At 60.3% G+C, this 56,775-nt stretch carries 52 protein-coding genes and 1 pseudogene (1 of these 53 only partly in view); 35 read left to right on the top strand and 18 right to left on the bottom strand.

Annotated features, from left to right (window positions below; translation table 11 throughout):
• The 5 genes in view from DTW90_RS16595 to DTW90_RS16575 are tightly spaced (at most 36 nt apart) and all read right to left on the bottom strand, a layout consistent with a single transcriptional unit that may run on beyond the window.
• Positions 1–488, bottom strand: the 5' portion of a protein-coding gene (locus DTW90_RS16595; protein ID WP_149339673.1) for an ABC transporter permease. It extends 454 nt beyond the left edge of the window; the window shows 488 of its 942 coding nt (coding positions 1–488); the start codon lies at positions 486–488; the stop codon falls past the left edge of the window.
• Positions 489–491: 3 nt separating this feature from the next.
• Positions 492–1,613, bottom strand: coding sequence for a dipeptide ABC transporter ATP-binding protein (locus DTW90_RS16590; RefSeq protein WP_132523195.1), 1,122 nt, complete (start codon positions 1,611–1,613; stop codon positions 492–494).
• Complete coding sequence (locus tag DTW90_RS16585; protein WP_149339672.1) at positions 1,610–2,650, bottom strand: ABC transporter ATP-binding protein; 1,041 nt, start codon at positions 2,648–2,650, stop codon at positions 1,610–1,612. The genes DTW90_RS16590 and DTW90_RS16585 overlap by 4 nt, the downstream gene beginning before the upstream one ends.
• A gap of 16 nt (positions 2,651–2,666) precedes the next feature.
• A complete protein-coding gene (locus DTW90_RS16580; RefSeq protein ID WP_132523199.1) occupies positions 2,667–4,190 on the bottom strand; it encodes an ABC transporter substrate-binding protein in 1,524 nt (507 codons plus the stop codon).
• Positions 4,191–4,226: 36 nt separating this feature from the next.
• Entirely contained in the window at positions 4,227–6,059 is a 1,833-nt protein-coding gene (locus DTW90_RS16575; protein ID WP_149339670.1) for a gamma-glutamyltransferase family protein, read from the bottom strand.
• 264 nt (positions 6,060–6,323) lie between these two features.
• On the opposite strand from DTW90_RS16575, the gene DTW90_RS16570 reads away from it, so the two are divergent.
• Both DTW90_RS16570 and DTW90_RS16565 read left to right on the top strand, forming a co-directional pair.
• Entirely contained in the window at positions 6,324–7,028 is a 705-nt protein-coding gene (locus DTW90_RS16570) for a GntR family transcriptional regulator (protein ID WP_132523203.1), read from the top strand.
• 7 nt (positions 7,029–7,035) lie between these two features.
• On the top strand, positions 7,036–7,422 hold the full coding sequence (locus tag DTW90_RS16565; protein ID WP_149339668.1) for a nuclear transport factor 2 family protein: 387 nt from the start codon (positions 7,036–7,038) through the stop codon (positions 7,420–7,422).
• Between the two features lie 27 nt (positions 7,423–7,449).
• On the opposite strand, the gene DTW90_RS16560 is transcribed toward DTW90_RS16565, so the two are convergent.
• Positions 7,450–8,166: a GntR family transcriptional regulator gene (locus DTW90_RS16560; RefSeq protein ID WP_132523207.1), complete on the bottom strand. Its 717-nt coding sequence runs from the start codon at positions 8,164–8,166 to the stop codon at positions 7,450–7,452.
• Positions 8,167–8,412: 246 nt separating this feature from the next.
• Between DTW90_RS16560 and DTW90_RS16555 the strand changes: the two genes are divergently transcribed.
• Positions 8,413–9,375, top strand: a complete 963-nt coding sequence (locus tag DTW90_RS16555; protein ID WP_149339666.1) for a dihydrodipicolinate synthase family protein — start codon at positions 8,413–8,415, stop codon at positions 9,373–9,375.
• Positions 9,376–9,465: 90 nt separating this feature from the next.
• Here the strand turns inward: DTW90_RS16555 and DTW90_RS16550 are convergent, their stop codons facing one another.
• Positions 9,466–10,503, bottom strand: coding sequence for an Ldh family oxidoreductase (locus tag DTW90_RS16550; protein ID WP_149339665.1), 1,038 nt, complete (start codon positions 10,501–10,503; stop codon positions 9,466–9,468).
• Between the two features lie 115 nt (positions 10,504–10,618).
• Between DTW90_RS16550 and DTW90_RS16545 the strand changes: the two genes are divergently transcribed.
• Both DTW90_RS16545 and DTW90_RS16540 read left to right on the top strand, forming a co-directional pair.
• Positions 10,619–11,869: an FAD-dependent oxidoreductase gene (locus DTW90_RS16545; protein ID WP_149339663.1), complete on the top strand. Its 1,251-nt coding sequence runs from the start codon at positions 10,619–10,621 to the stop codon at positions 11,867–11,869.
• Positions 11,870–11,932: 63 nt separating this feature from the next.
• Positions 11,933–13,087: a Xaa-Pro peptidase family protein gene (locus tag DTW90_RS16540; RefSeq protein WP_149339661.1), complete on the top strand. Its 1,155-nt coding sequence runs from the start codon at positions 11,933–11,935 to the stop codon at positions 13,085–13,087.
• Between the two features lie 89 nt (positions 13,088–13,176).
• Here DTW90_RS16540 and htpG read toward each other — a convergent pair whose 3' ends face one another.
• The gene (gene htpG, locus DTW90_RS16535) at positions 13,177–15,063 is read right to left on the bottom strand and encodes a molecular chaperone HtpG (RefSeq protein ID WP_149339659.1); all 1,887 of its coding nucleotides are present in this window, start codon (positions 15,061–15,063) and stop codon (positions 13,177–13,179) included.
• Positions 15,064–15,165: 102 nt separating this feature from the next.
• Positions 15,166–16,083, bottom strand: a complete 918-nt coding sequence (locus DTW90_RS16530; RefSeq protein ID WP_132523219.1) for a hydrogen peroxide-inducible genes activator — start codon at positions 16,081–16,083, stop codon at positions 15,166–15,168.
• Positions 16,084–16,243: 160 nt separating this feature from the next.
• On the opposite strand from DTW90_RS16530, the gene katG reads away from it, so the two are divergent.
• Positions 16,244–18,427, top strand: a complete 2,184-nt coding sequence (gene katG / locus DTW90_RS16525) for a catalase/peroxidase HPI (protein WP_149339657.1) — start codon at positions 16,244–16,246, stop codon at positions 18,425–18,427.
• Positions 18,428–18,498: 71 nt separating this feature from the next.
• Here the strand turns inward: katG and DTW90_RS16520 are convergent, their stop codons facing one another.
• The 3 genes from DTW90_RS16520 to pdxA all read right to left on the bottom strand — a co-directional run bounded on the left by DTW90_RS16520 (position 18,499) and on the right by pdxA (position 20,906).
• Positions 18,499–18,714 (bottom strand): hypothetical protein, encoded by a 216-nt coding sequence (locus DTW90_RS16520; RefSeq protein WP_132523223.1) that lies wholly within the window; start codon positions 18,712–18,714, stop codon positions 18,499–18,501.
• 352 nt (positions 18,715–19,066) lie between these two features.
• Positions 19,067–19,828 (bottom strand): DeoR/GlpR family DNA-binding transcription regulator, encoded by a 762-nt coding sequence (locus DTW90_RS16515; protein ID WP_149339656.1) that lies wholly within the window; start codon positions 19,826–19,828, stop codon positions 19,067–19,069.
• Positions 19,829–19,916: 88 nt separating this feature from the next.
• Positions 19,917–20,906 (bottom strand): 4-hydroxythreonine-4-phosphate dehydrogenase PdxA, encoded by a 990-nt coding sequence (gene pdxA, locus DTW90_RS16510; protein WP_132523227.1) that lies wholly within the window; start codon positions 20,904–20,906, stop codon positions 19,917–19,919.
• A gap of 178 nt (positions 20,907–21,084) precedes the next feature.
• Here pdxA and DTW90_RS16505 point away from each other — a divergent pair, with 178 nt between their 5' ends.
• Positions 21,085–22,155 carry a four-carbon acid sugar kinase family protein gene (locus DTW90_RS16505; protein WP_149339654.1) on the top strand — a complete coding sequence of 357 codons (1,071 nt, stop codon included), beginning with the start codon at positions 21,085–21,087 and terminating at the stop codon, positions 22,153–22,155.
• Between the two features lie 679 nt (positions 22,156–22,834).
• On the opposite strand, the gene DTW90_RS16495 is transcribed toward DTW90_RS16505, so the two are convergent.
• On the bottom strand, positions 22,835–23,911 hold the full coding sequence (locus tag DTW90_RS16495; protein WP_149339650.1) for an AraC family transcriptional regulator: 1,077 nt from the start codon (positions 23,909–23,911) through the stop codon (positions 22,835–22,837).
• A 120-nt stretch (positions 23,912–24,031) separates the two neighbouring features.
• Between DTW90_RS16495 and DTW90_RS16490 the strand changes: the two genes are divergently transcribed.
• From DTW90_RS16490 to DTW90_RS16480, 3 genes are all read left to right on the top strand, one after another.
• Positions 24,032–25,426, top strand: coding sequence for a mercuric reductase (locus tag DTW90_RS16490; RefSeq protein ID WP_149339648.1), 1,395 nt, complete (start codon positions 24,032–24,034; stop codon positions 25,424–25,426).
• Positions 25,427–25,626: 200 nt separating this feature from the next.
• Positions 25,627–26,400, top strand: a complete 774-nt coding sequence (locus tag DTW90_RS16485; protein WP_149339646.1) for an SDR family oxidoreductase — start codon at positions 25,627–25,629, stop codon at positions 26,398–26,400.
• Between the two features lie 46 nt (positions 26,401–26,446).
• Positions 26,447–26,749: a putative quinol monooxygenase gene (locus DTW90_RS16480; protein WP_132523239.1), complete on the top strand. Its 303-nt coding sequence runs from the start codon at positions 26,447–26,449 to the stop codon at positions 26,747–26,749.
• Positions 26,750–26,761: 12 nt separating this feature from the next.
• Here DTW90_RS16480 and DTW90_RS16475 read toward each other — a convergent pair whose 3' ends face one another.
• Positions 26,762–27,871, bottom strand: coding sequence for a LacI family DNA-binding transcriptional regulator (locus DTW90_RS16475; protein ID WP_132523241.1), 1,110 nt, complete (start codon positions 27,869–27,871; stop codon positions 26,762–26,764).
• A gap of 460 nt (positions 27,872–28,331) precedes the next feature.
• On the opposite strand from DTW90_RS16475, the gene DTW90_RS16470 reads away from it, so the two are divergent.
• From DTW90_RS16470 to DTW90_RS16445, 6 genes are all read left to right on the top strand, one after another.
• A complete protein-coding gene (locus DTW90_RS16470; protein WP_132523243.1) occupies positions 28,332–29,366 on the top strand; it encodes a 2-dehydropantoate 2-reductase N-terminal domain-containing protein in 1,035 nt (344 codons plus the stop codon).
• A 99-nt stretch (positions 29,367–29,465) separates the two neighbouring features.
• Positions 29,466–30,527 (top strand): 2-dehydropantoate 2-reductase N-terminal domain-containing protein, encoded by a 1,062-nt coding sequence (locus DTW90_RS16465; protein ID WP_132523245.1) that lies wholly within the window; start codon positions 29,466–29,468, stop codon positions 30,525–30,527.
• 56 nt (positions 30,528–30,583) lie between these two features.
• The gene (locus DTW90_RS16460) at positions 30,584–31,690 is read left to right on the top strand and encodes a sugar ABC transporter substrate-binding protein (RefSeq protein ID WP_132523247.1); all 1,107 of its coding nucleotides are present in this window, start codon (positions 30,584–30,586) and stop codon (positions 31,688–31,690) included.
• Positions 31,691–31,705: 15 nt separating this feature from the next.
• Positions 31,706–32,731 (top strand): ABC transporter permease, encoded by a 1,026-nt coding sequence (locus DTW90_RS16455; protein ID WP_149339644.1) that lies wholly within the window; start codon positions 31,706–31,708, stop codon positions 32,729–32,731.
• Positions 32,728–34,245: a sugar ABC transporter ATP-binding protein gene (locus DTW90_RS16450; RefSeq protein WP_149339642.1), complete on the top strand. Its 1,518-nt coding sequence runs from the start codon at positions 32,728–32,730 to the stop codon at positions 34,243–34,245. The genes DTW90_RS16455 and DTW90_RS16450 overlap by 4 nt, the downstream gene beginning before the upstream one ends.
• 52 nt (positions 34,246–34,297) lie before the next feature.
• Positions 34,298–35,275, top strand: coding sequence for an ABC transporter permease (locus DTW90_RS16445; protein WP_149339640.1), 978 nt, complete (start codon positions 34,298–34,300; stop codon positions 35,273–35,275).
• An 83-nt stretch (positions 35,276–35,358) separates the two neighbouring features.
• Here the strand turns inward: DTW90_RS16445 and DTW90_RS16440 are convergent, their stop codons facing one another.
• Both DTW90_RS16440 and DTW90_RS16435 read right to left on the bottom strand, forming a co-directional pair.
• Complete coding sequence (locus DTW90_RS16440) at positions 35,359–37,080, bottom strand: extracellular solute-binding protein (protein WP_132523255.1); 1,722 nt, start codon at positions 37,078–37,080, stop codon at positions 35,359–35,361.
• Positions 37,081–37,148: 68 nt separating this feature from the next.
• On the bottom strand, positions 37,149–38,075 hold the full coding sequence (locus DTW90_RS16435; RefSeq protein WP_132523257.1) for an NAD(P)-dependent oxidoreductase: 927 nt from the start codon (positions 38,073–38,075) through the stop codon (positions 37,149–37,151).
• Between the two features lie 559 nt (positions 38,076–38,634).
• Between DTW90_RS16435 and DTW90_RS16430 the strand changes: the two genes are divergently transcribed.
• From DTW90_RS16430 to DTW90_RS16360, 15 genes are all read left to right on the top strand, one after another.
• Positions 38,635–39,423 (top strand): acetoin reductase, encoded by a 789-nt coding sequence (locus tag DTW90_RS16430; protein WP_149339638.1) that lies wholly within the window; start codon positions 38,635–38,637, stop codon positions 39,421–39,423.
• 61 nt (positions 39,424–39,484) lie between these two features.
• A complete protein-coding gene (locus DTW90_RS16425) occupies positions 39,485–40,558 on the top strand; it encodes a zinc-binding dehydrogenase (RefSeq protein ID WP_132523261.1) in 1,074 nt (357 codons plus the stop codon).
• 2 nt (positions 40,559–40,560) lie between these two features.
• The gene (locus tag DTW90_RS16420) at positions 40,561–41,328 is read left to right on the top strand and encodes an SDR family NAD(P)-dependent oxidoreductase (RefSeq protein WP_132523263.1); all 768 of its coding nucleotides are present in this window, start codon (positions 40,561–40,563) and stop codon (positions 41,326–41,328) included.
• 18 nt (positions 41,329–41,346) lie between these two features.
• Complete coding sequence (locus tag DTW90_RS16415; RefSeq protein ID WP_132523265.1) at positions 41,347–41,631, top strand: YciI family protein; 285 nt, start codon at positions 41,347–41,349, stop codon at positions 41,629–41,631.
• Positions 41,628–42,641 carry a Gfo/Idh/MocA family oxidoreductase gene (locus DTW90_RS16410; RefSeq protein ID WP_149339636.1) on the top strand — a complete coding sequence of 338 codons (1,014 nt, stop codon included), beginning with the start codon at positions 41,628–41,630 and terminating at the stop codon, positions 42,639–42,641. Before DTW90_RS16415 ends, DTW90_RS16410 begins: the two co-directional genes overlap by 4 nt.
• A 10-nt stretch (positions 42,642–42,651) precedes the next feature.
• Entirely contained in the window at positions 42,652–43,635 is a 984-nt protein-coding gene (locus tag DTW90_RS16405; protein WP_149339634.1) for a zinc-binding dehydrogenase, read from the top strand.
• Positions 43,636–43,638: 3 nt separating this feature from the next.
• Positions 43,639–44,697 carry an SDR family oxidoreductase gene (locus tag DTW90_RS16400; RefSeq protein WP_149339632.1) on the top strand — a complete coding sequence of 353 codons (1,059 nt, stop codon included), beginning with the start codon at positions 43,639–43,641 and terminating at the stop codon, positions 44,695–44,697.
• A 19-nt stretch (positions 44,698–44,716) separates the two neighbouring features.
• A complete protein-coding gene (locus DTW90_RS16395) occupies positions 44,717–45,598 on the top strand; it encodes an intradiol ring-cleavage dioxygenase (protein ID WP_149339630.1) in 882 nt (293 codons plus the stop codon).
• 10 nt (positions 45,599–45,608) lie between these two features.
• Positions 45,609–46,673 carry a maleylacetate reductase gene (locus DTW90_RS16390; RefSeq protein ID WP_132523275.1) on the top strand — a complete coding sequence of 355 codons (1,065 nt, stop codon included), beginning with the start codon at positions 45,609–45,611 and terminating at the stop codon, positions 46,671–46,673.
• Between the two features lie 199 nt (positions 46,674–46,872).
• Positions 46,873–47,157, top strand: coding sequence for a YciI family protein (locus tag DTW90_RS16385; protein WP_132523277.1), 285 nt, complete (start codon positions 46,873–46,875; stop codon positions 47,155–47,157).
• Between the two features lie 38 nt (positions 47,158–47,195).
• Positions 47,196–47,402, top strand: a complete 207-nt coding sequence (locus DTW90_RS16380; protein ID WP_132523279.1) for a hypothetical protein — start codon at positions 47,196–47,198, stop codon at positions 47,400–47,402.
• 111 nt (positions 47,403–47,513) lie between these two features.
• Positions 47,514–48,536 (top strand): ABC transporter permease, encoded by a 1,023-nt coding sequence (locus DTW90_RS16375; RefSeq protein ID WP_210251414.1) that lies wholly within the window; start codon positions 47,514–47,516, stop codon positions 48,534–48,536.
• The gene (locus tag DTW90_RS16370) at positions 48,533–49,603 is read left to right on the top strand and encodes a substrate-binding domain-containing protein (RefSeq protein WP_132523281.1); all 1,071 of its coding nucleotides are present in this window, start codon (positions 48,533–48,535) and stop codon (positions 49,601–49,603) included. Before DTW90_RS16375 ends, DTW90_RS16370 begins: the two co-directional genes overlap by 4 nt.
• A 71-nt stretch (positions 49,604–49,674) precedes the next feature.
• Positions 49,675–52,185 carry an ATP-binding cassette domain-containing protein gene (locus tag DTW90_RS16365; RefSeq protein ID WP_210251412.1) on the top strand — a complete coding sequence of 837 codons (2,511 nt, stop codon included), beginning with the start codon at positions 49,675–49,677 and terminating at the stop codon, positions 52,183–52,185.
• 91 nt (positions 52,186–52,276) lie between these two features.
• A complete protein-coding gene (locus DTW90_RS16360; protein ID WP_132523283.1) occupies positions 52,277–52,795 on the top strand; it encodes a VOC family protein in 519 nt (172 codons plus the stop codon).
• A gap of 57 nt (positions 52,796–52,852) precedes the next feature.
• On the opposite strand, the gene DTW90_RS16355 is transcribed toward DTW90_RS16360, so the two are convergent.
• Positions 52,853–53,452 (bottom strand): LysR family substrate-binding domain-containing protein, encoded by a 600-nt coding sequence (locus tag DTW90_RS16355; protein ID WP_149339628.1) that lies wholly within the window; start codon positions 53,450–53,452, stop codon positions 52,853–52,855.
• A 466-nt stretch (positions 53,453–53,918) separates the two neighbouring features.
• Here DTW90_RS16355 and DTW90_RS16350 point away from each other — a divergent pair, with 466 nt between their 5' ends.
• The gene (locus tag DTW90_RS16350; RefSeq protein WP_132523287.1) at positions 53,919–54,314 is read left to right on the top strand and encodes an ROK family protein; all 396 of its coding nucleotides are present in this window, start codon (positions 53,919–53,921) and stop codon (positions 54,312–54,314) included.
• Positions 54,315–54,337: 23 nt separating this feature from the next.
• Here DTW90_RS16350 and DTW90_RS16345 read toward each other — a convergent pair whose 3' ends face one another.
• Entirely contained in the window at positions 54,338–55,099 is a 762-nt protein-coding gene (locus DTW90_RS16345) for an IclR family transcriptional regulator (protein ID WP_132523289.1), read from the bottom strand.
• Positions 55,100–55,232: 133 nt separating this feature from the next.
• On the opposite strand from DTW90_RS16345, the gene DTW90_RS16340 reads away from it, so the two are divergent.
• From DTW90_RS16340 to DTW90_RS16330, 3 genes and pseudogenes are all read left to right on the top strand, one after another.
• Positions 55,233–55,940, top strand: coding sequence for a 3-oxoacid CoA-transferase subunit A (locus DTW90_RS16340; RefSeq protein ID WP_149339626.1), 708 nt, complete (start codon positions 55,233–55,235; stop codon positions 55,938–55,940).
• A complete protein-coding gene (locus DTW90_RS16335; protein WP_132523293.1) occupies positions 55,937–56,641 on the top strand; it encodes a CoA transferase subunit B in 705 nt (234 codons plus the stop codon). Before DTW90_RS16340 ends, DTW90_RS16335 begins: the two co-directional genes overlap by 4 nt.
• Before the next feature lie 11 nt (positions 56,642–56,652).
• Positions 56,653–56,775 (top strand): annotated as a pseudogene (locus tag DTW90_RS16330) (3-oxoadipyl-CoA thiolase); the annotation flags it as partial.

Raw genomic sequence — 56,775 nt, 5'->3', positions numbered from 1 at the left:
GGAAGCCACCCGAGATGAACGGAAAAGAGCAGGATGAGCATGATGCCGAGCCAGAAGTTCGGCACCGAGATACCAGCGAGCGACACGACATTCGTCACATAGTCGATCGCCGTATTCTGCTTCAGCGCGGAAATGACACCGCCGGTAATGCCGAGCACGAGTGCGACGATAATGCCCATGACCGCGAGTTGCAGCGTCACTGGCAACTTTAGGAGGATAAGGCTGAGGACGGGTAAGTTATGGCGCATGGATTCGCCAAGGTCTCCCGACAACACGCCTTTCATCCAGAAGAGATACTGGACGACGAGCGGCTGGTCGAGATGATACTGGGCGCGAATGGCCGCGAGCGTCGCCTCATCGGGATTGTCGCCTGCCAGGATCAATGCGGGATCGCCCGGCAAGAGGTGCTGAAGCGAAAAGATGATCATCGACAGCAGGATGATCGTGGGGATGAGTTGCAGCAGACGGCGCAAAAGAAGCGATGACATGGTTCAACCTCCTGCCGTGGGCTGCACTGGCTTGATGGCCATGGCTTCGAAGGCTGCAAACAGCTTTTCGAGCTTTGGATTTCGGGGTTCGCGAACGGGTCCTGTCGCGTCCTCATCAGGCAATTCGTTCCAGAAGGCACAGGCGTTGGCGTGGCCGTTCTCTTCGGTATGCAGCGCCATGCTGACGGTCTGACATTCCGGCCGGGCATAGGGGCAGCGCGTATGCAGGCAGCAGCCCGACGGCGGGGACAGCGGACTTGGCAGGTCGCCATGGAGCCGTGCTGCGCGAGAGCGCTGACGGCTGGGCGGCGCGGCAACGGGAATCGCCGAAAGAAGCGCGCGCGTATAAGGGTGGCGTGGCGCTTCGAATATCAGGTCAGATGCGCCGATCTCGACCACCTTGCCGAGATACATGACCGCGACGCGATCGGAAATGTGCTTCACCACACCGAGGTCGTGCGAGATGAAGACGAATGCGAGCCCGAGCCGCTTCTGCAGATCCTTCAGCAGATTGAGGATCTGCGCCTGGATCGAGACGTCGAGAGCGGAAACGGCTTCGTCGCAGATGATCACTTTCGGTTCCGAAGCGAGCGCGCGCGCGATCACGACGCGCTGACGCTGACCGCCCGAAAACTCGTGGGGATAACGGTTTGCCTGTTCGGGGCGAAGGCCGACCATTTCCAGAAGTTCTGCGACCCGCTTGGCGCGCTGGCCTGCCGGCACGATATTATGCAGCATCAGCGGCTCGGCAACCGTCTGCGCGATCGTCATGCGCGGGTTGAGCGAGGCATAGGGATCCTGGAAGATCAGCTGAATATGCCGCCGCTGCTGGCGCATCGCCGCATTGCTGATGTTTGTAACGTCCTGCCCGTCGATCAGGACCTCGCCGGCGGTCGGCCGGATGAGACGCATCAGGAGCCGTCCAAGGGTCGACTTGCCGCAGCCGGATTCCCCGACGATCGCCAGCGTCTCGCCCGGCATCAGGGAAAAGGTGACATCATCGACGGCACCCACTTGCGCCAGCGGACGGCCGAGCAGGCTGCGCTTGATGATGAAGTTTTTCCCGAGCCCGCGGACTTCGATGATCGGCTTTGCGGCCGATGAGGAGGAAGAAGGTTGGGTCATGGAACGAGATCCTCCATGGGCGCACGCCAGCAGCGGCTGAAGTGACCTGCCGAAATTTCCATGAGATCGGGCATGTCGGCACATTTTTCGACGCGGAACGGACAGCGCGCCTGGAAGCGGCAGCCCGATGGCGGATTGGCCATGTCGGGGACGGTGCCGGTAATCGCGACAAGCCGCTCGCGCCGTTCGTCAAGGCGCGGCAGTGAGCCGAGCAGGCCGACCGTATAGGGATGCTGCGGGAAGGTGAAAAGCTGCTCGACGGAACATTGCTCCACAACCTGCCCGGCATACATGACGACCACATCGTCGCAGGATTCGGCAACGACGCCGAGATCGTGGGTAATGAGGATGATGGCGGTTCCGGTCTTCTGCTGCAGTTCGCGCATCAGCTCAAGCACCTGCGCCTGGATGGTCACATCCAGCGCCGTGGTCGGCTCGTCGGCAATCAGAAGCTCCGGATCGCAAGCGAGCGCCATCGCGATCATCACGCGTTGACGCATGCCGCCGGAGAGATTGTGCGGATATTGATGATATCGGGTCTCGGGCGAGGGGATGCGCACCAGCTTCAGCATGGCGATCGCCCGTTCCGTCGCCTCTTTCTTGGACATGCTGCTATGGCGCAGGATGACTTCGTTGATCTGCTCGCCGACCGTGTAGGAAGGGTTGAGCGAGGTCATCGGTTCCTGGAAGATCATTGCCAGCCGGTTGCCCCGGAGGCGGCGCATGGCGCCTTTCGTCTGGTCCAGAAGCTGCTGGCCGTCGAAATCGACACTGCCGGTAATGCGCGCCGTGTGCTCGGGCAGAAGTCGCATGACGGCAAGCGATGTGACGCTCTTGCCGCTGCCGGATTCACCGACGATGGCAAGGGTGCGTCCTTTCTTGACGGAAAAGCTGACGCCATCGACAGCAGTCACGGTCCGGTCGTCTCCCTGGAAGACGACGCCCAGGTCCGAGATATCGAGGATGGACGAAGCAGCGTCATCAGCCCGAGGAGATCGGGCTGATGGGTTTTGATCCAAAGGTTGGGATGTGCTCATCAAACCAGGCGCAGACTTAGTTCTTGCGGCTGACATCAGTCAGGCGAATGATGCCGTCCGGGTTGGCCTTGAAGCCGGTGATGTTTGCGTTATGCGCGAAGATCCACTGCGAGTGATACATGTAGACGATCGGCAGGTCCTTGAGCAGGATCGCGACTGCCTTGTTGTATTCCTTCTTGCGGGCCTCGACATCGCTGATGGCGCGGGCCTTGGTCAGTGTCTCGTCGAGCTCCTTGTTGCAGTAATGCGCGTCGTTGCCGGCTGCGCCGCAGGCCAGCATCGGCGTGATGTTGAGGTCGGGATCGACGCGACCGCTCCAGCCGACAAGGTGGGACTGGAATTTGCCCTGCCGGGCGACATCAAGCAGCGTCATCAGCTCGGTCGGCTTGATCGTGACGGTGATGCCGATTTCCTGGACCATCGCCTGGACGAGCTGGGCCACCTGCTGGCGCTCGGCGTCAGTCGGAACGAGCAGTTCCAGATTGACGGACTTCACGCCGGCCTCTTCCATCTTCTTCTTGGCAGCATCCAGGTCACGCGTCGGAACCGGGTAGTCTTTGTCGTAGTAAGGGCTCGTCGGCGGGAAAGGCTGGTTGCCGGGGCTTGCCTGACCGGCAAAGACGACGTTGTTGATGGCGTCGCGGTCGATCGCAAGGCTGACGGCCTCACGGATAGCCGCCTTCTTGCCGGCATCGAGGTTGGCGCCCTCGCCGGTGATGTCGAAGGTGATGCCATAGTAACCGAGGCCTACGACGGGATCGACGGCAAGCGAGGGGTCGGCCTTGACGGCATCGACGTCGGTCGCTGCCAGACGCTCGATCAGATCAAGCTGTCCCGAACGCAGGTTCAGCAGGCGGACGTTGGAGTCCGGCATGCCCTTAAAGATGATCTGGTCGAAATGGTATTTCGCCGCGTCGTAATATTGCGGGAATTTCTCCAGCGTGATGTGATCCTGCGGGAGGCGTTCCACGAATTTGTAAGGGCCGGAGCAGACCGGGGCGTTGGTGAACTTCTCGCCAAGTGCTTCGCCGGCTTTCGGGCTGATGATCATGCCGGCGCGGTCGCTGAGCGCGGCAAGCAAGGGAACGGAGGGTTCCTTGAGGTTGATCTTGACCGTGTAGTCGTCCACCACGTCGACGCTGCTGATTGCGCTGATCTCGGGCTTGCGGCGGGAGATCTTCAGGTTCAGGTCGCGATCTAGATTGTACTTGATCGCAGCCGCGTCGACCTTGGTGCCGTCGTGGAAGAGTGCGTCCTTGCGGAGCTTGAGCGTCAGCGCGGTGCTGTCTGCATTCCATTCCCAGCTCGTCGCAAGCATCGGGATGATCTGGCCATTGTCATCGACGTCGACGATCTTGTCGCAAAGCGACTGCAGGACGTGGCGCCCGACAAAGCTCCAGTTGGAAGCCGGATCAAGCGTATCCGGATCGTCCTGAAGGCCGATCCGCAGCACCGATTGAGCCGCAGCAGCTGGGGCGACAGATACCGCAAGGCCGCTCAGGGTCAGGCCGGCTGCGAGTGCAACATATAATGGCTTCATCTTTGTTCCTCTCTTGTTTTCATTGCTGTCTCGGCATCACCGAGCGACGGCGTAACCCTGCACTCCACGCGGGTTGGAGCCGGCCTTTACCAATTGCATTTCGCCGTCCATCTCTCTTGCGACGGCGGCAAGTCGTCCTTCCGACCAGGCGTCGCCGATCGTGATCTTGTGTCCGCGTGCCGCCAGTTCCTTCTGCATCGCTTCCGGAAAGCGGGATTCCAGCGTGACGGCGCCGAAACTGATTTCGCGCGGCCAGAAGGAGCTCGGCAGATGGTCGGTATGGAAGGAGGGGGCGTCGATCGCCTCCTGCAGGTTCATTCCCTTGTGGATGTGGCGCAGAAGCATGGTCAGCTGCCACTGGTCCTGTTGGTCGCCGCCCGGCGTGCCGAAGGCCATATAGGGCTGCCCATTTCGGAAAGCGGTCGATGGCGTCAGCGTGGTGCGCGGCCGCTTGGACGGCATCAGCGTGGAATTCAGGCCTTCCTCGAGCCAGAACATCTGGCCGCGGGTGGTGAGGCTGAAACCGAGACCCGGAATGACCGGGCTCGACTGGAACCAACCGCCGGAAGGCGTTGCCGAAACTATGTTGCCCCAACGGTCGACCGCGCTCACCTGCACGGTGTCGCCGCGCTGTGCGCCTTCGCGGGTGAGGCTCGGTTCGCCTTCCCGGTCGTTCGGAAGCTTCGGTTCGCGCGCCACGGTGGGTTCGCCGCCGCCGAGGCCCGGCTGCGGAATGGTACCCACCGCACGCAGCGGCGGCAGAGTGGGCTTGCGCCCGTCCGGCGAACCGGGGCGCACTTCCATAGATGCGGTGCTGCCGATCAAGGCGCGACGGCTATCGGCATAGCCGGAAGACAGCAGCGTTGTGAGCGGTACGTCGGAACTGTCGCCATACCAGGCATCACGATCGGCCATGGCAAGCTTGGCGGTCTCGACGACGAGATGCACGAAATCGGCGCTCATCGGATCGAGATCGGCGATATCTGTGCCCTTCAGGATCTGCAGCATCTGCAGAAGCACCGGACCTTGCGACCAGGGACCGCATTTGAAGATCTCGTAGTCGCCATAGGTGACCGAAACCGGCTGCTCGATCAGCGGCTTGTAGTCGGCCATGTCCTGGGCGGTAATGAGGCCTTTGTGGTGGCGGCCCGAAACGTCCCACACCTCTTCGGTCGCGCAGAATTCTTCGATACGCTCGGCGATCGGGCCGCGATACCAGAAGTCGAGGGCGGCATCGATGCGCGCCTCGCGCGTCTTTGCCGATTTGGTCTGGTCGATAATCTGCTGATAGAGCGCGGCAACATATGGATTGCGGAAGAGCTTGCCGGATTGCGGTGCGTTGCCGCCCGGCAGGTAAAGTTCGGCGGAGCTCGGCCAATGTGTTTCGAAAAGCTCACGCATCGACGCAATCGTATTGGCGATGCGCGGCACCAGCGGATGGCCGTTCTGCGCATAGTAGATGGCGGGAGCGAGCACGTCTTCGAGCTCGGCGGTGCCATAGTCACGCAGGAGCGTCAGCCAGGCGCCGAATGCGCCGGGAATGCAGGCTGCAAGCAGGCCGGTGCCCGGAATGATGTCGAGACCGAGATCCCTGAAATACTTGACCGTCGCCTTGGAGGGAGAAGGTCCCTGCCCGGAGATCACGATTGGCTTATCCGCGCCGGCCGGCGTGACGATGATCGGTACTTCACCGCCCGGACCATTCAAATGCGGTTCCACGACCTGCAGCACGAAACCGGCTGCGACCGCTGCGTCAAAGGCTGTGTGCCCCTTTTCGAGCATCGACATGCCGACGGCGGATGACAACCAATGCGTGGAGGAAACAGCACCGAACGTGCCCCTCAGTTCCGGCCGTGTGGTAAAAGTCATTTTAGTTCCAACTCCCTATCGGCCGCCGCCGGCCCAATGTCGCCTCCTTCCAGAGTTTGTCGACAATGTAAGCCGTTAGCCGCCAAATTATATACAAGCCCTCATATCCGGAGGGCCAAAAAAATATCATTGCCATGCGATCTCTGTGGACATATTGTATATTTGTTGTGCCGGTTGCAAGCAGATTGTGTAAAATTCTGTGCGCTCGCATAATCATAAAAAACGGGCGCACGAGGGGTAAGCGCCACGACAAAGGATAAGAAAATGCTGGATACAGGGGCTCCCGGCAGGAAAAGTCGCAGCGATTTCATCGCCGAACAGCTCGAAGATGCCGTGATCAACGGTGCAATTCCGGCAGGCTCGCGCCTTGATGAAGCATCCATCGCTGCGCAATTCAATGTATCGCGGACACCGGTGCGCGAGGCATTGCATATTCTCTGTGGGCGCGGATTGGCAGAGCGAGAGCCATACAAGGGCGTCGTTGTCACGCAGATTTCGGCCCAGCGGATCGATGAGATGTTCGAAGCCATGGCTGAGCTCGAGGCGACCTGCGGCCGGCTCGCTTCCCATCGAATGACGATGAGCGAGCGCGCGGAGCTCGAAAACATCCATCGCGAAATGAATGTGCTCGCCGAAGAAGGCGAGCACGCCGCCTATAATGAGTTGAACACCCGTTTCCACAGCCTTCTTTTCCAGGGCAGCCATAATAGTGATCTGATCGCTGCGGCTCAGACCTTGAGGCTGAAGCTTGCGCCTTTTCGCAAGTATCAGCTCAAGGACAAGGGTCGCCTCAAGCGCTCCTGCAACGAGCATCAGCAGATCGTCGACGCGATTCTCGACCAGGATCCGAAGGCAGCCGAAAATGCGTTGCGCCGGCATCTCGTTTCGGCAGCGCAGGAAGTTCTGATCAAGCGCCAGCGACAGGAAGAAGACCTCGTCACTGAAACCAATCTTATTGAAGAGGCATGAGTTCGAAATGTCCGTGAATGCTGAACAAGACGCTATCCGCACCGTTATCTCGGACATGCAGGCAGCCTGGAACCGTGGCGATTTCCACGGCTACATGGCCGGCTTTGCCAATCCTGATGTGGTGTTCGTATCCCGCGGCCGCATCCAGAAGGACTGGCAGTCGACGCTGGCTCACTATATCGCGGATTACGGCGGCTCTCCGGGCTCGCAGGGGGAACTAGCCTTCTCGAATATCCGCATCGAGATGCTGGCTCCGGATGCCGCGCAGCTCATCAGCAATTACAATCTCGTGCGTGCCGCGGGCGGCCAGACGGGGGTCAACACCCGGCTGATGCGCAAACGCGACGACAAATGGGTAATCGCGCTCAATCACGTTTCGCAGATCGAGAGATGAGACGCCCCGGTTAGGGCGTTCACTCGCTCAGCTGGCGGAAAGATCGATCGGATCTGCAAGGTCGCGCGCCAGATAATCCTGGATCTGCTTGACGATCTGCTCGGCATGTTTGGCGGCAAGCTTGTCGGCAAGCTCGACGTTCCGAGCTTCGATCGCCGCGATCATCTCCTCGTGTTCGTCGACATACTGCCGAGGCAGGCGATCGTCGAAGGTGCGGTAATAGAGCCTGAGGATGCGCCGTCCCTCATCGAGGAGCCGGCTAAAGAAAACCGTGTAATAGGGGTTGCCGGCGAGTTCGGCAATCGCAACGTGGAATTCACGATTCGCCTCGATCATCGCCAAGGCGTCATGGGCGACAACGGCGGCGGCAAATTCCTGCTGCCATCTCCTGATGTCGGCCATGGCCTCATGTCTTGCACGTTGCGCTGCACCACGGGTGGTCACGCGGTACATCAGCGTCAGGGCATCGAAATAGGTTGGTAGCGTCGCGAAGTCTATCTGTGAGACGATCGTATTGCGGTTCGGCAACGTCGTGACCAAGCCCTCGCCGGAAAGCCTCAGCAGTGCCTCGCGGACCGGGGTGCGGGACATACCGAAACGTTCCGAAAGCCTGACTTCTTCCAGTGCGTCTCCAGGCGGCAGGGTCATGTCGAGAATCTCTTTGCGCAGCACCGTATAGACACTTTGAGTGCCGGTGCCGCGCGCGCGGCGAACATCGCTTTCCTCGGGTTCGATATGCGCCATGCCTGATATTTTTCTCCGATAGCCAACCACGGGCTTGAATGCAATTTGTCGACGAAGGTCGCAGGCTAGTCAAGCCGCCATCCAAACCAAGACCAATAACCGTCGTCGTCGCCGGAATCCTCGATCTTCGAGCTGGCGCACCTTTTCTGTCGACAAATAGAATACAAGACGCTATTAGTAACGCAAGGCTCGGCCTTCCAGGCGGACAATCGTGTCATGAGGCCTGCCAGTCCAAGAGGAATTAGAATGAAAGCCAAGATCTTTTCCGGCGTCGTTCCGGCGCTCATGACCCCCTGCAAGGAAGACCGCAGCCCGGATTTTGAATCGATGGTTCGCAAGGGCAAGGAGCTCATTGCTGCAGGCATGTCGGCTGTCGTTTATTGCGGCTCCATGGGTGATTGGCCGCTTCTGAGCGACGAGCAGCGCATGGAAGGCGTCGGACGTCTCGTCAAAGCCGGCATACCCGTCATCGTCGGCACGGGCGCGGTCAACACGGCCTCGGCAGTTGCCCACGCTGCACACGCGCAAAAAGTCGGCGCACAGGGCTTGATGGTCATCCCGCGCGTTCTGTCTCGCGGTCCGTCGCTGGTTGCGCAAAAGGCCCATTTCAAGGCGATCCTGTCTGTAGCACCAGACCTCCCGGCGGTCATCTACAACAGCCCCTATTACGGCTTTGCCACGCGCGCTGACCTGTTTTTCGCACTGCGCGCGGAGCATTCGAACCTCGTCGGCTTCAAGGAATTCGGCGGCCCTGCCGATCTGCGCTATGCGGCCGAAAACATTACCAGCCGCGACGATGACGTTTCGCTGATGATCGGCGTCGATACCGCAGTGTTCCACGGTTTCGTGAATTGCGGTGCGACCGGCGCCATCACCGGCATCGGAAACGTGCTTCCGAAGGAAGTCATCCACCTCTGCAACCTTTCGCAGGCTGCTGCAGCAGGCGACGTCGACGCTCGCCAGCGTGCGCAGGAACTGGAACAGGCACTTGCCGTCCTCTCGTCCTTCGATGAAGGACCGGACCTCGTTCTCTACTTCAAGCACATGATGGTGCTGAAGGGCGCCAAGGAATATACGCTCCACTTCAACGAGACGGATGCACTGTCCGAAAGCCAACGCGGCTATGTCGAAGCTCAGTTCAAACTGTTCAACAGCTGGTACGCCGAGTGGAGCAAGCTTCCGGGTGCAGTCGAGAAGTCGAAGCCCTGAGCTTCAACTGATGGCGAAATGAATCAAGGCCCGCCTCATCGGCGGGCCTTTTTGTTTGATGTGCAGTCGAAAGCAGGCCGAGATATCCGACTAATCGACGGCATCGAGCCCGAGGGTGCGGAGACGCTCAAGTTGCTGCATCTCCTGCTCGTTCAGGACGATTCCATCAGTCTCGGACATCGCGCGGGCGGCGAATCGACGTTGAGAGGGCAGGCGGGCGCCCTGGCCTGCAATCGCTTCGAACAGAAGCTCCGCACGGGCAAACGGATCACCCGGCCGGCCGGCGGCGAAGGCTTGCGGAGAAAAGGCGACAATGAGTTCGCCGTGCGCTGGCGCGAGCGCGGTGGTGCCGAGATAATCCAGCGCCTCCCGGCTCGTCAGGTCGCCGATCATTATCCCGGCAAGCAATTCAATCATCGTGCCGATCGCCGAGCCCTTGTGCCCGCCAAATGGGAGCATGGCGCCGGCAAGTGCGGCTTCCGGTTCGATGGTCGGTTCACCATCCGGCCCGATCGCCCAGCCTTCCGGGAGTGCCTTGCCTGCGCGCCGGTGCAATTCGATCTCGCCGCGAGCGGCCATGGAGGTGGCGAAGTCGAAGACATAGGGCTCTTTGCCCTCGCGCGGCCAGCCGAACGCAAACGGATTGGTGCCGAGAAGCGGCAGCTTGCCTCCTGATGGAGCGACCGTCGAATAGCTGGGACACATGGCGAGCGCCGCAAGCCCTTGTTCCGTCAAAGCCTCGACATCCGGCCACAGGGCCGCAAAATGAGTGCAATCGTTGATGACGAGGGCGGCCAGACCATGTTTACGCGCCTGCACGGCAACCGCGGGCACGCCGAGCTCGACTGCCGGGTTGGAGAACCCGCCCTTGGCGTCCACCCTGACGATCGCGGAATCCGGCTGTGTGGCTAGTTCCGGCACGGCATCCGGTTTCACTTTCCCTGCCTTCACCGTGCGCAGGATGCCCTCGACCCGATAGATTCCATGCGATTTGCAGGCATCGCGTTCTGCACGGGCGATGACGCTGGCGAGCGGGCCGGATTGAATGGCGTTGAGGCCCGCATTGCGGAAGATCGCCTCGACGCGGTCACGTAGCTCATCGAAGGTCAAGTTCATTTTCTCCCCCATGGATCTTTCACCGATTAGAGCCTTGCCGCGATGGCAAAGGCAGTTGATGTCTGCATACATAAAGTATACGAAAATCAGACGCGAGCAATTTTCGCTGGCTCTCCAGAGAGGCATGATGACCAGTCAGACCGAATCTCAGCTTACTGTAATTGGTGCAGGTGTTGTCGGACTATCCGTTGCGATTGTCGCACAACAGCGCGGATTTGCGGTCACAGTTCTGGATCGACAGGGCCCGGCCGCCGGCGCGTCGGCGGGCAATGCCGGCGCATTTGCGTTCACCGACATCCTGCCGCTCGCCTCTCCGGGCATTTTGAAGAAAGCGCCGAAATGGCTGCTGGATCCACTCGGCCCGCTGACGATACCGCCCGCCTATGCGCTCAGGATCGCTCCCTGGATGTTTCAGTTCTGGCGTGCCTGCTCGCCCGGTCGGGTCGCGCATTCAACGGCGGCGCAAACTGCTTTGATGGACCTGTCGAAGGCCGCGCTCGAGCCGTTCCTGCAGGAAACCGGAACGATGTCGATGCTGCGGAAGGAAGGCAATCTCCAGCTTTATGAAAGCGAGACCGAATTGAATGCCTCGCTGCCAGGCTGGAAGGTCCGCGAGCAGCACGGCATCGAGTTCCATCATCTCGACGCAGCCCGCATGGCCGCAATACAGCCGGGTCTCGCCTCCCGTTTCACCCATGGCACGTTCACGCCCGGCTGGTATTCGATCGCCGATCCAAAGCTTTATACGCTCGCGTTGGCGGATCATTTCCGCAAACGAGGCGGTCGGATAGAAACGGCGGAAGTGGTCGCTTTGCGGTCCGTCGAGGGCGGCGTCGATATCGTGACCAAGGAGGGGACAACACGGCACACGAAGCAGGTCGTGGTTTCGGCAGGCGCGTTCTCGCACCGGATCGCGCGAACGATCGGAGACCGGATCCCGCTTGAAACCGAGCGCGGCTATAACACCACGCTGCCCTCGGGCGCTTTCGATCTGCGGACACAGCTCACCTTCGGCGGCCATGGTTTCGTCGTGACGCGACTATCCACCGGCATCCGCGTCGGTGGCGCGGTGGAACTGGGTGGCCTTGATCTGCCACCAAATTTCAAGCGGTCGGAAGCAATGCTGAAGAAGGCGCAGGCTTTTCTGCCGGGATTGAAGCCCGAGAACGGCGTGCAGTGGATGGGATTTAGGCCGTCACTACCCGACAGCCTGCCCGCGATCGGCCGCGCGCTCAGCACTCCGGCGGTGATCTATGCCTTCGGTCATGGCCATCTGGGTCTCACACAGTCTGCCGGAACGGCTCGTCTCGTTGCGAACCTGCTTGCGGGAGAGAAGCCTGCCATCGATCTTTCACCGTTTTCTCCCTACAGATTTTAGCGGAGACCGCGATGTCTACCCGCCGCACGCACGTCAGGATTTCAGCAAAGTAAAGGACAGCCAATGACCGACGTTTCGAACTGGTCGCATCCTGTAGCCCGCATCACCGACGAAGAGCGGCAGGAGCGTCTTGCGCATCTTCGCCAGAGCATGGAGGCTGCGGGCCTAGCCGCCTTCCTTCTTGGCTCTACCGAGAGCCTGCGATACTTTACCGGCCTCGTCTGGCACCCGAGCGAACGCTTGGTCGGCGCTCTCGTTACGCCGACCAAGCTCATCTATATCGCACCCGGTTTCGAGTGCTCCCGCATCGAGACGCTTCCCCGTCTGGCCGGCGAGATTGCCGCCTGGGAAGAGCACGAAAGCAGCTCTCAGTTGATTGCCGATCTCATCCCTGCGAACGGCAAGCTCGGGCTCGACGAGGAAATCGCACTTTTCGTCTATCATTCGCTGGCGGGCGTATTCGGTGCTGACCGTCTTGTCGATGGCGGCGCGATCGTTCGCGATATCCGCGTCAGAAAATCGAAGGCCGAGATCGATATCATCCGGTACGCCATGGGCCTGACGCTCGAAGTGCATCGCCGGGCGCATGCCCTGATGAAGCCCGGCATCCGGGCCTCCGAAGTCGTCCGCTATATCGATGAGCAGCATCGCCTCCTCGGCGCTCCCGAAGGTTCAAGCTTCTGCATCGTCTCCTTCGGTCTTGCGACCTCGCTGCCACATGGTGCAGACGGTGACCAGACGCTCGCAGCAGGCGACGTCATCCTCGTCGACACCGGCTGCCGTCTCGACGGCTATCATTCGGACCTGACGCGGACCTATACGCTGGAAGAGCCGACATCAGAGGTCGCCCGCATCTGGAACCTGGAGCGCGAAGCACAGCAGGCGGTCTTTGACGCCGCAAAAATCGGGGCTCCATGTGAAGGTCTCGACAATGCCGCGCGCGCCGTACTCGAGCGCCAAGGCCTCGGACCCGACTATCGCCTTCCCGGCCTGCCGCACCGGGCCGGCCACGGCTTGGGTCTCTCCATTCACGAACATCCCTATATCGTGCGCGGAAACCGCCTGCCGCTGGCGGAAGGCATGTGTTTTTCCGTGGAGCCGATGATCGTGTGCCCTGGAGCTTTCGGCATTCGCCTGGAAGACCATATCCACATGACGGAAAATGGCCCGGAGTGGTTTACGCTCCCGTCAAAGAGCCCGACCGAGCCCTTTGCGTGAAATATCTCGCTTGATGGAAGCAATCCCATCGGCAGGCCACTTAAGTCCAAATGAGGCAAGGTGCGATATCGCCCCTGCCTCATCAGCTATTACCGCACAGCCCTTTCGAATACGCGTGCCAGGCGCTCGGCGAAAGCGCGGGGATCGGCCGGCTTATCGCCGTCGAGGATACGCGCTTCATCGAGCAGCAGCAGTGCTGCGTCTTCGCGGAACGGCAGGTCGCCTTCCCCAGCCGCGATCGCTTTGATCGTGGGATGATCCGGATTGATCTCCAGGATCGGCTTGGTGACGGATTGGAGTCGCCCGGCGCCCTGCAGGATCTTTTCCATCTGGCGGTCGTAGCCCTCTTCCGGGGCAACGAGGCAGACGGCACTTTCAGTCAGACGATCGGATGCCCGCACATCGGCCACCTGATCGGCAAGCTTATCCTTGGCGAAAGCAATGAAAGCCTGCGTGCTTGCGGCCATTTCCGGCTCGACCGCTTGCTGGCTGTCCGTCTTGGGGAATTCAGACAGATCCGCCGAGCCCTGTGTGATCGATTTGAACGTTTTGCCTTCAAACTCCGGCGCGTTCATGACCCAGAAGCTATCGATCGAATCCGTCAGCAGCAGAACCTCGACGCTGCGGGCGCGAAAACCTTCCAACTGCGGCGATGATTTCAGCTGCTCCAGACTGCCGCCGGCGAGATAATAGATAGCGCTCTGACCGTCCTTTGCGTCCTTCACGTAGTCGCCGAGGGAGCGATAGCCTTCGCCCGAGGATGTCGTGCGGAATCGTGAGAGTGCCAGGAGCTGGGAGCGTCGCTCGAAATCCTCGTAGATGCCTTCCTTGAGAACCGGCCCGAAATTCTCCCAGAGCTTGAGGAAGCTGTCGGCCTCGGTTTCCGCGAGCTTTTCGATGCCGCTGATGATTCTGCTTGTGACACCCTTGCGGATCGAGGACAGGATTGGACTTTCCTGAATCATCTCTCGCGAAACATTGAGCGGGAGGTCGGCGGTATCGACGAGACCGCGTACGAAGCGGAGATAGCGGGGCAGGAGTTCGGCATCGTCCGTGATGAAGACACGTTTGACGTAAAGCTTCATTCTCCCCTTGCGATCGGGATCGAACATGTCGAAAGGCTGCGAGCTTGGAACGAATGCCAGTGCAGTATATTCGTGCCGTCCTTCCGCTCGGAAGTGCACGGTGAGTGCCGGTTCGTCATACTGGCCTGAAGTGCCGCGGTAGAAATCCGTATATTCGTCCTTCGTCACTTCATTCTTCGACTTGGTCCAAAGGGCGGTGCCATCAGTTACCTGCACCGGCTCGCTGCCGGGTTTGTCGAAGAGGCGGATTGCAACAGGCACGTGGCCGGACTGTTCCTTGACGATGCGCTCGACGGTCCAGCGAGACGTATATTCCTTCGCATCCTCCATCAGATGGAGGGTGATGCGGGTGCCGCGTGCAGGCGCTTCCGCGGTGTCTACAGGGCTGACGGTGTAGCTGCCTTTGCCGTCGGAGGACCAGTGCGAGGCTTCCTGCGAGCCGGCGCGGCGCGAGATCACGTCGACACGCTCGGCCACCATGAAGCAGGAATAGAAGCCGACGCCGAATTGACCGATCAGCTGGGCGCCCTCATTGGCCTTGCTTGCTTCGATCCGCTCTATAAAAGCTCGCGTTCCCGATCGGGCGATGGTGCCAAGCGCCTCGACCATCTCCTCGCGGCTCATGCCAATGCCGTTATCCTCCACGATGAGTTGCTGCTTCTCCTCGTCGAGCGTAATCGTGATACGGCTCTCGACATCGGTTCCAAGGAGAGACGGCGTTTCGATCGCCTTGTAGCGCAGCTTCTCGCAGGCGTCGGCGGCATTCGAAATCAGCTCCCGTAGGAAGACGTTTCTGTCCGAATAAACCGAATGAACCATCATATGCAGAAGACGGGCGACGTCGGCTTCAAAGACGTGGCTCTCGGCGGGCTTTTCTGCTGCAGTGGTCATGTGTCTTTATTCTCCTTCGAAAATCAAATGATCGCGCCGAGAGTTGGCAAGATCAGCGCCAAAATTCAAGACGGAAGAGGTGAATGAAGCTGGCGTGATGGCTCAGGGACTATATCCGGGCTGTCCGCGCATGGTATCAGCCGCATGGCGAATTACTTCCGATATCTCCAGCAGCTGTTTGACCAGCGGCGTCGAGTTGCGCCAGATCGTTCCGATCGTGCGCGAGGGCTGGGGAGATCGAAACCGGGATATCGAGATCTGGGCCGAGCGTGTTTCCATCGGGATCGCCATTTCAGGGATCAAAGTGATGCCGATGCCGGCACTCACCATCTGAACCAGGGTGGAAAGAGAACTGCCCTCCATGATTTCGCGCGGCCGCGCAGAGCCGATTCGACAGAAGGATAGCGCCTGATCGCGGAAGCAGTGGCCCTCCTCCAGCAGAAGCAATCGCATCTCGCGCAGCATATCCCGGTCGGGGACCGGCTTGCCCTCGTCTTCGAGGTGCCGGACCAGGACGAACTCTTCTTCGAAGAGCTTGAGTTCGGTCAATGACGGTTCCGAGACCGGGAGGGCGACGATCGCAAGATCGAGGTCGCCTTGTGCCAATTCCTGGATCAGCTTCGCCGTCTGGGTTTCGCGCACCTCGATTTGAATGCCATCGAATGTCCTGTTCAACTCGTTTATAATGGCAGGCAGAAGATAGGGAGCGACGGTTGGAATAATCCCGATGCGAAGGCGCGCAAGAAAGGGATTGTGGGCGGCGCGGGCGAGATCCTCCAACTCGTCGACGGCGCGAAGGATTTCACGGGCTCGCGACGCAAACGTCTGGCCGAAGGCGGTGAGTTTCACTTCCCGTGCGCTGCGTTCAAAAAGCTCGTTTCCGAGGTCTTCCTCGAGTTCCTTGATCTGCATCGACAGGGCCGGCTGAGAGATCGCGCAGGCATGGGCTGCGAGACGAAAACGGCCGTGACGGACCAAGGCTTCAAAATATCGGAGCTGTTTCAATGTTAGGTTCTTCATAACCGGAACTTATCGCAACAATCAGTAAATCCAACTTAAATTTATCACACGCTTCGGCTAAGAAGAATGCAAGGGAGGATGCGTGGGATTGCCCCGGCCCGCTTGGCGGATGATGCTCCCTTCGACGGCAGAAAATCGAAGCAATCCAAGGAGAACGCTAATGGACGACCAAAAACCCGACAGCGCCGGCAAGTGTCCCGTCCCGCATGGCAATAGCGCACGCGGCAGAGGCAATCGCGAGTGGTGGCCGAACCAGCTCAATGTGCAGATGCTTCATGGCCATTCGGTTCGTTCCGATCCGATGGGCGAGACGTTCGACTATGCCGAGGAATTCAAGAAGCTCGATCTCGATGCGCTCAAGAAGGATCTTCATGCGCTGATGACCGATTCGCAGGAGTGGTGGCCAGCCGACTTCGGCCACTATGGCGGCCTCTTTATCCGCATGGCTTGGCATAGCGCCGGCACCTATCGCATTACCGACGGCCGCGGCGGCGCGGGTCAGGGTCAGCAGCGTTTCGCGCCACTGAACAGCTGGCCGGACAACGTCAACCTCGACAAGGCCCGCCGTCTCCTCTGGCCGATAAAGCAGAAATACGGCAACAGGATTTCCTGGGCAGACCTTCTGATCCTGACTGGCAACGTCGCGCTTGAATCCATGGGCTTCAAGACCTTCGGCTTCGCCGGTGGCCGCGCCGACGTATGGGAGCCGGAAGAGCTCTACTGGGGTCCGGAAGGCACCTGGCTCGGCGACGAGCGCTACAGCGGTGAACGCGAGCTTGCGGAGCCGCTCGGCGCCGTGCAGATGGGCTTGATCTATGTCAACCCGGAAGGCCCGAACGGCACCCCGGATCCGCTCGCTTCGGCACGCGATATCCGCGAAACCTTTGCCCGTATGGCGATGAATGACGAAGAAACCGTGGCGCTGATCGCCGGTGGCCACACCTTCGGCAAGACCCACGGAGCTGGCGATCCGTCATTCGTCGGCGTCGAGCCGGAAGGCAGCGCTATCGAAGACCAGGGTCTGGGCTGGAAAAGCAAGTTCGGCACGGGCGTCGGCAAGGACTCCATTGGCTCCGGCCTGGAAGTCACCTGGACGCAGACGCCGACGAAATGGAGCAACTACTTCTTCGAAAACCTGTTCGCTTTTGAATGGGAGCTGACCGAGAGCCCGGCCGGCGCCAAGCAGTGGAAAGCCAAGAATGCCGACGCGTCCATCCCCGATGCGTTCGATTCCTCGAAGAAGCATCTGCCGACCATGTTGACCAGCGACCTGGCGCTGCGCGTCGACCCGGCCTATGAAAAGATCTCGCGTCGCTTCCTTGAAAATCCGGAAGAGTTCGCAGATGCCTTCGCCCGTGCCTGGTTCAAGTTGACCCATCGCGATATGGGACCGAAGGTCCGCTACCTCGGTCCGGAAGTGCCGGCTGAAGATCTGATCTGGCAGGACGTGATCCCGGCCGTGGATCACAAGCTTATCGACGACGCGGATATTGCTGCGTTGAAGGAAAAGATCCTCGCAACCGGCCTTTCCGTACAGGAACTCGTCTCGACCGCCTGGGCTTCCGCCTCCAGCTTCCGCGGTTCCGACAAGCGGGGCGGCGCTAACGGCGCGCGCATCCGCCTTGCGCCGCAGAAGGATTGGGAAGCAAACCAGCCCGCGCAGCTTGCCAAGGTGCTCGGTGTTCTCGAAGGCGTCCAGAAGGACTTCAACGCCGCACAAAGCAGCGGCAAGAAGATCTCGCTGGCTGATCTGATCGTCCTTGCCGGTGCAGCCGGTGTCGAGAAGGCTGCAAAGGCAGGCGGTCACGCCGTGTCAGTGCCGTTCACGCCGGGCCGCATGGACGCTTCCGAGGCGCAGACCGATACCCATTCGTTCGAAGCCTTGAAGCCGCGTGCCGATGGTTTCCGCAACTATGTCGGCGGCCCGCAGTTCATGAAGCCTGAGGAGGCTCTCGTCGACCGCGCACAGCTGCTGAGCCTGACCGCGCCGCAAATGACGGTTCTCCTCGGCGGGCTTCGCGTGCTGAGGGCGGGTGCACCGGAGCATGGTGTGTTCACATCGCGTCCCGAGGCGCTGACGAACGACTTTTTCGTCAACCTGCTCGACATGGGCACGCAGTGGTCTCCGCTTGCCGGCAAGGACGGCGTCTATGAAGGCCGTGACCGCAAGTCTGGCGAACTCAAGTGGACGGGTACCCGCGTCGACCTGATCTTCGGTTCGCACTCGCAGCTTCGCGCTCTGGCGGAAGTCTACGGCCAGTCCGATGCCAAGGAGAAGTTCGTCAAGGACTTCGTTGCGGCCTGGAACAAGGTCATGAACGCCGACCGTTTCGACCTCGTTTGATCGCAACATTTTGCTTGGGCGCAGCTTCGGTTGCGCCCAAGTCTACATGCGTAGCCGTTCACGTTGCGTGGTCAGTCGTGCCCATGCCCGCGATATTTTGTCGGGATGCCGGCTGCCTCATGGCATTGGGCAAGCGTCTCAAGCCAGGCGGCAAGATCTGCTGGTACCGTGGCATTTCCGGCCTCGAGAGCTTCAATCCACGACAAGTCGCACTGGAGCGCGCTCGCCAGATTGATCGGCGTCCAGCGGATATGTAGAAGGCATTCGGTAAATCGAGCAGGGGTCATTTCAGGCCTCCACGGCATTGCTGTTTCGAACACTAGCAAAACGCGGAGGAGAACATAACCCAGCGCTTATCCTATTTGAGCAGTACGAGTTCTGCGATAACGCCTACCGCGGAACAGCCGACGGCAAGTGTCAGCATCCTCGTCATATGACGATCGATAAATGCCCTCATGATTTTCCCCTCCCAGAGTTGCAGCCAGATAAGCAGCTATTCAGTTTCGTTGCAAGCGATGACTTACCGATTGGCTCAACTGGCCGATCGTGCTTCCAAAGCAATGGCTCGTCATCGCGATGAAATTTTTCACGGGAGCGAACTCTGGTTCGCTTCGGTAAGCCTTCAGTTCAAACGAGGTTTCAGGCCTTGATCTCAATGGCGGCTCTTCGGAATTCATCTCGCAACTGTTGAGGCATGTCGTTGGCGATGACCTTTGCGCCCACAGGGAGCGTCACCCAAAATGGCAAATCCTGATCATGAAACTTTGTATCGTCTGCCAGGACGCAAACGTTTGTCGATCGCTGCATGGCGATCTCCTTCAGGCGGATCTGTTCCAGCGTCGTTTCCCCCAGCCCGAACCGTGCCGAAACCGCATCAGCACCGAGGAAGACTTTGTCAAAGCGGAAAGCCTCGATCGTCTTTTCGGCCAATGGACCGAATACGCCTTCCGAATGGGCCTGATAGCGGCCGCCGAGAAGGAACAGCTCAATAGACGAGACCTTTGCGAGGCTGGCTGCGACGCGTTGCGATTGGGTGACAACGACAAGGCCGTTCAGCCGATCCTGCATTAGGGCGAGCGTTTCAGCAAAGGTGCCGATTGTCGTTCCGGCATCGAGAAAGACGGTCGAGGCGCCCTTTACCTCTTCGAATGCTGCCTCAGCGATCTTACGCTTTGCTGCTGCCGCCAACTGCCTTCTGAAATCGAAAGTTGACTCGGCTCGCTGTAGCAGCGTTGCTCCGCCATAGGTGCGGGCAATCACGCCTTCGTCGGCGAGCGCCGCCAGATCGCGCCTCACTGTCGCGACCGAGACGTCGAGCGCTGCGCTGAGAGCATTGACACTCGGCGCTCCCGTTTGGAGCAGCCGAAGCAAGGCTTCCTTTCGCCGGTTGAAGCCGGTCATGTAGCCTCCTCACGTTTCGGGTCGGTTCCTCGATCAGCGCGGCGACGAGATCGTGCGCTGATCGATATTCATTCGCCGGATATCACAATCAGGCTGCTTTACCAGACAGAATCGCAGCCTGCTGCAGCGCGTAGATCAGGCTGCGCTCGTCGGCCTTGCCCATTCCGGCAATATCAAAGGCGGTGCCATGATCCACGGAGGTCCGCACGATCGGCAGGCCGACGGTGACGTTAACGCCTTCCTCGATGCCGAGAACCTTGACCGGGCCATGGCCCTGGTCGTGGTACATGGCAACGACCAGGTCGAAATCGCCGCGCACTGCCCTGAAGAAAAGCGTGTCGGCGGCAAGCGGGCCGGTGACGTCGTAACCGAGGCGCACTGCCTCGGTAACCGCGGGCGTGATCTTGATCGCCTCTTCGTCGTGACCGAAGAGTCCGTTTTCGCCGGCATGCGGGTTGATCGCGCAAACGCCGATGCGGGGCTCGCGTCCCATCATGCCGAGCAGGGCGGCCCGACCGCGCTCGATGGTGCGAAGCACAAGCCCCGGCTCGATCTTGGCGATCGCGTCGATGAGACCGATGTGGGTTGTCACGTGCACCACGCGCAGTTTGGGGGAGGCAAGCATCATCGATACTTCAGCCGTGCTTGTCAGGTGGGCGATGAGTTCGGTGTGGCCGGGGTAACGGTAACCTGCCAGATGCAATGCTTCCTTGCTCAGAGGTGCGGTGCAGATCGCGTCGACCGTCCCGGCCTGGGCATGTTCCACCGCGGACACGATGCATCGATAGGCCGCTTCGCCACCTTCGCGGCTGACTGCGCCAAAGGGAAGATCGGAAGGCATTTCGACGGCTTGCAGCACATTGATGCTGCCTTCCTTCCTGTCTCCGATCGCGTCCAGCAGGCGGATTTCGGTGGTCGTCCCGACGATGGCGGCCGCCTTCCGCAGCCTATCCACATCGCCGACAACGAACGGTCGGCAGAAATTCTCGACCGCGGGGGTCGAGAGTGCCTTGGCGATGACCTCGGGGCCAATGCCCGCGGGATCCCCCATAGTAATCGCGATGATCGGTTTCGTCATTCTGTAGCCTTTCATGATCGCAGCGATCTCACGACGCCGGTTCCGTGACGCAATTAATCCCAATTCTGTGACGTTTTCAATCAAATTGCCAAAAAATGATCGATTGGATCATTTTATTTGACGCGCTTGCGCGCTTTGCCTAGGAATACTCCCAGCCCGCTTGCCCGGAAGGACAGCCATGCCATTGAAAATTGCCATTGTGGCCGACGACCTGACCGGCGCGATCGATACCGCGACGCCGTTTGCGAAGCTGGGTATGAAGGTCACGGTCGCGCTGAGCGGCGACCATTTGAAGCGCGCGCTTGCGGAAGATCCTGACGTGCTGACCGTTGCCACGGGAACGCGGCATATGAACGCCGCGGCCGCCGGGGCGCGGCTGTTCGACATCACGTTGGAATTGCGCCGCTTCTCGCCGGAGTTTTACTTCAAGAAGATCGACAGCCGACTCAAAGGCAATGTCGTCTCCGAGACAGTTGCGATGCTCGAGGGATTAGCGCGCGGTCGCGTCGTCCTGGCTCCAGCCATCCCCGAGCAGGGACGATTGCTGCAGAATGGACATGTCACGGGGCGGGGGGTCGATCAGCCAATTCCGCTTCCGGCCTTTCCTGATGATGTCGACGTCTATGCGCCTGATGTGATCGAGGACTCTGATCTCGGGCTTGTCGCCGACCATATCCTGGAGAACCCTGCGGTGCTTGCCGTTGGTGCAAGGGGTCTCGGACAGGCGCTCGCGGATCGATTGTCGATCGGCTCAGGGTCACAGGCGGCGCTGGATTTCACATTTCCCCTGCTGATCGTCATAGGGTCGCGTGACCCGATCACCATCCGGCAGGTCGAGCATCTCATCGCTTCGGAAGAGCGCGTCGCGGTCATTATCGCCCCGAACGGTAACGTGCCCGCCGACCTGGATCAGGTGCCGGACATCACTCTGGTTCGATGTGTCGAGACCGAAACAGCCGAGAGCAGTGAAATCGTCGCGGAGCGGCTCGGAACGGGCATCGCCGCGATGATGTTGCGCAACATGCCAGGGACGCTGATTGCATCCGGCGGAGACACTGCTGCTGCGATCCTGGGGGCTGCGGGCGTCGAGACGATCCATCCGATCGGTGAAATCGAAACAGGCCTTCCACTTTCCGCCTTCACGCTGAATGACGCAACCGCTCATCTGATCACGAAATCCGGCGGCTTCGGACATGATCAGTCCTTGAGCGATGTTATTGAAGAAGCAAGCCTTCCGCCCTCGGCCTGAGCGGGAGGGTTTACTGCAGCGACTCAATAGCCCTCCCTTCCGTCAAAAAAAAGCGAAATAGCGTTCCCGGCGAGTGGCTGAAATTGCCGCGCGCACGGCCCGTTCTGGATTTCGATCATGAGACCGGCGAGCGCCTCGTCCGGGCTGCTCTCTTCCACGGCTTGGGCCGCGTTGCGGTTCCGAACACGACCCTCGGGCGCAGAGGACTTATCAGTGAAGCGGACGAGGAGCACATTCGCTCATTCTGCATTGGACCGAGCGCACTCTCAAGCGTGCTCCAATATTTGAAAATGAAGCCGTTCTCGCCAGCCGCGCCTTTGAGCGATTAGACGGCAGCGACTATCCCAGCAGAAGGCGGCCAGAGCCCTGCAAGCCTGCGTCTTGGTGGCAACGGTTACGAAGCCCGCGGAAGAGCCTCGGAGCCACGCGCCGGCTGCCTCGGATCCGATCGCAGAGGAGGTCGCTGCGGGCAGGCTTGATGTCGAGTCCGTCAAGGCGGTCATGACACGCCCGCGGGATGTCCCGCAGTTTGCTCCCGTCCCAAACCACTATTTCAGCCGTGCCCGTCACACCGCTGGAACAGGAGGTCCTGTCGCATCTGGCAAGGGGCCGCTCGAACAGAGAGATCGCGCGGAAACTTGGCATTTCTCCAAGCACCGCCGGAACGCATGTCGAGAACCTATACCGAAAACTTGGTGTCAGCACACGCGCTGCTGCTGCCCTGATCGCCGCCAAGCGAGGTTTCGTCACTTGATGCGGATTCACTGAGCCGTCCGCGGGAATGCGATCTCTGACGTAGCGCCACCGATAGATTTTCCCTTGGCTTCATCGCACGCCGCCATTGTGACGCTGTCATCCCGGCGTGCTGCTTGAAAGCGCGCTGGAAGGCAGCTTCCGATTGATAACCGACCATGGCGGCGATCGCGCCGGTGGATTGCCCCGGTTTCCGCAATTCATTGGCGGCCAGAGTCATGCGGATATCGAGCAGGAGGTCGCTGGCGGAGCGCCCAAGGCTTCCCTGAAAATGCCGGGCAAGCGAGGCCCGCGACATGTGGCAAAGGCGCGCCAGATTTGGCAGCGTCCAAGGGTGCGCAGGGTTCTCGAACATCGCCGTCAGGGCTGATGCAAGGCGGGGGTTCCCCGCCAGCGCCAGCAAGCCGACCGGCGTGTCCGCGGCCTCGCTCGCCAGTCGCAGCGCCAAAGTGAACAGGGCAGCCGAAAACGCATTCAACATGGCCCGGCTTCCCAAACTCTCCTCGCCGGATTCGGTTCGCATCAAGGCGATAAGGCTGCGCACCTGGGCTGCGGCCGTACTGCGAGCACCCGACACGAATTCCTGGGGCTCCCTTATGATCAGAAGAGATGGCAGGTAGGCTCGCAGCATGCGATTGTGCGGGGGTGAGGTAACAAAATGGCCGCAGAGCATATCCAGGCGCTCACCCGTCCCGGCATTCTCGCTGAAAACGAGATTGAGAGCCGGCCGGCTGACGGCTGGGACCGGGCGCTCGCCGCTGCCGTCATGGAGGCTGTGCGCGATGCCGCTGGGGATCATGAGAATATCGCCCGCGTTGAGCCGCTGCGGGATTCCACTAAACGGATCTTCCACGATCGCCGATCCGGACAAAACAGCGTGATAGGCCATCGCTCCTTGTTCTGCGGCCGCCTGGTCGATGCGCCAGGGCGCACCATAAAGACATCGCAAGTCGAGGCGCCCGCTCACAGGCATTGCCGAGAGAAGATGGCTGAGCCAATCCATTACATAGCGCTCCTGATTTGAGATGATTGAGCATAATATCGAGCTAATTCGGCATTAACAAGCTCGAGCGGAGCGCGTAGCCTCTCTCCATCGACAACATCAGATCGATGGAGGAATCTCATGCAGGAACCGGAACATTTTGACGTCGTCATTCTGGGCAGCGGCCAGGGCGGCAAGCTTCTCGCATGGCATTTGGCGCGCTCGGGGCAAAAGGTTGCAACGATAGAGCGCCGGTGGGTCGGCGGTTCCTGCCCCGCTGTCGCTTGCCTGCCGAGCAAGAATGAGTTGTGGAGCGCCCACGTTGCTCATACCGCGCGGAAGGCAGGGGAATATGGTACGATAACCGGGCCGATCAGCGTCGATATGGCGAAGGTGCGCCAGCGCAAGCAGGCGATGATTGAAGGCGAGATAGCCTTCCACCTCAACGCCTACCAGACTAGCGGCGCCGAGCTGATCATGGGTAGCGGACGTTTCGTAGCGCCCCGCACGATCGAAGTACAGTTGAACGATGGCGGCACCCGGTTGCTGACGGGTCCCCAGGTGGTCGTTAATGTCGGTACGCACGCTGCGATCCCCAACATACCCGGCCTCGAAGCCGCCCGTGCGCTAACCCATATCGAAGCGCTCGAATTGGACTATCTGCCTGCGCATCTGATCGTATTGGGTGGGGGCTATGTCGGTATCGAGATGGCCCAGGCATATCGCCGTTTTGGCAGTCGCGTGACGATAATCGAGCCCGGTGGCCAGCTAATGGGACGTGAAGATGCCGATGTGGCCGAGGAAATGCTGCGTATCTTGAGGGACGAAGGCATCGAAGTGCTGCTATGGGCTCAGCCGCTGCAGGTGCACGGTCTTTCCGGCGACGAGGTCGCGGTAAGCCTGCGCACCGCAAATGGCGAGACCAGGGTAGAGGGCAGCGATCTCCTGGTTGCCGTGGGCCGCGTGCCGAATACCGATGGCATCGGCCTTGAGCTTGCCGGCATCGAAGTCGATGCGCGTGGCTTTATCCGTGCCAATGAAAGGCTGGAAACCACGGCCGCCGGTGTCTGGGCAATCGGCGAGGGCGCCGGCAGCCCGCAATTTACCCATGTTTCCGTCGATGATTTCCGCATTGTCCGCGACAACATGGCCGGTGGCAACCGCCGTACGGATGAAAGGCTTGTTCCTTATGTCATGTTTACCGATCCGCCGCTTGCGCGCGTGGGTTTGAGCGAAGGCGAGGCGAAGCGGCGTGGCACTGCTGTTCGTGTCGCCACGCTGCCGATGAGCAACGTGTTGCGCACGGAAGCGACGGGCGAGACTGAGGGCTTCATGAAGGCTGTCGTCAGCGCGGAGGATGACCGTATTCTCGGCTTCACGATGATCGGTTCGGAAGCGGGCGAAGTTGCCGCTGCAGTTCAGGTCGCAATGCTCGCGGAGTTGCCGTATCCAAAGCTGCGCGAGGCGGTCATCGTTCACCTGACTATCGCCGAGGGCCTGGGGCCTCTATTCGGCAATGTGCCGCCTCGGCATTGAATTTTACCGACCCAGAAGATGGCGGCGCCGGCTCGAATGAAGTCGAGGAGCGCCGCCGTCCCACGCTGCCAATTTCCCAATCCTGATCTGGCTACCCAAGGCGAGCTTCCACACGCTAAGTCCAAAATGGATAATTGCGCCGTTTTCATCCCGACATTTATTTGTACCCTTTCCGGCGAGCATGGGAGGGCTACAGAATAATGACAGATACGAAGCTTTGCATTCTCACGGGCGCTGCGGGTGAGGTTGGGCGAGCAACTGCTAGGCGCTTCGCGGAAAGCGGCTGGTCGATGATCCTTTGTGACCGGACCACAGATATCGCAAGCCTGGCGAAAGACCTTTCGAACGAGTTCGGACGGACCTGCCTGGGTGTCCAGATGGATATCACCAACGACCAGGAGGTCGATCGTGTCGCGGCGACAGCCGGCGAAACTGATATTCCCCTGCGTTTCCTGGGGCTGGTGGCAGCGATCAATCATCCGGCCGTCGCCATTGAAAATATGGATATGGCTCTCTGGGACCGGGTTCAGAACATCAATCTGCGGGCAAACGTCAAGTTCATCAGCTCCTGCGTGCCGCTGCTGCGAAAGGGCGGCAATGCGTCTATCGTGAACGTCGGCAGCTATTGGGGCCGGGAGGGACATGCCTTTTTCACCCCCTATTGCGCATCGAAGGCTGCATTGATTTCTCTGACGCAGAGCGTCGCCGCGGAGCTAGCGCCTGATATTCGCGTGAATTGCGTGGCGCCGGGCAACATCAACACGCCGATGCATTTCAATGCGCTGGCAGTCGAGGCCGAAAAGCGTGGAATTTCCGCAGACGAGATGCGCAAGATCGAGTGGGCGAAGATCCCGATGGGGCGCCCCGCGGAGACGGCGGAGATCGCATCCGCAATTCATTTCCTCTCCACCGACGATGCCAGCTACTTCGTCGGCGCCACCCTAGACGTCAATGGCGGCTGCCGCTTCACCTGATGAAGCGGCGACCGGAACGGCTTGGACGATCGAAGGGAGAGAGTGAATGTCGGAGCAGCTTACTGTCATTGCGCATCTGGTGGCGCGTCCCGATAAGATCGAGGACACGAAGGCATTTCTGATGTCGCTGATCGAGCGGACGCGCGCGGAAGCAGGTTGCCTCGATTATCATCTGCATCAAAGCGAAGAAGATCCCGCGAATTTCGCCTTCTATGAAAACTGGACCAGCCGTGAAGCGCTGGACGAGCATATGGAGACGCCGTATCTGCGGGAGTTGGTCGCGCGAAAGGCGGAATTCTTCAAAGTCGATCCGGACATTCGGCTGCTGACGATGATTTCGCCGCGATGATGTCCATACGGCTCAAACGGTGATCGCGCCAGATCGGGCTGCAATCGATGAAGGATCGGAAGTTGGTTCGGACTTGCGTGCCGGGCCGGTACTGCCCCGCAGCACGACATGAGGTGTGAGCAAGACACGCTTCACCGGCTGCACGTGATTTTTGATCAGGCTCATAAGAAGGTCCGCGCTTTCGAATCCGAGATCGCGGCCGGCCGTGTGCAAAGTCGTCAGCGGCGGTGACAGCATGTTCATGAAGGGCAGATCGTTGACGCCGGTGAGCGAGATCTGCCCGGGACAGGCGACGCCCGCCGATTTCAGCGCAACAAGGCAGCCGACGGCCAGAAGATCGTTGAAGGCTAGGACGGCGGTGCTGGTCAGCCCGGATGCGAGCATATCCGTCATGATCCGCTCACCCTCGACGACATCATAGGCTCGCGCCTCGACAACATTGAAACGGCAGCCGGCCGCCTTCGCAAGGCGTGTTGCCGCGTTGAAGCCGACCAACCTGTTTTGAGCGGTGGAAGCGGCGAGCGGCGGAGTGACGTAAGTGATATCCCTGTGGCCAAGATCGAGAATGTGCTCGACCATCGCCTGAACGCCGGACGCATCGTCCATCGCGACGGATGATATCCGGGCATCGCGCGGGTCGCGAAGAACGGCAACGGTCGGAATGCCGAGTTCCAGGCAGAGATCGACCGAAGGGTCATTCAGCTCGAAGCTGGCAACGACCAATCCGGCGACGAACTGGCCGCTCATGCGCTCGACTATCGAGCGCAGTTTCGCTGGACTATAGTCGGAGTTCGCGACGAAGGTGACGTAGCCGTCCTGGGCTACACGTTCTTCCACAGATGCAATGATGGGAGAAAACAGGGGGTCGCTGAGATTGGGGACGATAAGGCCGATCGTTCCGGTCTTCTGTGTCCGAAGGCTCGAGGCGAGACTGTTGCGCTTGTAGCCAAGCTGCTCGGCAACCTTCTCGATCTTGCGGACGACCTTGCTCGATATCCGGTGGCTCGTTCCCGGGTTCAGCGCGCGCGACGCCGTCGAGACATGCACGCCAGCGCTGTTCGCGACGTCGACAATCGTCACGCGCGGGCGCTTACTTTGCTGGCGTTGCGGGGTATCGCTCATTCGGGGCCGGCTACATCACATCAGGATTCGACTGACTGGGAAAGTATGCGATCAAACCTTTGCACACAAGATGGCTGATCGGACCTCTCTGGTTTGATGGTTATCTCGCCTCGAGGGTAGCCGTTTCCCGGGGTGTGCGACTATAAATACATAAAAACTACAAACCTTTCCCCTCATGGTTGATTTTGCGCACGATTTGTTGAACTGAAACTGCCTTGCAGCACGCTGGTTCGTTTCAGATTTCGGTGCAAACAAGATTTTTTGACAAACGGTTGCGCGTCATTTCAATCATATCAAGCCATTATTAAATTTACATAATTTTGATGAAGTCACCCTTCAATCTCAGAAATAGTTGCACAGATGAGCAAACGTTTGCACTTGACTCAATCGGCAACGGCTTCTAACCATGCTTCCCATGGAGCGGCACGGTGCGGTGCCGGGGAATGGAGAGAAACGCACGATGTCCTGGGATTTAGAGCGCAATCTGAAGATCGCATTTGCCGGAACCGGCGCGCAAGGTGCGTCGATCGGTGCTGATTTTGCGCTGGCAGGCCTCGACGTAACCTTTATCGAGCAGTGGCCGCAAAATGTTGACGCCATGAACGAGAGCGGCGTCACGGTCAATCTGCCGACGCGATCTCTTCATGCAAACGTTCGCGCAAAGCATCTGTGCCAAGTGGCCGAATTGCGTGAGCGTTTCGACATCATTTTTCTGGTTGTCAAGGCCTATGACACCCGCTGGACATGCCAGCTGGTCGAGCCGGTGCTGGCTTCTGACGGCCTTGTCGTCGGCGTGCAGAACGGCATGACGCAGCATGCGATCGCATCGGTCGTCGGCGCCAAGCGCACGGTAGGTGCCGTCTTCGACATGGCGTCGAATATGTTCGTGCCCGGCGTGACAAACCGACAGAACGATCACGATACGTCCTGGTTTGCACTCGGCGCGGCGGAGCCTGCAAACAGGCCGCGCGTCGAGAAAATTGCAGAGCTGCTGCGGGTGAGCGGCCGCGTCGAAGTGACGGACGACATCGGCTCTGCCAAGTGGATGAAGCTCATCGTCAACGCGGCACAGCTGGTTCCGTCGGCGATCCTGAACCTGCCCTTTGCTGAGGCCGTCAGGATGCCCGGCATGGAAAAGGTGATGCGAACTGCTGGATATGAAGCGATGCGCGCCGCGCAGGCGGATGGCGCAAGCATCGTTCCGATCCTCGGCATGCCCGCGACAACGACCAACGATCCGGAGCGCCATGTCGATGCGATCTTCGACGAGGTGCTCAAGACATTCATGATGCCGGATACGTTGACGACGGTCCTTCAGGACTGGCGCAAGGGACGGCGCGCCGAGGTTCTCGATATCAACGGTCACGTTGTCGAGACGCTGAAGAGAGCGGGGCAGGCTGCGCCGGTCAACGAACGGATCGTCGAACTCGCCCGCTCAATCGAGCGGGGATATTTGACGGCGCAGGCGTCGAACAGCGCGCTTTTCGAAACATGACATCGGTTTGAAAGCGCCGGCCACAAGGGCGGGGCGATCGGCAAGATTTGCAAAAACATCGCGTGCATGAGCCGCACGCAACTGGAGAAGGAGAGACACATGAGTTGGGATAAGGCGCGCGGCCCGCGGATCGCATTTCTGGGAACCGGGGCACAGGGCGCGTCCATCGGAGCCGACTTCGCATTGGCCGGCCTCGACGTTACCTTCATCGAACAGTGGCCGGATCACGTCAACGCCATCCGTGAAAACGGGATCACCGTGAACCTGCCGAGCCGGACGATCAATGCCAAGGTTCCGGCGCTGCATCTCTGCCAGGTCGCGGAAATCAAGGAACCTTTCGACCTCGTCTTTCTCGTGGTCAAGGCTTACGACACCAAGTGGGCTTGCCAGCTGATCGAGCCCTGCCTCGCGCCCGACGGCCTGATCATCGGTCTGCAAAATGGCATGACGCATGAGGATATCGCTGATGTCGTCGGCCGCGAGCGGACGATCGGTGCGGTCATCGAAATCGCCTCCAACATGTTCGTGCCCGGTGTCACCAACCGCCAGAACGACCCTGAAACGTCCTGGTTCGCGCTTGGTGCGCTCGATCCGAAGACGCAGCCGCGGGTCGAAGCCGTCGCCGAGCTCCTACGCAATTCCGGCACGGTCGAAGTCATGGAAGACATTCGCTCCGCCAAGTGGATGAAGCTTGTCGTCAACGCGGCGGAACTCATTCCGTCGGCGATCATCAACCTGCCGCTGGCGGATGCCGCGCGTGCGCCCGGCATGCTCGAAGTCATGCGGGCTGCCGGATATGAAGCCATGCACGCTGCTCTGGCGGACGGCGCCAAGATCATTCCGATCATCGGCATGCCGCCGGTCACCACCAATCATCCCGAGCGTTATGTCGACCAGATATTCGAAGAAGTTCTGAAGACTTTCTCGCAGGCCGACACGTTGACGACATCGCTGCAGGACTGGCGCAAGGGGCGCCGCGCGGAGGTGCAGGAAGTCAACGGCTGGGTCGTCGATATCCTTGCGGCCCATGGCCAGCAGGCGCCGGTGAACAAGCGCGTGATGGAGGTTGCCTACGACATCGAGGCCGGCCGGATCGAAGCGCGGCCGGAAAACTCAGCCCTGCTGATCGAGACATACCAGACTGTGGCTGACCGCCGATAGATGTCGGCGGTGGGCTGCGGATGAGCATGAACTTTTAACCTGAGGAGGAGAATGGCATGAAATCGCATCTGAAATTCGGAGCCGTCGCGCGATGGCTCGTAACATCGGCGGCCATCTGTGCGGGCATCGCGCTGCCGGCTGTGCACGCCAACGCCGACGAGGCAAAGGGTGGCAAGCTGATCGTCGGTATCGACGAGACCGCGTCCGAATACTGGTCTGAATATCTACAGGGAGTGAAGGATATCGGTGAATCGCTCGGCAAGGATCCGACCGTACTCACCAGCAATTATCAGGGCGACCAGTTGCTGGCGCAGCTCGGCGCCACCTATTCCGCCGGCTGCAACCAGTGCGCTCTTGCCACGGACCCGTCGTCGAATGCTTTCGTGAAGGCGGTGGTCAACCGGTCGGCCAAGTCGAAGGTACATGTCGTCACGATCTGGAACCGCCCGGAAGATATCCATCCCTGGGACACGGATTCCAAATATTGGGTCGCCCACACCTCTTTCGACGGCGTGATGTCCGGCTACTATCAGGTCATGGCGCTTTGCAAGGCGCTGAACGGCAAGGGCAAGATCGCCGCGATCGAAGGCGTGCCGTCCACGCCGCCGGCCTATCAGCGCATCGCCGGCTTGAAGAAAGGTCTGAAGGAATGCCCGGGCCTTGAACTCGTCGACACGCAGGTGGGTGACTGGCAGGAAACAAAGGCGCAGAATATCACGCGCACCTGGCTCGCCCGCTATGGCGATCAGCTGCAGGGCATCTTCGCATCGAACGATGCCATGGGCCGCGGCGCCGTTGCTGCGCTCAAGGAAAAGGGCCTGAACGGTAAGGTTCTGGTTACCGGCTCCGACGGTTCGAACATCGGTCTGGAAATGGTCAAGAACGGCGACATGCTGGCGACCGTCTGGAACGATCCGGTACTCCAGGGCGCGGTTTCCATGTCGATCGCCTATGCAGCAGCCATCGGCGATATCGACCCCGAAAAGCTGACGCATGCCCAGCGGGACTTCTATCTGAAGCAGGACGTCGTCACCAAGGATAACGTCGACAAGTATCTCGACCTGAAGAAGAACGCGCCGAAATACACCTACGACGAAATCAAGAAGGACTTCTGGAAGGACTCGGCAGGTCAGATTCCGGAAGGCGCAAACGAGAACAAGTAATCGGAGGAGGGGTCGATGGACGCCGCTACCAGTATGAACTCCAAAACCGGCGCTCGCTCGCTGACGCTTTTCGGCGAAATCAGAAGCAAGTCGTCATGGACGCAGTTTGCAGGCCCAATTGTGGCGCTCATCGTGTTGTCCGTGGGCTTCCAGCTGGTCAGCGGTAGCTTCTTTACGATCGACAACCTCAAATCCGTGATCGAGGCAGCGGCGGTTCCAGCCATTCTCGCCGCTGCTATCAGCTTCGTCGTCATCATGGGTTCCATCGATCTCTCGGTCGAAGGCACCATGGCGACGACGAGCATGATCGTTGCCCTCTTGGTCGCCAATGGCGTCAACGGCAATGACTACGGCATGGTCGGCCTGCTGGCGGCGCTGGCGGTCGGTCTCGGCTTCGGCTTCTTCAACGCTGTGCTCAATGCGGTGCTGCAGATGCCGTCGCTGATCGTGACGCTCGGAACCTGGTTCGTCGGGCTCGGCATCGCCGCCGTTCTCTTTCCGTCGCGCGTCCCGCAGATCAACGATCCACTCATTCTCAACCTGGCGCGTGTCCGCGTCTTCGATCTGAGCCTCGTCGTCTATATCGCGATCGCCATCATCATAATCAGTCAGTTGGTCCTGAATTTCACGCGGCTCGGCCGTATGATCTATGCGATCGGCGGAGATGAAGGCCTGCTCGTCGCGTCCGGCCTGCGCATTCGGTGGGTAAAGATCGCAGCCTTTTCCATTTGCGGTCTGCTCGCGGGCATGTGCGGCGTGCTGCTGTCTGCGCAGCTCAGCACCGGCAACGCGAATATCGGTAACGGACTTCTGTTTCCCGCGATCAGTGCTGCGGTTCTCGGCGGCACCGTTCTGACGGGCGGACGGGGCGGCGCGGTTCAATCCGCATTGGGTGCCCTCCTGCTTGAGGTGCTGAATAACGGCCTGATCCAGATCGGTGCCGGTCCCTATACGCGTCATATCATCAGCGGCGCGGTCATCGTCGTCGCCGTCGCTGCAGGCGGCTGGCATCGCCGTCGCAAACTGAGGGTCGTAAAATGACAGGCTCGCTCGTTCTCAAAGGTGTCCGCAAGACCTATGGCAGCGTCGTTGCGCTTGAAGGCATCGATCTGGAAATCCGGGCCGGCCAGGTGCTCGGCCTGATCGGCCAGAATGGTTCCGGCAAGTCCACGTTGCTGAAGATCCTGGCGGGGCTGACTTCGCCCGATGAAGGCCAGATCATTCTCGACGGGCAGCCCATCGTGCTCGATTCCGCCGCGACAGCCGGCCGCTACGGCATCGGCATGGTCCATCAGGAGCAGTCGCTGATCCCCAATCTGACGGTTGCAGAAAACATCTTCCTCGACAAACCGCACCCCGCCAAGAAGAACGGGCTCTACCGATGGGGCGCGCTCAACAAGGCCGCCCAGGAACAGCTGCATAAGATTTCCGTCGAACTGCCGACACGCGCGCTGGTCGAGGATCTGCGCTTTGCCGAGCGCCAGCAGGTCGAACTTGCGAAGGTGCTGGCGATCGAGGAGCTCGTCGATCGCCCGCCGATCATCCTCTTCGACGAACCGACCTCGGTACTGACGCCTGAAGAGATCAAGCTTCTCTTCAAGCAGATCAACCGCCTGCGCGGAAACGCGACGATCGTCTTCGTGTCGCATCGGCTGGAGGAAGTTCTTGAGATCAGCGATCGCATCGTCGTCATGACTGATGGCCGCAAGGTGGCCGAGCGGGACAGTGGTTCCGTGGATCGCAACGAGCTCTATGAATTGATGGTTGGGCGGCAACGTGCGACCGATGTCCGATCTGACCGGAAACTCGTGTCACCCGGCTCGACGCCGGTTCTCAAGATTGAGCGGCTGGGCAGCGGACAGCATTTCCGCAATGTCAATTTCGAGCTGCGCCGCGGCGAGATTCTCGGCGTTGCTGGTGTGTTGGGCTCCGGCGCCGAGGAAGTCTGCAGGGCAGTGTTCGGCGCCGAACGCGTCGACACGGGAAAGATCGCGATCGAGGGCAGGGTGGTGGCGCCGAGCAGCCCGCGGACGGCGGTTCGCGAAGGCATCGGCTATCTGCCCGCAGACCGTCGCGCCGAGGGCATGCTCCCGAGCCGGTCGCTGTTCGAAAATGCCGTCCTCACCTTCGGCCTCGACTACGGCTGGCGCTCCCTCCTCCTGCAGCGCGGTAAGGAGCGCCCGGCGGCGTTGGAGTGGATGAAGCGGCTCAAGGTGAAGATGCACACACCCTATGCGCCGATTTCGAGCCTCAGCGGCGGCAACCAGCAAAAGACCGTGCTTGCCAAATGGCTGATGGCCAAGAAGCTGAAGGTTCTCTTTCTCGACCATCCGAGCCGAGGGCTGGATCCCGGCGCGCGCGACGATCTCTTCGCGGTTATCCGGGAGCAGGCAGAGAAGGGCCTCTCGATCGTCTTCGTCGGCGACACGATTTCGGAGCTGCTGGAGCTTTCCGACCGCATCGTCGTCATGCGGGATGGCGAAATCACCGCGCACTTCGATCTGGCAAGCGGCGAGATGCCCAAGGAAGAGGAAGTCGTCGCAGCCATGGTCTGACATGAGCCGCCTTCCGTCTTGCGAAATGAATCTGGAATAAGGGATAACGACCATGAGTAATGCAACGGACAGCACATTGATCGCCACCCTCCGGGGCCGATCGGCCGTGTTGCGAGGATTTGGTCCCCTGCTCGTGCTTATCGCGCTCGTGGCGATCAGCGCCATGATCGCTCCCGGGGTGATCGAGGTGGATTCACTCGTCAGCTTCCTATCCGATGCGGCGCCGATCATCGCGCTGGTCATCGGGGGAACGCTGCCGATCCTTGCGGGAAGCATCGATCTTTCCGTCGCCGGCGTCGCGTCGCTAACGGGGGTTCTGGTCGTCGTCCTCAATCCGATCTTCGGACCGTGGACGTCGGTCGTCGTCATTCTGATCGCCATGGCGTTCGGTGCGACGCAGGGCTTCCTGCATTCATGGCTGCAGCTGCCGTCCTTCATCGTCACGCTCGGCACGCTCAGCATGTTATCTGGCCTGGCACTCTTGTTGTCGAACGCGACGGCGGAGCCCATTCCCGACAACGATATTTTCGTCAGCTATCTGTCGAACAGCACCGGCGACATTCCGAATACCATCATAGCGCTGATCGTCATTATTGCTGTACTGGGTTTCCTGCTTCGCTATCTCCGTCTCGGGCGTGATATCTATGCGCTGGGAACCGGCGAAAGAGCGGCGATCATGTCTGCCGTCAACGTCGTCGCAACGCGAACCATCATCTTCGCGATCTCGGCCGGTTGTGCTGCGGTTGCAGGTCTTTTCCTGATCTCGATCACGACCTTCAGCTCGCCGACACTTGCCGGTAATCTGTTGTTGCTGTCGATCGTCGGCGTCGTGCTCGGCGGCACCGCGATTTCAGGCGGCGTGGGTGGCCTCTTTCCCGCTGTCGTCGGCGGCCTGATCACCGCATGGCTGCGCATCGTGACCGTCATCATCGGCGTCCAGCCGACGGCGCAGAACATCGTCTTCGGCCTGACGGCATTGGTGGCAGTCGCATTGACCACGGACCGTAGCAAGCTCGGCATCATCAAGTAAGATTGCTCGGCTGCACTACAGCGCAGCCGATGCAGATGCGCACAGGCGGTTGCTCGAAGGGGCTGCCGCTTAAGCCACGTCCGTCAGACGACGCTCTGTCTCGGCCAGGTCTTGTGAGCGGATTTGAGGCTGGCTTCGATCTGCGCGGCGGCATGTTCCAGCGCAAGTCTCGGCGATTTATTGCCGAGCAGCGCATCGTGGATCTCTTCGCCGAGAACCTTCTCGATCGTCGTATATTGCGGGATCTTGGGCCGCTGCCAGGTATGCAGCAGGTTCTTCTTTGCCAGCTGATCCACGAAGCGGACGATCGGTGAGCTGGCGGCTGCTTCCGGATCGGCGCTGACCGAAAAGCGCGGCGCGACCGGGAATCCGTTCTTCACATGCGCTTTCATCGCTTCGCGCGACGCCATCCAGGCAATCGCATCCGCGGCAAGCTCCACCCGTTCTTCCGGCAGATTGGTCGGAATGCAGAAGAGAAAGCCGCCGATGGGTGAGGCGCGCGTGCCGCCGGGGCCATAGGGCTGCGGCAGATATTCGACGCGACGCTTAACAACGGACTGGACGTCATATTCGAAGCGGGCGGCCCGCATGGTCCAGAAATAGCCGAGGCTCGCCTTGCCCTTGAGGAATACTTCGAGGGTCTTGTCCCAGGCCAGTTCGAGGATCTTCGGCGGCGAGATTTCCATCAGCCGGCGCATATAGTCGAGCGCGGCAAAGCCGGCGTCGGACAGTATGGTGCAGCTCAGCTCTTCCAGATTGGCGCCGTCAAGCGTGAAGCCGGAGCGGGTCTTGCGCAGCGAGATTGCCGGCTGACCGCAGGCGCCCATGAAGAACAGGAAGCTTGAGGCGATCGGCATGCCGCGCGCACCGTCCCACACCGCGCCGAACATCCCTTCGTCAGGCGCATGGAACTTGCGTCCGGCACTGATGACGTCGTCGAACGTCTTGGGAAAGGAGAGGCCCGCATCGGCGAACAGATCCTTGCGCGCCGCGAGAAGCTCGACGGTGCAATAGCCCGGAACGCCGTAGTCGCGGCCCTCCCAGGTCGCCGAGGACCAGATCGACGGATGAAAATCGAGCGGATTGATGCCGGTCTTCTGAATGTACTGATCGATCGGCCGGATGACGCCGCTTTCGGCGAACTCGCCGAGCCAGGGCATGTTGATGGCGATGACATCGTAGTCGGAAAGCGGCTTGGCGCCGTTTTCGCGCGCCCGTAAGTAGAGATCCGGGAGCGGCAGAAGATCGAAATTCTTGCGGGATGCGAGATTGTTGCGGAAGTCTGCCCACATGTTCCGCATTGCCGAGAAGTAATTGTCGTCGTTCAACAGGAAACGGAGTTCGATCTGCGACTCGGCGCGCTTCTGGACAAGCCGCATTGGCGGGATGATCTGCGAACCGAGCGGCGTGCCGCCGAAGTAATACTCGTCCTCCTCCTCGCCAGCGCGCAGTCCCAAGGTCTGGGCGAGGAGCGATTTGGTCTTGCGGGCATAGACCTCGAAGGATCGAAGCAGTTGCTCGCTCGGCTGCAGCGCAAAGCTCTTGCCTGTCGAGCCCTTGGCGACCTTGAGAATATAGCCGCCGTCGATGAGACGGTTGATCAACCGCATTGACGTTGCATAGGGCAGGCCGGATTCCTGCCCGAGCGTCGAGATCGAGACAGTCTGGCTCAAGATATGCGATTTGATCAGGAAGGTGACGATCAGCCAGATCGCATCCTCGTCGGCCGCCTCGACAACCTCCCTGAATGGGCGGCGCGTTTTCTCGATGAAATCGATGACGCGCAGCATTTCATATTCGTTCACGTCGGCCTCCCAACCGTCGCGCTATCGACGATCAGATTAGCTGGCAATATTTCCTTTCGCCAGTCCGCTCAGATGGCTTTCAGGGTCTGAGACCCTGATGTCTTTTCCCGCGTCATGCCCGCAAGCCGTTCGTACTGCTCGAAAAGAACGAAGAAGTCCTTCTCGGCAAGTCCCTCGGCAAATGCCGCCTCATATTGTTGCCGGATCATGGAGGCGAGGTACATGGGCACATGGTCTGATTTCGCCGCTCCGAGGATCAGATCGAAGTCCTTCATCATCTGAGAGACAGAGAATGCCGGGTCGAAATTGCGATTGACCAGCAGATCCCGCTTGTAGGCGATCAACGGCGAGGCGACCGCGCTTTCGCAGATGACGTTCAGCATTGTCTCGACCGAGAGATTGCCCTTCAGCCCGAGCGTCAGCGCTTCGCCGAGCAGAGCGGCTGTCGCTCCCACCAGGGCGTTGAGGACCAGCTTCAGATAACGTGCCTCCTCGCCGCCGCCGAGATAAAATTGCTTGGACGAGAAACTTGCAAGAATTGGCTCGATCCTGCGATAGGCCTCATCCGGCCCCGAGACCATGACGGACAGCATGCCGGACGATGCGGTCACGGTGCTTCCGGAAACGGGCGCGCGCAGATAGGCGACACCCTTGCGGCCGAGCGCTTCGGCGACTTCGGCCGAGAGCTCGGGAGAAACGGTGCTCATCTCCACGAGAATTTGACCGGGATTCAGCAGCTCGACGAGGCCGGAAGGAGCCAATGTCAGCTGACGGAGAACCGCGTCGTTCGGGATGGTGAGCATCACCACGTCGGCCGCCTCGACCAGATCTTCCAGTGCATGCGCCACGTTTGCGCCCTGCGCGACAACGGAGGCGCGGTTCTCGGGAAGTGGCTCGTAGACGGTCAGAGGAAATCCGTTTTCAAGGACACGTCTGCTCATCGGGGCGCCCATCTTTCCGATGCCGGCCCATCCCACTCTCAACGTCTCACTCATGCACAACCTTCCTTCCCTCGCGGCGTTTGCCGGCCAGAAATATCCAATGCCGTTATTTCATGGAGGAGCGCATGAGCTGAGCTGAATACTTTGTATCGTTCGGCGCAAGCGCCGCTTCCTCCCATTTGAAATCTTATCGTCTGAACCAGATCGATTGCTGCATTGAAAATATCCATTTTGGATAATTAAAGGTTTGTCGAAGCACAGGTTCATCCTCTAGCTTTCTTTTCGGATCGCACGGCGGTTCCTATGGGAGGAATATAAGCCGTCAACAAACTATAGATGCTGCGGACGCGATGTGTTTCCGCAAGCGGTACTTTGTTGCCAGCGCTCTAATCAGTCTTTCGGAGGAGGATTTGAGATGAGATGTAAGGCGGAGAGCGTCATCGCATCTTCTACGCACCCATCATCCCGTATCGTACATTGCTCGACCGCTGCGCCTAAAGCGCCGGCGGAAGCGAACAGCTCCTCACAATCTGTCGAATGAATTGCCGTGAATTGCTGCGCGGCCTGAAGCTGCGCGGCGGCATAGAAGTCTGGCTCAATACGAGAGAATGCTATGAATGGGTTGGTCAATAATAAGGTCGTTATCGTCACTGGAGCAGCCCGGGGTATCGGCGCAGGCATTGCCTCTGATCTCGCCGAAAAGGGCGCCCATGTCGTCATCGCGGACCTGAATGCCGACGCGGCGCAGCAGACGGCTTCGAAGATTTCGTCGGCTGGCGGGAGCGCGATTGCTGTTGCCGTAGACGTCTCCAATCGCAAAAGCGTCAAGGCCTTGATCGAGGAGACCGTCTGGCGCTTCGGCCGTCTGGACGTCATGTTCAACAACGCCGGCATCAGCCAGACCTGCCCGTTCCTCGATGTGACGGAAGAAGATTTCGACCGGATCATGAAGATCAACGGGCTTGGCGTTCTCATCGGAACCCAGGAAGCTGCAAGGCAGATGATCGCACAGGATCACGGCGGCAAGATCGTCAATACCGCTTCTATCGCCGGCAAACAGGGCTATCCGCTGTTTGCGCACTACTGCGCCTCGAAATTCGCGGTGGTCGCAATTACGCAGGCCGCGGCCCGGGCGCTCGCGGAGCACAAGATCACCGTGAACTGCTTCGCGCCCGGCGTCGTCAAGACGGAGCTGTGGGAACAGCTCGACCGCGAATTCATGCAACACGGACTGACTGAAAAGCCGGAGCAGGCGCTCAACGAGTTCTCGCAAGCGATCCTGCTCGGCCGTGTCTCGTCTCCGAAGGACATTGCGGGTGTCACCACATTCCTCGCATCAGATGCATCCGACTACATCACCGGGCAGACAGTCATGGTGGACGGCGGCATGGTGCTGAACTGAGAAGAACACGTTTGGCCCGCGACGGCGGACAGACAGCACAATAATCACGAAAGGCATGGCAATGAAGGCTGTACGATACTACTCCAAGAAAGACATCCGCGTCGAAGACGTGCCCGCGCCTAGCGGCCCGCTCGGCGACGACATGGTACTGATAGAGCCCTTGGTCTGCGGCATCTGCGGCACCGACTTGCACGAGTATATCGCAGGTCCGATCGTGACCCCGGCGACCCCAAATTCCTATTCCGGCGCCACTCTGCCGCAGATTCTCGGCCACGAGTTTTCGGCGCGTGTCCTGGAAGTGGGCAAGAACGTCACGCACGTCTCCCCGGGTTCGCGCGTTTCCATCCAGCCGCTGATCTCGCCGCGCGATGATTATTATGGCCGCCGCGGCCTCTTCCATCTCAGCGAAAACATGGCTGTTGTCGGGCTCTCCTGGGATTGGGGCGGCATGGGCGAGCGCGCCGTCGTCAATGGCTACAACGCCATTCCGGTGCCGGACACGGTCTCGGATGTTCAGGCTGCCATGATCGAGCCGGCTGCCGTTGCACTCTACGGTGTCGATCGCGGTGGCGTGACCAGTGGCAGCAGCGTGCTTGTTTCCGGCGTCGGTCCGATCGGCGCGCTGGTCCTGCTGGCAGCCAAGGCTGCCGGTGCAACCAAGATCTTCGTCTCCGAGCTTAATCCGAACCGTCGCGCGCTTGCACAGAAGCTCGTGCCCGAAGCGGTCGTCTTCGATCCGCGCGAAACGGATACCGACAAGCTGTTCCGCGATCAGACGGAGGAAGGCGTTGGCGTGGATGTCGCGCTCGAATGCGTCGGCGCTGAAGCGTCGCTGAACCTTTGCGCCAAGGCCGTGCGCCGCCGGGGCACAGTGGTGCAGGTCGGTCTGCATGTGAAACCGGCCGCGGTCGATGCGATGCTCTGGGCGCTGAAGGATATCACCGTTGAGGCGACCTGGTGCTACCCGGTCACGATCTGGCCGCGCATCGCCTCGATGATCGGCGCCGGCATCTTCCCGGTCGAAAAAGTCGTCACGGCGGAGATCGCGCCTGAGGACGTGGTTGAGAAGGGCTTCGAAGCGCTGCTCGATCCCAAGGCCACCCACATGAAGATTCTCGTCAACATGAAGGCCTGATCATGAACAATCCGATGGATCTCAGCGGTCGGAAATTCCTGGTCACCGGTGCTGCCGGCGGTATCGGCAGCACCACCTCCCGTTACCTGGCCTCGCTCGGAGCGACGATCGTTGCTGCTGATCGGGACGCCTCCGTCGAGAAGACCCGCGACGACATTCGCGCGGCGGGAGGAACGGCGGAAGCCGCAATCTTCAACGTGACGGACAAGGGCTCGGTCGAGGCCGCGGCGGCAAAGGTTTCTGAGCGCTTCGGCGCACTCGACGGCATCTTTGCCAATGCCGGCATGTCTTACGAGCGCACGGCGCTGGAGCACAGTGAAGCGGACTGGCGCACGGTTATGTCGGTCAATCTCGATGGCGTCTTTTGGACGGTTCAGGCCTTCGCAAGATCGATGATTGCGGCCGGGCGCGGGGCCATCGTCATGACGGCCTCGATCGCCGGTGTCAAAGCCGTCCGGCCGGAGTTGCATGTCGGCTACGACGTGTCGAAGGCTGGTGTTGCGCATATGTGCCGGGTGCTTGCGGCCGAATGGGCGAGATCCGGCGTGCGCGTCAACTCTGTCGGCCCGGGCTATACCGATACCGTGATGCTGGCGGAGGTCGGCCGCGCGCAGCCGGCCGTCATGCGGAAATGGCTCGACGATACGCCGATCAACCGGCTGATCAAACCCGAAGAGATTGCTTCCACGGTCGCGTTCCTGCTCTCCGATGCGGCGAGCGGTATTACGGGCCAATTGTTGATGGTCGATGGCGGCTACTCCATCGCTTGAATTCGAAAGGAATTATCCATGTTTTACGTTGTCCATTGCCTTGATCACGAGGGCGGAGTCGAAAGGCGGCTCGCAAATTACGATGCGCACAAGGCCTATCTTTCGACGGGCAAGACCAAGACCGTGATTTCCGGCCCATTGCTGGCGGATGATAACGAAACCATGATCGGCTCGCTGTTCGTCTTCGAAGCCGACACCAAGGAAGAGGTCGTCGCTTTCAACCAAGCCGATCCCTTCACCAAGGCCGGCGTGTGGAAGACCGTCAACATCCACCCTTTTAACAAGCGAGTGGACAATCGATGACCGTGGTCGAGAAAAACCCGGTCGCGACGGCTCTGGTCGGCCTCGGCTGGTGGGGCCGCAAGATGGCGAGCCTCGTCAATGCGGGCGGTGCACAGATGCATTTCGTGCGCGCCGTTGATCCCAGCCCCGAGGCGGCAGCCTTTGCTGCCCAGATGGGCCTGCAGTATTCGCCCGATATGGATGAAGCCCTGAACGATCCGACGATCGAAGCGGTCGTGCTTGCGACACCGCATTCGCTGCACAGAGAGCAGATCGCGCGCGTCGTCGACGCAGGCAAGCATGTATTCTGCGAAAAGCCTCTCGATCTGACCCGAGCCGGCGCCGAAGCCTCCGTTGCGCTTTGCCGCAAGGCGGGGCTTGTGTTGGGCATGGGTCACGAGCGTCGTTTCGAGCCCCCGATCGCTGAGATCCTGGAAGCCGCCAAGTCGGGAAGACTCGGTCGGCTGCTGCAGATCGAGGCAAATTTCAGCCATGACAAGTTCCTCGGCCTCGACCCGTCGAACTGGCGGCTGAAGGCCGACCAGGCACCTGCCGGTGGCATGACGGCGACAGGCATTCATCTGACCGACCTCGCCGTGAAGCTGATGGGCCGCGCCACGGATGTTCGCGTCGTGTGCGAGAACCTCGCCTCAAAAATTCCGCAGGGCGATACGATGAGCGCGCATATCCGCTTTGCCGGCGGAGGCACGGCCTATGTCTCGGCGACCCTTGCCACGCCCTTCATTTCCCGTTTCGCCGTCTTCGGCACCGATGGATGGATCGAAGTCCGTGACAAGGCGCATGTCGAGGCACCCGATGGCTGGATCGTGACCGAGGGCTGGAAGAACCAGCCGATCACGGTTCGCGAAGTGGCGCCAGCCGAACCGGTTCGCGACAATCTGAGAGCCTTTGCCCGTGCTGTCCGCGGCGAGGCCGATTATCCGATCACCGGCGAGGACATGATCAACAATATCGCATTGCTGGAAGCCATCGTACGCTCGTCAAAGAGCGGCGCGCTGGTCGAAGTGTGAGGAGGAAGACGTGAAAGCTCTGGTTTTCGAAGCGCCGGAACGGCCGACCATCGTCGATGTTGCCATGCCTGAAATGTCGCCGAACGAGGTTCTGGTTCATACGAAGGCAGTGGGCATCTGCCACTCCGATTACGAACTGTTGGCCGGGCGCTACATCATTCCGATTTCCTATCCCGTGACCCCCGGCCACGAATGGAGCGGCGAAATCATCGAGGTCGGCCGCAACGTTACCGGCTTCAAGAAGGGCGACCGGGTCGTCGGCGAATGCGTGGTGCGCACGCCGGAACGATTGCATCATTTCGGCTTTTCGATGAGCGGTGCCGATCGCGAATTCTTTGCCGTCAATCCCGAATGGCTGCACAAGCTGCCCGACGCCGTCGACGATAAGAAGGCGGCGCTGATCGAGCCTTTCACCTGCGGCTTCTATGCGGTGCTGCGCTCGGGCGGCACGAATGCCAGCGAGACCGTCGTGGTCTCGGGCGGCGGCACGATCGGCCTGGTCTCGGCTGCGGCGGCGATCGGCATGGGCGCCCGCGTCATCGTCGTCGATCCCCTGGCGCCGCGCCGTGAGGTGGCCAAACGTCTCGGCGCCGACGTCGCGATCGATCCGACCGATGGCGGCGCTGCCGAAAAGATCCGCGAATTGACGGGAGGCCACGGTGCCGATCTCGTTATTGAAGCTTCAGGCCATGACGCATCGCTCGCCGCCGCATTCGACTACGCCCGCGAAGAGGGCCGGATGTCGATGGTTGGGATCAATATCGGCCGGAAAGTACCGGTCGTGATCGGCCAGATCCAGATGAAGAACCTGACGGTGCGCGGCTGCATCGGCTCTCCCGGTGTCTGGCCCGCGGCCATCCGCTTCCTGGAGCGGACTGGCATCGACCTGTCGCCGATCCAGACGCACGACTACGCCCTGACCGACGCGGTCAATGCCTTCGCGTTCGGGCAGGATCCGACGAAGAGCATCAAGATCACGCTGTTGAACGGATAGACCATGAGCAAACATGCACTGATCGTCGGCGCGACCGGCATTACCGGAAGCAATCTCGCCGAAAATCTCCTCGCCGAAGGCGGCTGGACGGTATCGGGCCTGTCGCGCTCGCAAAGTCCGATCGCCGGCGTCAAGACGCTGAGCTGCGATCTCGTCGACGGCAATTCGGTTCGCGCCGCGCTTTCTGATGCGCGACCGAGTCATGTCTTCATCACCGCCTGGTCGCGGCAGGAGACTGAAACGAAGAATTGCGAGGTCAACGGTGCGATCGTTCGCAATGTGCTCGATGCCCTGCAGGGACGCGGCGTCGAGCATGTCGCCCTGACGACGGGCACGAAGCACTATCTCGGACCATTCGAATCCTACGCGAAGACGCAGCCCGAGACCCCGTTCCGCGAAGAGCAGGAGCGTCTTCCCGGAGAGAACTTCTATTATGTGCAGGAAGACGAGGTCTTCGCAGCGGCGGCGAGGGATGACTTCACCTGGTCCATCCACCGCCCGCATACCCTGATCGGCTATGCGGTCGGAAACGCTATGAACATGGCCGCGACGCTTGCAGTTTATGCTTCGATCTGCCGTGAAACCGGCAGGCCTTTCGTCTTTCCAGGTTCGCCGGAGCAGTGGCAGGCCGCGACGGACGTCACCGACGCTCGTCTGCTGGCCAAGCATCTCAAATGGGCCGCGACGACGAAGGCGGCGGCCAATCTCGCCTTCAACGTCGTCAATGGAGAGGTATTCCGCTGGAAGTGGCTCTGGCCACGCATCGCCAACTATTTCGGCATCGAGGCCGTGCCCTATACCGGCGTACCGACGCCGCTGGAAGAGCAGATGGCGGGCGCGGAGCCGATCTGGAACGAAATGGTCAAGAAGTTCGATCTGCAGTCGAACGCGCTCTCGCGTGTTGCATCCTTCTGGCATTCGGATGCCGATCTCGGCCGCCAGATCGAGACATTCAACGACATGGGCCGCAGCCGTAAGCTCGGTTTTCTTGACTATCAGGATACGACAGGCTCGTTCATAGATGCGTTCGAACGCCTGCGGGCGGATCGGATCATCCCTTAAGATGTCAGGAGTGCAGCACATGTTGGACCAAGCGAGCGGGAGCGCATCGCCTTCAGGCTTTTTCACCGAGGAGAATTCGGTCGCGACCGTCAACGCCCGCATGGGCGGGAATGTCGATCCGCGGCTCGCCGAAGTGATGGCCTGCCTCGTCAAGCATCTCCACAACTTCGCGCGCGAGATCAACCTGACACAGGATGAATGGGACTTCGGCATCGATTTCCTGACGCGGACCGGGCAGATCTGCACGCAGGAGCGTCAGGAATTCATGCTTCTCTCCGATACGCTCGGCCTGTCGATGCTGGTCGATGCGATTAACAACAGGCGGCCGGCTGGCGCGACGGAGAATACGGTCTTCGGGCCGTTTCACGTCGAGGGTTGCGCGGTTCGAGAGATGGGCGACCAGATCTGCCTGGATGGCAAGGGTGAAAGCTGTCTCTTCATCGGCCGCGTGCTCGATCTCGACGGCAATCCCGTCGCAGGCGCCAAGATCGACGTCTGGTCCGACAATGCGGAGGGTTATTACGACGTCCAGCAGCCAGATATCCAGCCGAAGTGGAACAATCGAGGCGTCTTCGTGACGGGAGCCGATGGACGCTACAGCTTCGTCGGCATCAAGCCCGTCTCCTATCCGATCCCCGATGACGGTCCGGTCGGAAAGATGCTGGCGAGCCTCGGGCGTCATCCCTATCGCCCGGCGCATATGCATTACATGGTTCGCGCAGACGGCTTCCAGAAGCTGGTGACGCACACCTTCGTCGGCGGCGATCCCTATCTGGAATCGGACACGGTGTTCGGCGTCAAGAAGACGCTTGTCGCGCCGTTTACGCGGGTCGAGGGCGGCGAGACCCTCTGGCGCTCCGATTACGACTTCGTGCTCGCCCGTCCCGATCAGACGAGATAGGAGCGGAGAATTGGATAACTTCACCTACAACGGAAATCCCGGCCGAGTCATCTTCGGACGAGGCACCGTGGCGCGACTTCCTGAAGAGGCCGAACGGCTGAAGGCTCGGCGCATTCTTGTGCTGTCCACGCCTGAGCAGGCCGGCCAGGCCGCCGATATCGCGCGGCATATGGGATCAAGCGTCGTTGCGACCTATTCGAAGGCGCAGATGCATACGCCCGTCGAGGTGACTGCGGATGCCATGCGCGTCGTCGAAGAGCATGCTGTCGATGCTCTGCTCGCCATCGGCGGTGGATCGACGACGGGCCTCGGCAAGGCGATCGCCTTTCGCACCGACTTGCCGCAGATCGTCGTTCCGACCACCTATGCCGGTTCCGAAGCCACGCCGATCCTCGGCGAGACCGAGGGAGGGCGCAAGGTCACGAAATCCGATCCGCGCATTCTTCCTGAGGTCATCGTCTATGACGTCGATCTGACGATGACGCTGCCCGTCTCTCTGTCTGTCACCAGCGGCATCAACGCCGTCGCCCACGCCGTGGAGGCGCTCTATGCGAAAGAGGCCAATCCGATCATCTCGCTGATGGCGGAGGAGGGGATCGGCGCCATTGCCCGCGCCTTGCCGCGCATCCATTCGAACCCCAAAGATGAGGTTGCTCGCGCAGACGCGCTCTACGGTGCCTGGCTCTGCGGCGTCTGCCTGGGCTCGGTCGGCATGGCGCTGCACCACAAGCTTTGCCACACGCTCGGCGGTATGTTCAATCTGCCGCACGCCCAGATGCACACGGCGGTGCTGCCGCATGCGGTCGCCTATAACGCCGAGGCGACACCGCAGGCGACGGCGCGGCTGAGCAGGGCGCTTGGCGTCGCCGACCCGGCCTCTGGGCTCTTCGACCTTGCCAAGGGGCTTGGCGCCGCGATGTCGCTGAAGGAGCTCGGCATGCCCGAAGGCAGTATCGATGCTGCCGTCGAACAGGCGATGTCGAACGCCTACTGGAACCCGCGTGCGCTGGAAAAACGCGGGCTAACCGATCTGCTTGAACGCGCATTCCGTGGAGACGCTCCCAAGGCGGCATGAGGGATGCGGGGCGCCGCTAATCGAGCGGCGCCCCAGGGAAGTTTCGTGGGAGACCGCGCGATGATCCATAAGTCCAAAATGGATAAATCCGTTGTTTTCTTTGGCTTTACTCCGTCTACCATTAGTCTTGCGATATCCGGAATACCGGCGTCGCGGAGGAAGACAAAAGGACGGTTTGGCTGGTGAGGAGCTAGAGGTCATGCTTGCAGTTCGCGTCGCTCTATCGAATCCCGAGAAGGCGGCGGCTCGCGCGATCCATCTCGAGGATCACAAGCGCCATCTGCGATCCGGCCGAGTTCGAATTATCCAATCCGGACCAATTCTGGACGAAACCGGTGAGGGCAGCGGAGGAGTGGTCGTCGCCGATGTCGGCTCGCTCGAAGAGATGCGTCAATTCAGTGCGGACGATCCTTTTGTCCTTCACGAGATCTATTCGAGCATCAGCATCTATGAATGGCGGCCAACGATCGGCGACCGCGGGTAAGGCGATTGCCGCAGCTGATTTTGTGAGGAGGAGGGAACATGAAAGCGATAAGCACTCTCAATTGGGACAAGATCCGCAACTGGCTCGCTGAAGCCGGAAGCGTGTGCGGCGGATTCTATGTCGATTATCAGGAATTGCGAGGTTCCCGGCCGAAACTGTTGCCCCGCCGACGGTTCGATCAGCCGGGACGCGCCGCAAAGGCTGACGCCGCGACAGGTTGGGTAGTTAGCAACAGCGACCTCTAACGCCGGTCTTCGATCTCCCCTGTAGGTATCTGCCGAACGTGCTCCGCGGCTTTCGCGTCGCGAGCTCGACGATGTTGTCGTGAATTTCAGCGTGAAAGACGAGCTTCGATGATGAACGCAACCCCCATCGCTTCAAACATGCGCCCCAGGCGGACAATGTTGCCGATGCCGCTGGCGCGAAGCTTCGTCACTGTCGTCTTCTCGACGCTTGTTCTCCTGATGATCTGCGCACTCTATGCACCTTCCAGCCTCTCCTGGGGTGCGATGTCGGGAAGCCTGCCTTTTGCTGCGATTATCGCCATCGTCGGCCTGGGACAGTTGCTTGTCGTGCAGCAGGGCGGCTTCGATCTATCGTTGCCCGGAGCCGTTTCGCTCGCCGTCGTCGTCGCGACCCACTATCCCCAACAGGATGACGCGCTGCTTTATCAGGCTGTCCTTATCTCGCTTGGCTTTGCGCTCGCGGCCGGCTTCCTGAACGGCATTCTTGTCAGCTTTTTCCAACTGAACGCGATTATCGCCACGATCGGCACCAATGCGCTGCTCTATGGCGCAGTCTTTGCTGTGTCCGGCGGCGTTCCCTCGATCACGACAGACCTGTTGGCTAACATCGCAGGCGGCCAACTCCTCGGCCTGCCGAACTCGGTTATTTTCGCGCTCGTTGCCATGGCTGTTGTCACCTTCGTGCTGAAGAAAACGGTTGCCGGCCGCAGGTTCGAGGCGATCGGCGCCAACCCGCGCGCCGGGCGTGCTGCGGGCCTTCGCGTGCGGACACACCAGACGATGGCCTATGTCTTCGCGCAACTGCTCTATTGCGTGGCCGGGACGCTGATCGCAGGCATCACCCGCGAGCCGACCGCCTTTCAGGGAGATAGTCTCTTGCTGCCATCCGTCGCAGTCGTGGTGCTCGGCGGCACCTCGCTGCTGGGCGGTCGGGGTTACCCGATTTCGACGGTCATCGCGGCCTTCTTTCTAAACCAATTGAGCCAATTCGCACTCTCGGTCGGCGTGCCGTTTTCGGCTCAAACCATCATCCAGGCCTTGGCTCTGGGTTTTGGCATCGGCGTTTACTCGATCCGCTGGACGGTAAACCTCAGGAAATCGACTGGAACAAAAAAAGTGGAGGAACAGAAATGAAATATACTTCTATCGCCAAGGGCCTGGCGCTGTCAGTTGCGGCCACGGTCATGGCACTTAGCAGTGCAAACATTGCGAAGGCGGCGGATACCCCGTCCTGGTGCGGACCGAAAAAGGCGTCGCTCGCCCTGCTCGACGGCTACGGCGGCAACAGCTGGCGCCAGGTAACGACCGCCTCGGGTAAGCAGACCGTCGATCTTTGCCCCAGCATCACCAAATATGAATATGCCGATGGCCAGGGCGATACGCTAAAGTCCATTTCGGATATCAAGAGCATGGCGGCCAAGGGCATCGACGCGCTCGTCGTCTTCGGCGATGCAGGTCCCGCTGTCCTTCCCGCGCTTACCAGCGTTTACAAGCAGGGCAAGATCGTCGTACCCTATCGTGTCGCCGTTGGTGGCAAGGATGGCAAGAACTATTCCAAGTTCGTCGGCGCATCTTTCGAGAACGACGGCGAGAATTGGGGCAAGTGGATCAAGAGCGTCCTGCCGAAGGGTGGAAACCTGTTGTTCCTCAGCGGCCCGGCCGGCAATAGCCAGGGTCTGGACGAACTCAAGGGCCTGAAGAAGGTTCTGGGTCCGGAATATGTCTTCGTCAATCCGCAACCGTTCGACGTCACGAACTGGGACCCGGCGCTGACGCAGAAGGTGCTGACGGCGGAAATCGCCAAGAATCCGAAGATAGATGTGATCATCTCCGACTTCGGCCCTTCGATGGTCGGCGCACTGCCGCTGTTCGAGAAGCAGGGCAAGTCTATCCCGGCGCTTGCGACATCTGACGGCAATTCGCTCGGCTGCTTCTGGCAGGCGAACAAGGATAAGAACGCCGATTTCAAGCTGTTCACGGTCGCGACCGGCAACGACAATGTCCGCCTCGCCGTCCAGTGGGCCGTCGCGCTTGCTACCGGCGGAACGCCGCCGAAGGACGAGGAATTCAAGGCGCCGACCTTCGAGGACTCGGTCTCCGGAAAGCCGAATGCGGTGCAGTGCCGCAGCGATCTGCCCGGCGCCATCTACCTGTCTTCTGAGCTTCCTGCCGAAGATCAGGCAAAGGCCGTCGGCAAGTAATTGGCACAACATGCAGCGCATGCCCGGAAGAAGAACTCCGGGCGTGCGCTCGCTAGACCGGATTGAAGGCTATGAGTGCAGTTGAGATGAATGCGATCGAGACAGGCGGATCGGCATATGACGACGTAACGATCCATTTGGCCGGGATCTTTAAATACTTCTCGGGCGTTCCGGCGCTCCGGGATGTCAGCGTCGAATTCCTGCCTGGCGAGGTCCATGCCATCCTCGGGGAAAACGGTGCCGGAAAATCGACGTTGATGAATATCATCGCCGGTACACTGCAGCCCAGCGAAGGTGAAATAAGCTTCCAGGGCAAGCGTATCCAACAGATGACGCCTGAAGTCGCGGCCTCTCTTGGTATTGCCATCTGTTTCCAGCATCCGGCGATCCTCGAAGATCTGTCGGTTCAGGAAAACCTCTGCGTCGCGTTGCCACCATCCGTTTTCTCTGATCGCCCCGCACAGGACGTTGTGCAGGAAATGCTTGACGAGGTGGGGCTGGAACTACCGCTCCGCATGCGCGCGGATCGCATGACCGTGGCGCAGAAACATCTGCTCGAAATCGGCAAGGCGCTTGCGCTAAAGCCCAAGGTCCTCATCCTGGACGAGCCCACGGCCTCCCTCGATCAGGAAGCGACGGACATGTTGTTCGGCCGCATCCGCAACGCCGTGGCAGCCGGAACGTCGGTTATCTACATTACCCACCGGCTCGCGGAGCTGCGCCAAATCGCCGACCGCGTGACCGTCCTGCGCGACGGACGCGTGCGCGGCGCAGCGCGCGTCAGCGATGTCAGCGACGCCGATCTCGTCGGCCTCATCGTTGGTCGGACGCTCGAATCTGCCTTTCCACCCAAATCGACGCGCATGGTCGAGGAAACGTGTCTCTCGGTCGGTGGCCTGAGTGGAAAGGGACTTCGCAATATCAGCTTCGATGTGCCGCGCGGCCAGATCGTCGGCGTTGCCGGCGTGGCGGGCAATGGCCAGACTGGGCTCATGCGCACACTTGCCGGACTGCAGCCGGCGCAGGGCGAAATCACTTTGCGCGGCCGGCCGCTCAACCAGCAGGCGCTCGTGCGCGAAGCGGCTTTCATGCCCTCCGACCGGCACCGCGAAGGCGTCGCCAGCGGCCTGACCGTACGCGAAAACGCCACCTTCTCTGCGCTTGAAAAATTCGCGGTTGGCGGCGTGATGAGCCGCAGCAGGGAGCATGAGAAAGTTCAGTCGATCTTCGGCGAACTGGCGGTGAAGGCACCGAGCATGGACGCACCGATCCTTTCCCTGTCGGGTGGCAACCAGCAGAAGGTCGTGATGTCGCGTGCGCTCCTGTCGGAGCCAGGCCTGGTCATTGCCGACGAGCCGACCCAGGGCGTCGATGTCGGCGCTCGCTTCGAAATCTACCGCATCCTGCGGGATGTCTCGGAAGCCGGTACGCCTGTTATCGTGAACTCGTCCGATGCCGTGGAACTCGAGGGGCTTTGCGACAAGGTCGTGGTGATGTCGCGTGGGCAGGTGGTGGAGACGCTTACCGGTGATGATGTTACCGAGGAACGTATCGTTGCCGCAGCCCTCAAGGCGGAAACGCATGATGTCGATAGCGGTGAGAAAGCGGACGCTGCGCAATCAAAGGGGCTTCGCCATTTCCTGCAGTCCGACAATGCGCCGGTCGTGCCTCTGGCATTGGTCACTCTGCTGCTCGGGCTCTATGTGAACGGGCAGAACGACAATTTCTTGTCGGTCTCCAATATCTACAACATTTTCCTGCTGGCGACGGCACTGGGCTTCATCGCACTGGGGCAGACGATTGCCCTGCTCATGGGCGGGATCGATCTTTCCGTCGGGCCGCTCGCGGGCTTCCTCGTCGTCGTCGCATCGTTCTTCGTCAATGATGACGTGTCGACGCCAATGATCCTGACAGGCTTCGTGCTGATGTTCGCCGGGGCCTTTATCACAGGCGCGGTGAACGGCATTTTGATCCGATATGCGAACTTTACGCCGATTGCGGCCACGCTTGCCATGTATATCGCGATACAAGGTCTAAGCTTCCTGCTGCGCGACAATCCTGACGGCTATATCAGCTCCACGGTGACGGATTGGGTCAACTGGCAGTGGGGGCCATTCCCTGTCGCCTTCCTCGTGCTCGTAGCCGTCACTTTGGGTGGCGAATATGTCTTGCGCCGGACAAGGGCGGGTTGGCGCCTGCGCGCGGTTGGTTCTAATGAGGAATCGGCCCGCCGAATGGGTATCCGGATCGATATGACTTACATCGCCGGGTACATTGCCTGCTCGTTGCTGACTGCTCTCGGAGCGATAATGCTGATGACCCAGATCGGCGTCGGCGACCCACGTCAGGGTATCAGCTACACGCTCTCGAGCATTACCGCAGTCGTGCTTGGCGGCACCAGCCTGACCGGCGGCAGAGGCACATTTATCGGGACTGTGTTGGGCGCCATCCTGCTCACCGAGATCCTCAGCGCCGTCACCTTCCTGAGCCTGACCCAGACCTATCAGTATCTGTTCCAGGGCATTCTGATCGTCGTGGCAGCTTTGATCTACGCGGGGGCGCGCAGACGGGCTACGGCCTGATCTCAACAGAAATCTCTGTTTCGGGCCGACGGGCTTCATTGTAAAACATCACAATTTCAATCATTTGCCGCTTATCTATTGGGAGGATAACATGTCGAACAAAGTTCTTGGCATGCACCATATCGGCATTACGGTGCCCGACATTGAAGAGGGCATCGCCTTCTTCCAGGCGGTCTTCGGCGCCGTCGAGGTCTTCCGCACAGGTCCGTTCGATGTCGATCAGGATTTCATGAAGAACAAGCTCGGCGCCTCGGCGGATTCGAAAATCCGCGATCTGGTGTTTCTGCGCTGCGGCGAGGGAACGAGCGTCGAGCTCTTCGAATATAGCGGCGACAAGGCCTCTCGCCCCAGGCGGTCTTCCGAAGTCGGCGGCATGCATCTGTGCTTTGAAGTCCAAGATGTGCATGCTTCGGCCGAGCGCCTGCGCGCGCTCGGCATCGAAATGCTTGACGGGCCTAATCTGGTAGAGGCAGGTCCTCTTGCCGGCTTCAACTGGATCTATTTCCGGTCGCCTTGGGGGCTGATCCTTGAAGTCGCGAGCTTCGACAAGCTTGGTTACGAAAGCAATTCTCCACATCGCCTATGGAGAGCTGGCCAACGCGCCGACTAGACTTCATGCACTCGGGATGAACGATCGAATGCCTCACGCAAATATGCGCGGGGCGTGTTACTCGGCACCCATTGCTGACGTGCGGTGATCGGGCAATGTGGCCAGGAGCTGCTCCTGGCTTGGATTTTCATTCGTTGGAGACCAGGCGGCCAGTGCGTCGAAGGTCATCTCCGAACCGTTCCCGACGAGCCGCTTGAAGATTCCATCCCGGTGACGCACAGCGGCGAGGCTCGCTGGAAGCATCGCCACCGCGTCACCCGACGCGACCGGTCCGACCGCGCTCGGCTGATGTTGCACCTCTAATTCGAAATTCGGCGCGAATCCCACTTCCCGGCATGCCGATACCAACATTGCATGCATGGGAGCGGGACCCGCGGGTGCAAATAGCACGAACTTGTCCTGTGAAACCTCCGCCAGCCTGATCTTCAGGCTTTTCGCCAGGGGATGGCTTTTGGGCAATGCCATCAACATGTGTTCCCTCATGAGAACTTTGGTCGACAGGAAAGGTGTCCCAGCACCCGTTGCTCGAATGATGCAGAAGTCGAGCCTTCCGGACCGGAGCGCCTCGACCTGACTGATCGAAGTCCCTTCGATCACAGCCAACCGGACACGGGGATGTGCCGAATGGGAGCTCCGTACCAGATCGTCGAAGGCCATCGCCGCACGCAGAGTGCCCAGGTTCCCTCGGCTGAATACGCCCCGCGACCGGACGGTGCCTTCGCCATCGGCCTGCGATTGCGCCGGAAGACGATAGCGGGGATTGACCTTGCCGGCATGATTCGTGCTCGCCAGGAGGTCAGGCGGGACGGATCGGATAAGGCGGCGATTGCAGCCGTTCTCGATAGCCTGCGGGAAGTAGCGGGGGCCTCAGCCAACCTCGTAGGTATCGGCCTAGCATTGGAAGACTATGGTGCCCAAGATGCAGCGCTGGTGAGGGAGGCCATTCCCGATCAACTCGTCGTTGCCGAGCTCGCGACCGATTGGGCGGTGCTGGCGGAGCGCGCGCCGGCGTGCCGGAGACCGGGATGGTTATGGTGCTGCTTGAGGATCGTATCCGCTCGGGGCTGCTCCTGCACTCCATCCCCTTTGCCGGCGCGCGCGGCAAGGCGGGGGGATCGGCGGCATGCTGACCGGCCCGGATCGCCGGCCATTGGACCAGGTCTGCTCCGCAGACGCTTACGAGGCGGCCTTGAAGAGCCGACGCGGCGACGTTTCGGCCGAAGCCGCGACAAAGGCATGGATCGAGAATGCTGCCGAGCATCTATTTGTCGTCCTGATGGCCATCGCCAGCTTTGTCGCGCCTGGGAAGATCATACTCGACGGTGATCTGCCCCCTGATGTCGTCGATGCCCTGATCGTGGCAATGCAAAAGGTTGCCGAAAATCAGCGTCCGGAAAGCCCGCCGCCAACCTTGCCGCCGGTGTCGCCAGCCGCCTTTGCCGGCGACAGCGTTCTACTGGGAGCGGCCTTGCTACCCTTCTTCAACGTCCTTCTGCCCAGGCCATCTGCTGGCGAGTAACGCGATCGTTCGTTACTATCAGCTCAGGTCAGTATCCCGCTGAGTTCCTTCGCGACCTGTCCAAGCGGGTTGAGGTATCTTTCGACAAGGGCCGGCATCGTTTCGGGAGAAACGGGAAGGCCGGTGTTCAGGGCGGCGACCACGGCACCTCGTGCGTTCTTGAGGGGGACGGCTATGGATCTAAGCCCGATCTCGACCTCCTGGTCGACGGAGGCGAACCCCTGTTGCCTGACCTTGTCCAGCTCTTCCATCACGGCCTCGATATCGGTCAGGGTATGTGGCGTTCTCGCGTTCAGGGGGAAGGATGCCAGAATGTTGCGCGCTCGATCTGCCGGCAAGGCCGCCAGCATGACCCTGCCCATGGAGGTGCAATAGGCCGGAAGACGGGACCCCGGCATAAGCGCGATCGACATCACCTTCCGCTGGGCCGCCCGCGCGACGTACACGATTTCGCCTTCGTCGAGAATCGCAACAGATGTGCTCTGTCCAATCCTGTCGGAAAGCTGGTCCAGCCACGGCTGAACGATGCGGGGCAACGGCATGGACGCCAGACAACCCGTCCCCAGCCGCAGGACCCGGGGCGTCACGGTGAAGAACTTTCCGTCGTAGGCGCAGTAGCCGTGCTCGGCGAGCGTCAGCAGGCAGCGCCGGGTCGTTGCCCGGTCCAGTCCCGTAATGGCGGCAGCCTCGGAGATGCTGAGCCGAGGATTGTCGGCGGTGAAGGCCTCGATGACGCGCAGGCCCTTGGCTAGGCCGCCCATCATGTCGCTCTGCTTCGTTTCCATGAGACGATCTTTCGATGTGCGGTATTGCAACAAATGCACTATATCGCACAAATCCATTGCCGTCGAGCCGCGAGGGGGCTACGAATCTATTGCGGGCCGGACTCCTGGATCGGCTTGGCTACGGAGGATACGAATGGACAAGACGATCACCAGCACTGCCGACGCGGTGAAGGACATCGGCGACGGTGCGACCATTATGATCGGCGGATTTGGGGGATCGGGTGCGCCGATCGAACTCATTCACGCCTTGATCGACAAGCGGCCGACCGGTTTGACAGTCATCAACAACAATGCCGGCAATGGACGCATCGGCATTGCGGCAATGATCGACGCCGGCATGGTCAAGAAGATGATCTGCTCGTTTCCGCGCTCATCCGATCCGCGCGCGTTTACAGACCGCTATCTTGCCGGCGAAATCGAGCTTGAACTCGTGCCTCAGGGAACGCTCGCCGAGCGCATCCGCGCGGGCGGAGCCGGCATCCCGGCATTCTACACGCCGACGGCCTATGGCACGGAGCTGGCCGACGGCAAGCCGGTCGCCGAATTCGAAGGCCGGCATTACGTTCAGGAGCGTTGGCTGAAGGCGGACTTCGCCATCGTGAAGGCCCATTTCGGCGACGCTCACGGCAACCTGACCTACAATAAGGCGGGACGCAATTTCAATCCGCTGATGTGCATGGCCGCGGCAAAGACGATCGCGCAAGTCTCGAAGATCGTGCCGGTCGGCGGCATCGACCCCGAACAGGTCGTCACTCCCGGCATCTTCGTGAACGTCGTCGTCGAAGTCGCCGATCCAAGCCAGGAAGAAGAACTCATTCGAGCCGGAGCAGCCTACGTATGACCGTCGACGCACAAGCAATCAACACGCGAGATGACATCAAGCTCTCGAACGCCCAGATCGCCTGGCGCGCCGCGCAAGACATTGCCGATGGCGCTTACGTCAATCTGGGCATTGGCTTCCCGGAAATGGTGGCGCGCTATCAGCCGCCCGGCCGGCAGGCGATCTTCCATACGGAGAACGGCATTCTGGATTTCGGCGAGCCACCCGCGGCGGGTGAGGAAGACTGGGATCTGATCAATGCCGGCAAGAAGGCGGTCACGCTGAAGCCGGGTGCGGCCTTCTTCCATCATGCGGATAGTTTCGCCATGGTGCGCGGCGGCCATCTGGATGTGGCCATTCTTGGGGCCTATCAGGTTGCCGAGAGCGGCGATCTCGCTAACTGGCGCGTGGGGAGCAAGGGCGTGCCAGCCGTCGGTGGCGCCATGGATCTGGTGCATGGGGCCAAGCAGGTGTTCGTCATCACCGAACACGTGACCAAGGACGGCAAGCCGAAGCTGGTCGAGAAATGCACTTTCCCGCTCACCGGCGTCGGCTGCATCACGCGTGTCTACACCAGCCATGCCGTTATCGATATCGTCAAGGGGCGTTTCGTCGTGCGCGAGAAGCTCGCGGCCATGACCATGGATGAGCTGCAGGCGATGACAGGAGCCAAGCTTCATACCGATGGACCGGTCGCCGACCTCGTCGTTCCCGAACTTTGAAAGAGAAGACCATGACTGAAGCCTTCATTTGCGACTACATCCGAACCCCCATCGGCCGCTTCGGCGGCTCGCTTGCGGCTGTGCGGGCGGACGATCTGGGCGCGCTTCCATTGAAAGCCTTGCTGGCGCGCAAT

The sequence above is a fragment of the Neorhizobium sp. P12A genome, from assembly GCF_008365395.1.
Lineage (GTDB): Bacteria > Pseudomonadota > Alphaproteobacteria > Rhizobiales > Rhizobiaceae > Rhizobium.
Note: the sequence above shows the minus strand (reverse complement) of the source record. Positions and strands in the feature narration are given on the sequence as shown.

What these genes read in the sequence shown, in the direction of transcription:
- pdxA (WP_132523227.1), bottom strand. Translation starts at nt 20,906, where the DNA reads ATGACGAAACCGATCATCGCGATTACTATGGGGGATCCCGCGGGCATT.
- DTW90_RS16455 (WP_149339644.1), top strand. Translation starts at nt 31,706, where the DNA reads ATGGACGCCGCTACCAGTATGAACTCCAAAACCGGCGCTCGCTCGCTG.
- DTW90_RS16370 (WP_132523281.1), top strand. Translation starts at nt 48,533, where the DNA reads ATGAAATATACTTCTATCGCCAAGGGCCTGGCGCTGTCAGTTGCGGCC.
- DTW90_RS16340 (WP_149339626.1), top strand. Translation starts at nt 55,233, where the DNA reads ATGGACAAGACGATCACCAGCACTGCCGACGCGGTGAAGGACATCGGC.
- DTW90_RS16580 (WP_132523199.1), bottom strand. Translation starts at nt 4,190, where the DNA reads ATGAAGCCATTATATGTTGCACTCGCAGCCGGCCTGACCCTGAGCGGC.
- DTW90_RS16550 (WP_149339665.1), bottom strand. Translation starts at nt 10,503, where the DNA reads ATGGGGGAGAAAATGAACTTGACCTTCGATGAGCTACGTGACCGCGTC.
- DTW90_RS16460 (WP_132523247.1), top strand. Translation starts at nt 30,584, where the DNA reads ATGAAATCGCATCTGAAATTCGGAGCCGTCGCGCGATGGCTCGTAACA.
- DTW90_RS16470 (WP_132523243.1), top strand. Translation starts at nt 28,332, where the DNA reads ATGTCCTGGGATTTAGAGCGCAATCTGAAGATCGCATTTGCCGGAACC.
- DTW90_RS16465 (WP_132523245.1), top strand. Translation starts at nt 29,466, where the DNA reads ATGAGTTGGGATAAGGCGCGCGGCCCGCGGATCGCATTTCTGGGAACC.
- DTW90_RS16475 (WP_132523241.1), bottom strand. Translation starts at nt 27,871, where the DNA reads ATGAGCGATACCCCGCAACGCCAGCAAAGTAAGCGCCCGCGCGTGACG.
- DTW90_RS16540 (WP_149339661.1), top strand. Translation starts at nt 11,933, where the DNA reads ATGACCGACGTTTCGAACTGGTCGCATCCTGTAGCCCGCATCACCGAC.
- DTW90_RS16435 (WP_132523257.1), bottom strand. Translation starts at nt 38,075, where the DNA reads ATGAGTGAGACGTTGAGAGTGGGATGGGCCGGCATCGGAAAGATGGGC.
- DTW90_RS16385 (WP_132523277.1), top strand. Translation starts at nt 46,873, where the DNA reads ATGCTTGCAGTTCGCGTCGCTCTATCGAATCCCGAGAAGGCGGCGGCT.
- DTW90_RS16515 (WP_149339656.1), bottom strand. Translation starts at nt 19,828, where the DNA reads ATGACCGGCTTCAACCGGCGAAAGGAAGCCTTGCTTCGGCTGCTCCAA.
- DTW90_RS16420 (WP_132523263.1), top strand. Translation starts at nt 40,561, where the DNA reads ATGAACAATCCGATGGATCTCAGCGGTCGGAAATTCCTGGTCACCGGT.
- DTW90_RS16490 (WP_149339648.1), top strand. Translation starts at nt 24,032, where the DNA reads ATGCAGGAACCGGAACATTTTGACGTCGTCATTCTGGGCAGCGGCCAG.
- DTW90_RS16450 (WP_149339642.1), top strand. Translation starts at nt 32,728, where the DNA reads ATGACAGGCTCGCTCGTTCTCAAAGGTGTCCGCAAGACCTATGGCAGC.
- DTW90_RS16570 (WP_132523203.1), top strand. Translation starts at nt 6,324, where the DNA reads ATGCTGGATACAGGGGCTCCCGGCAGGAAAAGTCGCAGCGATTTCATC.
- DTW90_RS16590 (WP_132523195.1), bottom strand. Translation starts at nt 1,613, where the DNA reads ATGACCCAACCTTCTTCCTCCTCATCGGCCGCAAAGCCGATCATCGAA.
- DTW90_RS16485 (WP_149339646.1), top strand. Translation starts at nt 25,627, where the DNA reads ATGACAGATACGAAGCTTTGCATTCTCACGGGCGCTGCGGGTGAGGTT.
- DTW90_RS16545 (WP_149339663.1), top strand. Translation starts at nt 10,619, where the DNA reads ATGACCAGTCAGACCGAATCTCAGCTTACTGTAATTGGTGCAGGTGTT.
- DTW90_RS16360 (WP_132523283.1), top strand. Translation starts at nt 52,277, where the DNA reads ATGTCGAACAAAGTTCTTGGCATGCACCATATCGGCATTACGGTGCCC.
- katG (WP_149339657.1), top strand. Translation starts at nt 16,244, where the DNA reads ATGGACGACCAAAAACCCGACAGCGCCGGCAAGTGTCCCGTCCCGCAT.
- DTW90_RS16400 (WP_149339632.1), top strand. Translation starts at nt 43,639, where the DNA reads ATGAGCAAACATGCACTGATCGTCGGCGCGACCGGCATTACCGGAAGC.
- DTW90_RS16415 (WP_132523265.1), top strand. Translation starts at nt 41,347, where the DNA reads ATGTTTTACGTTGTCCATTGCCTTGATCACGAGGGCGGAGTCGAAAGG.
- DTW90_RS16345 (WP_132523289.1), bottom strand. Translation starts at nt 55,099, where the DNA reads ATGGAAACGAAGCAGAGCGACATGATGGGCGGCCTAGCCAAGGGCCTG.
- DTW90_RS16560 (WP_132523207.1), bottom strand. Translation starts at nt 8,166, where the DNA reads ATGGCGCATATCGAACCCGAGGAAAGCGATGTTCGCCGCGCGCGCGGC.
- DTW90_RS16565 (WP_149339668.1), top strand. Translation starts at nt 7,036, where the DNA reads ATGTCCGTGAATGCTGAACAAGACGCTATCCGCACCGTTATCTCGGAC.
- DTW90_RS16575 (WP_149339670.1), bottom strand. Translation starts at nt 6,059, where the DNA reads ATGACTTTTACCACACGGCCGGAACTGAGGGGCACGTTCGGTGCTGTT.
- htpG (WP_149339659.1), bottom strand. Translation starts at nt 15,063, where the DNA reads ATGACCACTGCAGCAGAAAAGCCCGCCGAGAGCCACGTCTTTGAAGCC.
- DTW90_RS16445 (WP_149339640.1), top strand. Translation starts at nt 34,298, where the DNA reads ATGAGTAATGCAACGGACAGCACATTGATCGCCACCCTCCGGGGCCGA.
- DTW90_RS16555 (WP_149339666.1), top strand. Translation starts at nt 8,413, where the DNA reads ATGAAAGCCAAGATCTTTTCCGGCGTCGTTCCGGCGCTCATGACCCCC.
- DTW90_RS16335 (WP_132523293.1), top strand. Translation starts at nt 55,937, where the DNA reads ATGACCGTCGACGCACAAGCAATCAACACGCGAGATGACATCAAGCTC.
- DTW90_RS16495 (WP_149339650.1), bottom strand. Translation starts at nt 23,911, where the DNA reads ATGGATTGGCTCAGCCATCTTCTCTCGGCAATGCCTGTGAGCGGGCGC.
- DTW90_RS16395 (WP_149339630.1), top strand. Translation starts at nt 44,717, where the DNA reads ATGTTGGACCAAGCGAGCGGGAGCGCATCGCCTTCAGGCTTTTTCACC.
- DTW90_RS16380 (WP_132523279.1), top strand. Translation starts at nt 47,196, where the DNA reads ATGAAAGCGATAAGCACTCTCAATTGGGACAAGATCCGCAACTGGCTC.
- DTW90_RS16505 (WP_149339654.1), top strand. Translation starts at nt 21,085, where the DNA reads ATGCCATTGAAAATTGCCATTGTGGCCGACGACCTGACCGGCGCGATC.
- DTW90_RS16375 (WP_210251414.1), top strand. Translation starts at nt 47,514, where the DNA reads ATGAACGCAACCCCCATCGCTTCAAACATGCGCCCCAGGCGGACAATG.
- DTW90_RS16350 (WP_132523287.1), top strand. Translation starts at nt 53,919, where the DNA reads ATGCTGACCGGCCCGGATCGCCGGCCATTGGACCAGGTCTGCTCCGCA.
- DTW90_RS16355 (WP_149339628.1), bottom strand. Translation starts at nt 53,452, where the DNA reads ATGGCCTTCGACGATCTGGTACGGAGCTCCCATTCGGCACATCCCCGT.
- DTW90_RS16365 (WP_210251412.1), top strand. Translation starts at nt 49,675, where the DNA reads ATGAGTGCAGTTGAGATGAATGCGATCGAGACAGGCGGATCGGCATAT.
- DTW90_RS16410 (WP_149339636.1), top strand. Translation starts at nt 41,628, where the DNA reads ATGACCGTGGTCGAGAAAAACCCGGTCGCGACGGCTCTGGTCGGCCTC.
- DTW90_RS16530 (WP_132523219.1), bottom strand. Translation starts at nt 16,083, where the DNA reads ATGAAGAACCTAACATTGAAACAGCTCCGATATTTTGAAGCCTTGGTC.
- DTW90_RS16520 (WP_132523223.1), bottom strand. Translation starts at nt 18,714, where the DNA reads ATGACCCCTGCTCGATTTACCGAATGCCTTCTACATATCCGCTGGACG.
- DTW90_RS16480 (WP_132523239.1), top strand. Translation starts at nt 26,447, where the DNA reads ATGTCGGAGCAGCTTACTGTCATTGCGCATCTGGTGGCGCGTCCCGAT.
- DTW90_RS16425 (WP_132523261.1), top strand. Translation starts at nt 39,485, where the DNA reads ATGAAGGCTGTACGATACTACTCCAAGAAAGACATCCGCGTCGAAGAC.
- DTW90_RS16430 (WP_149339638.1), top strand. Translation starts at nt 38,635, where the DNA reads ATGAATGGGTTGGTCAATAATAAGGTCGTTATCGTCACTGGAGCAGCC.
- DTW90_RS16585 (WP_149339672.1), bottom strand. Translation starts at nt 2,650, where the DNA reads ATGAGCACATCCCAACCTTTGGATCAAAACCCATCAGCCCGATCTCCT.